The organism is Amycolatopsis australiensis (assembly GCF_900119165.1).
Lineage (GTDB): Bacteria > Actinomycetota > Actinomycetes > Mycobacteriales > Pseudonocardiaceae > Amycolatopsis > Amycolatopsis australiensis.
The window spans coordinates 3,487,489-3,544,541 of the sequence record NZ_FPJG01000006.1; the positions used below are offsets into that span (position 1 = coordinate 3,487,489).

General features: G+C 72.5%; 51 protein-coding genes (2 of these 51 only partly in view). 27 read left to right on the forward strand and 24 right to left on the reverse strand.

Annotated elements, in window-relative coordinates; translation table 11 throughout:
• The 8 genes from BT341_RS17925 to BT341_RS17965 form a co-directional block, all read right to left on the reverse strand.
• Positions 1-1,022, reverse strand: the 5' portion of a protein-coding gene (locus BT341_RS17925) for a hypothetical protein (protein WP_072482020.1). It extends 973 nt beyond the left edge of the window; 1,022 of the gene's 1,995 nt are visible here — the first part of the coding sequence; the start codon lies at positions 1,020-1,022; its stop codon lies beyond the left edge, outside the window.
• Positions 1,023-1,138: 116 nt separating this feature from the next.
• Positions 1,139-1,849, reverse strand: coding sequence for a PP2C family protein-serine/threonine phosphatase (locus BT341_RS17930; protein ID WP_072477394.1), 711 nt, complete (start codon positions 1,847-1,849; stop codon positions 1,139-1,141).
• 291 nt (positions 1,850-2,140) lie between these two features.
• Positions 2,141-3,988 (reverse strand): glycosyltransferase family 39 protein, encoded by a 1,848-nt coding sequence (locus BT341_RS17940; RefSeq protein ID WP_072477396.1) that lies wholly within the window; start codon positions 3,986-3,988, stop codon positions 2,141-2,143.
• The gene (locus BT341_RS17945) at positions 3,985-5,244 is read right to left on the reverse strand and encodes a bifunctional glycosyltransferase family 2/GtrA family protein (RefSeq protein ID WP_072477397.1); all 1,260 of its coding nucleotides are present in this window, start codon (positions 5,242-5,244) and stop codon (positions 3,985-3,987) included. Before BT341_RS17945 ends, BT341_RS17940 begins: the two co-directional genes overlap by 4 nt.
• Positions 5,245-5,341: 97 nt before the next feature.
• The gene (locus BT341_RS17950; protein ID WP_177328840.1) at positions 5,342-5,962 is read right to left on the reverse strand and encodes a hypothetical protein; all 621 of its coding nucleotides are present in this window, start codon (positions 5,960-5,962) and stop codon (positions 5,342-5,344) included.
• Positions 5,959-6,231, reverse strand: coding sequence for a hypothetical protein (locus tag BT341_RS17955; RefSeq protein ID WP_072477398.1), 273 nt, complete (start codon positions 6,229-6,231; stop codon positions 5,959-5,961). The genes BT341_RS17950 and BT341_RS17955 overlap by 4 nt, the downstream gene beginning before the upstream one ends.
• A 79-nt stretch (positions 6,232-6,310) precedes the next feature.
• The gene (locus BT341_RS17960) at positions 6,311-6,973 is read right to left on the reverse strand and encodes a Crp/Fnr family transcriptional regulator (protein ID WP_072477399.1); all 663 of its coding nucleotides are present in this window, start codon (positions 6,971-6,973) and stop codon (positions 6,311-6,313) included.
• Positions 6,974-6,995: 22 nt separating this feature from the next.
• Entirely contained in the window at positions 6,996-7,613 is a 618-nt protein-coding gene (locus BT341_RS17965; protein ID WP_072477400.1) for a hypothetical protein, read from the reverse strand.
• Positions 7,614-7,848: 235 nt separating this feature from the next.
• Here BT341_RS17965 and BT341_RS17970 point away from each other — a divergent pair, with 235 nt between their 5' ends.
• Entirely contained in the window at positions 7,849-8,907 is a 1,059-nt protein-coding gene (locus BT341_RS17970; RefSeq protein WP_072482022.1) for a helix-turn-helix domain-containing protein, read from the forward strand.
• Positions 8,904-10,058, forward strand: a complete 1,155-nt coding sequence (locus tag BT341_RS17975; RefSeq protein WP_072477401.1) for a hypothetical protein — start codon at positions 8,904-8,906, stop codon at positions 10,056-10,058. The genes BT341_RS17970 and BT341_RS17975 overlap by 4 nt, the downstream gene beginning before the upstream one ends.
• On the opposite strand, the gene BT341_RS17980 is transcribed toward BT341_RS17975, so the two are convergent.
• The 3 genes from BT341_RS17980 to BT341_RS17990 form a co-directional block, all read right to left on the reverse strand.
• Positions 10,009-10,560, reverse strand: coding sequence for a GNAT family N-acetyltransferase (locus BT341_RS17980; RefSeq protein WP_072477402.1), 552 nt, complete (start codon positions 10,558-10,560; stop codon positions 10,009-10,011). The two genes, BT341_RS17975 and BT341_RS17980, sit on opposite strands and share 50 nt — an antisense overlap.
• 94 nt (positions 10,561-10,654) lie before the next feature.
• Positions 10,655-12,493, reverse strand: a complete 1,839-nt coding sequence (locus tag BT341_RS17985; RefSeq protein WP_218177741.1) for a glycosyltransferase family 39 protein — start codon at positions 12,491-12,493, stop codon at positions 10,655-10,657.
• 149 nt (positions 12,494-12,642) lie between these two features.
• Positions 12,643-14,187, reverse strand: coding sequence for a sensor histidine kinase (locus BT341_RS17990; protein ID WP_072477404.1), 1,545 nt, complete (start codon positions 14,185-14,187; stop codon positions 12,643-12,645).
• 168 nt (positions 14,188-14,355) lie between these two features.
• Here BT341_RS17990 and BT341_RS17995 point away from each other — a divergent pair, with 168 nt between their 5' ends.
• A complete protein-coding gene (locus BT341_RS17995) occupies positions 14,356-14,886 on the forward strand; it encodes a hypothetical protein (protein WP_072477405.1) in 531 nt (176 codons plus the stop codon).
• A 159-nt stretch (positions 14,887-15,045) separates the two neighbouring features.
• Here the strand turns inward: BT341_RS17995 and BT341_RS18000 are convergent, their stop codons facing one another.
• Positions 15,046-17,130 (reverse strand): fatty acid desaturase, encoded by a 2,085-nt coding sequence (locus tag BT341_RS18000; RefSeq protein WP_072477406.1) that lies wholly within the window; start codon positions 17,128-17,130, stop codon positions 15,046-15,048.
• 138 nt (positions 17,131-17,268) lie between these two features.
• Here BT341_RS18000 and BT341_RS18005 point away from each other — a divergent pair, with 138 nt between their 5' ends.
• The 7 genes from BT341_RS18005 to BT341_RS18035 all read left to right on the forward strand — a co-directional run bounded on the left by BT341_RS18005 (position 17,269) and on the right by BT341_RS18035 (position 23,760).
• Positions 17,269-17,859, forward strand: coding sequence for a TetR family transcriptional regulator (locus tag BT341_RS18005; protein ID WP_072477407.1), 591 nt, complete (start codon positions 17,269-17,271; stop codon positions 17,857-17,859).
• Between the two features lie 129 nt (positions 17,860-17,988).
• Entirely contained in the window at positions 17,989-19,380 is a 1,392-nt protein-coding gene (gene tig, locus BT341_RS18010; protein WP_072477408.1) for a trigger factor, read from the forward strand.
• Between the two features lie 138 nt (positions 19,381-19,518).
• Positions 19,519-20,127: a ClpP family protease gene (locus BT341_RS18015; RefSeq protein WP_072477409.1), complete on the forward strand. Its 609-nt coding sequence runs from the start codon at positions 19,519-19,521 to the stop codon at positions 20,125-20,127.
• Between the two features lie 25 nt (positions 20,128-20,152).
• A complete protein-coding gene (locus BT341_RS18020; protein WP_072477410.1) occupies positions 20,153-20,806 on the forward strand; it encodes an ATP-dependent Clp protease proteolytic subunit in 654 nt (217 codons plus the stop codon).
• Between the two features lie 233 nt (positions 20,807-21,039).
• The gene (gene clpX / locus BT341_RS18025) at positions 21,040-22,335 is read left to right on the forward strand and encodes an ATP-dependent Clp protease ATP-binding subunit ClpX (protein ID WP_072477411.1); all 1,296 of its coding nucleotides are present in this window, start codon (positions 21,040-21,042) and stop codon (positions 22,333-22,335) included.
• A 47-nt stretch (positions 22,336-22,382) separates the two neighbouring features.
• Positions 22,383-22,787, forward strand: a complete 405-nt coding sequence (locus tag BT341_RS18030) for a hypothetical protein (protein WP_072477412.1) — start codon at positions 22,383-22,385, stop codon at positions 22,785-22,787.
• Positions 22,788-22,839: 52 nt separating this feature from the next.
• Positions 22,840-23,760, forward strand: coding sequence for a sensor histidine kinase (locus BT341_RS18035; protein WP_072482023.1), 921 nt, complete (start codon positions 22,840-22,842; stop codon positions 23,758-23,760).
• Between the two features lie 9 nt (positions 23,761-23,769).
• Here the strand turns inward: BT341_RS18035 and BT341_RS18040 are convergent, their stop codons facing one another.
• Both BT341_RS18040 and BT341_RS18045 read right to left on the reverse strand, forming a co-directional pair.
• The gene (locus BT341_RS18040; protein WP_072477413.1) at positions 23,770-24,750 is read right to left on the reverse strand and encodes an alpha/beta hydrolase; all 981 of its coding nucleotides are present in this window, start codon (positions 24,748-24,750) and stop codon (positions 23,770-23,772) included.
• Between the two features lie 80 nt (positions 24,751-24,830).
• Entirely contained in the window at positions 24,831-25,538 is a 708-nt protein-coding gene (locus BT341_RS18045; RefSeq protein WP_072477414.1) for a TetR/AcrR family transcriptional regulator, read from the reverse strand.
• A gap of 73 nt (positions 25,539-25,611) precedes the next feature.
• Between BT341_RS18045 and BT341_RS18050 the strand changes: the two genes are divergently transcribed.
• A complete protein-coding gene (locus BT341_RS18050) occupies positions 25,612-27,048 on the forward strand; it encodes a carotenoid oxygenase family protein (protein ID WP_072482024.1) in 1,437 nt (478 codons plus the stop codon).
• Here the strand turns inward: BT341_RS18050 and fdhD are convergent.
• Positions 27,045-27,869 carry a formate dehydrogenase accessory sulfurtransferase FdhD gene (gene fdhD / locus BT341_RS18055; RefSeq protein WP_072477415.1) on the reverse strand — a complete coding sequence of 275 codons (825 nt, stop codon included), beginning with the start codon at positions 27,867-27,869 and terminating at the stop codon, positions 27,045-27,047. The two genes, BT341_RS18050 and fdhD, sit on opposite strands and share 4 nt — an antisense overlap.
• A gap of 104 nt (positions 27,870-27,973) precedes the next feature.
• Between fdhD and BT341_RS18060 the strand changes: the two genes are divergently transcribed.
• The 4 genes from BT341_RS18060 to BT341_RS18070 all read left to right on the forward strand — a co-directional run bounded on the left by BT341_RS18060 (position 27,974) and on the right by BT341_RS18070 (position 31,786).
• Complete coding sequence (locus BT341_RS18060) at positions 27,974-29,329, forward strand: L-lactate MFS transporter (RefSeq protein WP_072477416.1); 1,356 nt, start codon at positions 27,974-27,976, stop codon at positions 29,327-29,329.
• Complete coding sequence (locus BT341_RS47320; RefSeq protein WP_425426482.1) at positions 29,329-29,454, forward strand: MFS transporter small subunit; 126 nt, start codon at positions 29,329-29,331, stop codon at positions 29,452-29,454. The genes BT341_RS18060 and BT341_RS47320 overlap by 1 nt, the downstream gene beginning before the upstream one ends.
• 58 nt (positions 29,455-29,512) lie before the next feature.
• Entirely contained in the window at positions 29,513-30,919 is a 1,407-nt protein-coding gene (locus BT341_RS18065; protein WP_072477417.1) for an LCP family protein, read from the forward strand.
• Positions 30,920-31,171: 252 nt separating this feature from the next.
• Entirely contained in the window at positions 31,172-31,786 is a 615-nt protein-coding gene (locus BT341_RS18070) for a hypothetical protein (RefSeq protein ID WP_245805009.1), read from the forward strand.
• Here the strand turns inward: BT341_RS18070 and BT341_RS18075 are convergent.
• The 5 genes from BT341_RS18075 to BT341_RS18095 all read right to left on the reverse strand — a co-directional run bounded on the left by BT341_RS18075 (position 31,777) and on the right by BT341_RS18095 (position 37,342).
• Positions 31,777-34,083 carry an FdhF/YdeP family oxidoreductase gene (locus BT341_RS18075; protein ID WP_072477418.1) on the reverse strand — a complete coding sequence of 769 codons (2,307 nt, stop codon included), beginning with the start codon at positions 34,081-34,083 and terminating at the stop codon, positions 31,777-31,779. The two genes, BT341_RS18070 and BT341_RS18075, sit on opposite strands and share 10 nt — an antisense overlap.
• A 43-nt stretch (positions 34,084-34,126) precedes the next feature.
• Positions 34,127-35,428, reverse strand: coding sequence for an MFS transporter (locus tag BT341_RS18080; RefSeq protein WP_072477419.1), 1,302 nt, complete (start codon positions 35,426-35,428; stop codon positions 34,127-34,129).
• An 87-nt stretch (positions 35,429-35,515) separates the two neighbouring features.
• Positions 35,516-35,953, reverse strand: a complete 438-nt coding sequence (locus tag BT341_RS18085; RefSeq protein WP_072477420.1) for a MarR family winged helix-turn-helix transcriptional regulator — start codon at positions 35,951-35,953, stop codon at positions 35,516-35,518.
• Positions 35,954-36,026: 73 nt separating this feature from the next.
• Complete coding sequence (locus BT341_RS18090; protein WP_084742903.1) at positions 36,027-36,998, reverse strand: hypothetical protein; 972 nt, start codon at positions 36,996-36,998, stop codon at positions 36,027-36,029.
• Positions 36,999-37,048: 50 nt separating this feature from the next.
• Positions 37,049-37,342, reverse strand: a complete 294-nt coding sequence (locus tag BT341_RS18095; RefSeq protein WP_072477421.1) for a hypothetical protein — start codon at positions 37,340-37,342, stop codon at positions 37,049-37,051.
• A 57-nt stretch (positions 37,343-37,399) separates the two neighbouring features.
• On the opposite strand from BT341_RS18095, the gene BT341_RS18100 reads away from it, so the two are divergent.
• The gene (locus BT341_RS18100; RefSeq protein ID WP_072477422.1) at positions 37,400-40,021 is read left to right on the forward strand and encodes a valine--tRNA ligase; all 2,622 of its coding nucleotides are present in this window, start codon (positions 37,400-37,402) and stop codon (positions 40,019-40,021) included.
• Positions 40,022-40,078: 57 nt separating this feature from the next.
• On the opposite strand, the gene BT341_RS18105 is transcribed toward BT341_RS18100, so the two are convergent.
• Entirely contained in the window at positions 40,079-40,966 is an 888-nt protein-coding gene (locus BT341_RS18105) for a LysR family transcriptional regulator (protein ID WP_072477423.1), read from the reverse strand.
• A gap of 87 nt (positions 40,967-41,053) precedes the next feature.
• Here BT341_RS18105 and BT341_RS18110 point away from each other — a divergent pair, with 87 nt between their 5' ends.
• Positions 41,054-41,818, forward strand: coding sequence for an alpha/beta fold hydrolase (locus tag BT341_RS18110; protein WP_072477424.1), 765 nt, complete (start codon positions 41,054-41,056; stop codon positions 41,816-41,818).
• A gap of 7 nt (positions 41,819-41,825) precedes the next feature.
• A complete protein-coding gene (locus tag BT341_RS18115) occupies positions 41,826-42,608 on the forward strand; it encodes an alpha/beta fold hydrolase (RefSeq protein ID WP_072477425.1) in 783 nt (260 codons plus the stop codon).
• 54 nt (positions 42,609-42,662) lie between these two features.
• On the opposite strand, the gene BT341_RS18120 is transcribed toward BT341_RS18115, so the two are convergent.
• The gene (locus tag BT341_RS18120; protein ID WP_072477426.1) at positions 42,663-43,298 is read right to left on the reverse strand and encodes a class I SAM-dependent methyltransferase; all 636 of its coding nucleotides are present in this window, start codon (positions 43,296-43,298) and stop codon (positions 42,663-42,665) included.
• 73 nt (positions 43,299-43,371) lie between these two features.
• Between BT341_RS18120 and folC the strand changes: the two genes are divergently transcribed.
• Together folC and BT341_RS18130 are read left to right on the forward strand one after the other, a co-directional pair.
• Entirely contained in the window at positions 43,372-45,027 is a 1,656-nt protein-coding gene (gene folC / locus BT341_RS18125; protein WP_072477427.1) for a bifunctional tetrahydrofolate synthase/dihydrofolate synthase, read from the forward strand.
• Positions 45,024-45,410, forward strand: a complete 387-nt coding sequence (locus BT341_RS18130; protein ID WP_072477428.1) for a DUF4233 domain-containing protein — start codon at positions 45,024-45,026, stop codon at positions 45,408-45,410. The genes folC and BT341_RS18130 overlap by 4 nt, the downstream gene beginning before the upstream one ends.
• Before the next feature lie 4 nt (positions 45,411-45,414).
• Here the strand turns inward: BT341_RS18130 and BT341_RS18135 are convergent, their stop codons facing one another.
• Positions 45,415-45,648 carry a Rossmann-fold NAD(P)-binding domain-containing protein gene (locus BT341_RS18135; RefSeq protein WP_072477429.1) on the reverse strand — a complete coding sequence of 78 codons (234 nt, stop codon included), beginning with the start codon at positions 45,646-45,648 and terminating at the stop codon, positions 45,415-45,417.
• An 88-nt stretch (positions 45,649-45,736) separates the two neighbouring features.
• On the opposite strand from BT341_RS18135, the gene BT341_RS18140 reads away from it, so the two are divergent.
• A complete protein-coding gene (locus tag BT341_RS18140; RefSeq protein WP_072477430.1) occupies positions 45,737-46,306 on the forward strand; it encodes a TetR family transcriptional regulator in 570 nt (189 codons plus the stop codon).
• A gap of 22 nt (positions 46,307-46,328) precedes the next feature.
• Here BT341_RS18140 and BT341_RS18145 read toward each other — a convergent pair whose 3' ends face one another.
• Entirely contained in the window at positions 46,329-48,686 is a 2,358-nt protein-coding gene (locus tag BT341_RS18145; RefSeq protein WP_072477431.1) for a penicillin acylase family protein, read from the reverse strand.
• Between the two features lie 124 nt (positions 48,687-48,810).
• Here BT341_RS18145 and BT341_RS18150 point away from each other — a divergent pair, with 124 nt between their 5' ends.
• From BT341_RS18150 to BT341_RS18175, 6 genes are all read left to right on the forward strand, one after another.
• Positions 48,811-50,358 carry an alkaline phosphatase D family protein gene (locus BT341_RS18150; protein WP_072477432.1) on the forward strand — a complete coding sequence of 516 codons (1,548 nt, stop codon included), beginning with the start codon at positions 48,811-48,813 and terminating at the stop codon, positions 50,356-50,358.
• Between the two features lie 266 nt (positions 50,359-50,624).
• Positions 50,625-51,035 carry a nucleoside-diphosphate kinase gene (gene ndk / locus BT341_RS18155; protein WP_072477433.1) on the forward strand — a complete coding sequence of 137 codons (411 nt, stop codon included), beginning with the start codon at positions 50,625-50,627 and terminating at the stop codon, positions 51,033-51,035.
• Positions 51,036-51,084: 49 nt separating this feature from the next.
• Positions 51,085-51,795 (forward strand): maleylpyruvate isomerase family mycothiol-dependent enzyme, encoded by a 711-nt coding sequence (locus BT341_RS18160; protein ID WP_072477434.1) that lies wholly within the window; start codon positions 51,085-51,087, stop codon positions 51,793-51,795.
• Between the two features lie 126 nt (positions 51,796-51,921).
• Positions 51,922-55,200, forward strand: a complete 3,279-nt coding sequence (locus tag BT341_RS18165; RefSeq protein WP_084743225.1) for a phosphodiester glycosidase family protein — start codon at positions 51,922-51,924, stop codon at positions 55,198-55,200.
• A gap of 41 nt (positions 55,201-55,241) precedes the next feature.
• Positions 55,242-56,186, forward strand: a complete 945-nt coding sequence (locus BT341_RS18170; protein ID WP_072477436.1) for an ABC transporter ATP-binding protein — start codon at positions 55,242-55,244, stop codon at positions 56,184-56,186.
• Between the two features lie 220 nt (positions 56,187-56,406).
• Positions 56,407-57,053, forward strand: the 5' portion of a protein-coding gene (locus tag BT341_RS18175) for an ABC transporter permease (RefSeq protein ID WP_072477437.1). 160 nt of this gene lie beyond the right edge of the window; 647 of the gene's 807 nt are visible here — the first part of the coding sequence; the start codon lies at positions 56,407-56,409; its stop codon lies off the right edge, out of view.

The window sequence follows — 57,053 nt, forward strand, 5'->3', positions numbered from 1 at the left end:
GCCCAGTCGTCGTAGGAGGCGTCGCGGCAGCTGGGCACGACCCGGGCCGCCGGGCCGGCCGGCTGCCACGGCGGGCGCCAGGCGCGGGCGAGCTCGCGCTCCCATTCGCCGTCCCACTTGCCGCTGGTGGCCACGACCAGCAGCGGGTCGCCGGTCCCGCGGTCGCCGTTGCGGCGCCGGAACGCCTCCCGCGCCGCCGTCAGCGCCTTGAGGAACGCCAGGCCGCCGGCGTGGTCGACGTCGTCCAGCAGCACCACCCAGTTGTGCACGTGCGGCAGCTTCTCTGGGTTGTCGCAGTCGCAGGGGCTGTGCCGTTCCGGGGCGGACATCCGGCGGTGGTTTTCCCGGACGTCGGCGAGGAAAGCCTCGGTCAGCCACGCCGTGACGCCGTCGGGGTCCGGCTCGCGGCCGCGGGCCAGCCAGTTGAGGTCGACCAGCGCGTCGAGGGCGTCGCCGCTCTTGAACCGGTCGAACTCCGTCAGCGAGCGCAGGACCTGGCCCAGGCGCGGCCGGATCGTCTGGATCAGGGCGGGGACCTCGGCGGCGAAGGCGTCGCCGAAGGGGGCGGGCACCGCGCGGGCCGCCGTCCCGGCCAGGACGCGCACCAGCGGGTCGAGCCGGCCGGGCCAGCGGCTGCGCTTGAATTCCACGAGCAGCCGGCGCAGCGTTTCCTTGTCCCGGCGGCGATCGGTGGTGGACAGCTCGGCGCCCACGGCGATCAGGGCGACGGTGAAGCGGAGGAACCGTGGCTGCGCCCGGTGCCGCCACTTGCGGGAGAGGTTGTAGGCCAGCCTGATCAGCACGTCGACCGGGCTCGGGTCGTCCCCGGCGAAGTCGAACCTGGCGTGCACGACACCCCAGCCGAGGTGGTCGGCGATCTCGGTGAGCGCGTGCGACTTGCCCGCGCCCACCGGGCCCAGCAGCAGCACCACCGGCTGGCGGCGGGGTGGCTTGCCGGCGACGCCGTTCCACAGCAGGCGGCGGGTCAGCAGGACCGGACCGGAATGATCCGCATCGACCATCGGTGTGTACTCCCCCAGGTGGACCTCGGACACATCGGGTCACCAGAGTAAACACACCGTGATGAATAGGCCACGGATTCTCGCGGATTGGCCGGAAAATGTCACCGGGCCCCGGTTCACGCGGCGACGGGAAATCGTTCCGTCGTGACGTCGGCCGCCACGGGTTCGACGTAGACGGCGGTCGCGTTGTCCGAGCCGCCGCGGGCGAGCGCGGCTTCGACGAGCTCGGCGGCGCCGGTGCCCGGCCGGGCCAGCACGGCCCGGATCCCGCTACCGCCGAGGGGCTTGTGGACGCCGTCGCTGGTCAGCAGCAGGCCGGTGGACGTCGTCTCGGCGGTGCCGATCTCGTCCGGCCCGGCAGTGCGGACGCTCGTGGTGACCACGTGCTCCATCCGCGGCGTCACCGGCTGGTGGCGGGCGCGGAAGTACTCGGCCAGCGTGTGGTCGGTGGTCAGGCGGGCGAGCGTGGTGCCGTCCCAGGAATACGCGCGGGCGTCCCCGGCCCAGGCGATGCGGTAACCGCCGCGCTCGGCCGGCATGGCCACGACCAGGACCGCGTCCCCGAGGGTCCGTTCCCGCACCGCGCGCCCGGCGGTGAGCACGGCCTCGACCGGTCCTTTGTGGACAGCAGTGCGGGCGGCGGCCGCGGCGGCGGTCCGGGCGGCCAGCGCCGCGGCGGCGTCGTCCCCGACACCGTCGGCGAGCGCGAAGACGATGCCGGGTCCACCGGCGGCGGCGTACGCCCCGACGGCGTCGGCGTTGAGCGAGCGCGGCCCCTGCGCGTTCGCGGTGTGCCAGCGCGGGTACCCCGGACGTGTGACGGTCATCGCGGCCTCCTCATCCCCTCACGGCTTCCATGGTCCGCGCGAAACCTGTGGGGCGTCTGAGATTTCGCCGTGCCGCGGACACGATCCCCGGAATGGACGATCACCGCGCGCTCGGAAACCCGATTCTGTCGTACGCATTCCTGGTGGACGCGGGCGATTTCACCGGTGTGGGTGAACTGTTCGCGGACGGGGAGTTCGTGGGCCGCGGTGGTGTGGCCCGCGGTGCTCGGTTCGCCGCTGCTGTCGCGGAAAGGCCCGGGCTCCCGGCGGAGCCCGGGCCTTCGCGCCGGGTCAGCTGCGCAGGTCGTAGACCGTCCGGCCGCCGACCGTGGTGGCGGTGAAGTTCGCCGTCACCCACGCCGTGATCTCGCTCGACCCGCCGCCCGGGCCGCCACCGCGGCCGCCGTCGACGTAGTACTCGATCTCGCCCGCGGCGACGTACGCCTTGAACTCGGCGAGCGTGGGCGCCGGGTCGGTGCCGCTCCAGCCGCCGATGCCGATCACCGCCTTGCCGCTCGCCAGCTCCAGTGCCGCCGCGCTCTGCGAGCCCGTCGTCGCTGCGGCCCACTTCGTCGTCGTCTTCGCCAGCAACGCCGCGACCTCGCTCGAGGACGACTCCTCACCCGGGCCGCCGCCGAAGCCGCTCATCGCGCTCGATGTCGGTCCCGACGTCGGGATCGAGCCGCTGTGCGCCACCGACGCCGTCTCGGCGCCGTACGCCGCGGTCGAGGCGCCGAGCGCCAGCGCCACCGCCGCCACGACCGCGGCCGCCTTCCGGGGCGCGGGCACGCCCATCACCAGCACCGTCCCGGTGAGCACGCCGAGCACCGCGACGATCCAGCGCAGCGCCGGCAACCAGTCCGGGGTCCGGTCGAGCAGGATGAACGACCACACGGCCGTCGTCACGACCATTCCGGCCAGCACCGCCCGCGGCGCGGGGTTCGCCCGGCCCTGCCACAGCGCCCGGCCCGAGATCGCGACCAGCGCCGCGATCGCCGGGGCCAGCGCCACCGAGTAGTACGGGTGGACGATGCCGCTCATGAAGCTGAATACCAGCGCCGTCACGACCAGCCAGCCGCCCCACAGCACCAGCGCCAGGCGCGTCCGATCCGTGCGCGGCGCGCGGCGGGTGAACCACAGGCCGGCCACCAGCCCGATCAGCGCGGCGGGCAGCAGCCACGAGATCTCCGTGCCGAAGCTCGAACCGAACATCCGGAACAGCCCGGCGGCTCCGCCGAAACCGGTGTTCCCGCCGCCGAAGCCACCACCGCCGCCCGGGCCGCCGCCGTCGCCGCCGCCGAAGATGCGGGACAACCCGTTGTAGCCCAACGCCAGTTCCAGCAGGCTGTTCCCTTCGGACCCGCCGATGTAGGGCCGCGACGCCGCCGGCCACAGGTCCACCAGCGCGACGTACCAGCCCGCCGAGGCGACCAGCGCGACGACCGCGCCGCCGAGGTGCAGCAGCCGCCTGCCGAGCGAGGCCGGCGCGGCGATCAGGTACGCGAGACCGAACGCCGGCAGCACCAGGAACGCCTGCATCATCTTCGTCAGGAAGCCGAAGCCGAGCGCGACACCGGCCAGCGCGAGCCAGCGCGGGCTCGCGGTTTCCGTGGCGCGCACGACGAAGTAGGCACCGGCGACCATCAGCAGCACGAGCAGCGCGTCGGGGTTGTCGAACCGGAACATCAGCGCGGCGACCGGCGTCACGGCCAGCAGCGCGCCCGCCATGAGCCCGGCGACCGGGCCCGCCGTCCGTCTCACCGTCAGGTACAGGATCCCGACCGAGGCGACGCCCATCAGGGCCTGCGGGGCCAGCACGGTGAAGCCGGAGAACCCGAAGATCCGGGCGAAGGCGGTCGCGACCCACAGGGCCGCGGGCGGTTTGTCGACCGTCAGCACGTTGCCCGAGTCGAGCGAGCCGAACAGCCACGCCTTCCAGCTCTGCGTCCCGGCCTGCACGGCGGCGGCGTAGAACGAGTTCCCGTAGCCGGACGCGGTGAGGTTCCGGAAGTACAGCACCGCGGTCGCGGCCAGCAGCCCGAACACGGCCGGGCGGACCCAGCGCGGCGGTGCGTGGGCCGCGGATTCCTTGCGGTGCCGGGGTTCCGGCGGCACCTCGGTGGTCAGGACGGCGGTCATGGGCGTTCCTTCCGGGAAGCGGCCTGGCGGCGCGGGTTGAAGACCCAGCCGCGCAGGAGCAGGAACCGCAGCACGGTCGCGGCGAGGTTCGCCGTCACGAGCACGGTGAGCTCCAGCACGAGGCCGGGCGTGGTGGATCCGTCGAGCAGGGCCAGTGCGCCGCTGGTCAGCGCGAGCCCGAGGCCGAACACGATCAGGCCCTCGAACTGGTGGCGCCCGGCGCCGGCGCGCCCGCGGATGCCGAAGGTGAGCCTGCGGTTGAGCGCGGTGTTGCCGACCGCGGTCACCAGCAGCGCGGCGAAGTTCGCCGGCTGCGCGCCGAGGACCGTGCGCAGCAGCAGGAACAACACCAGGTAGGCGAGCGTGCTGCCGGCGCCGATCGCGGCGAACCGGACCAGCTGCGTCACCAGCCGCGGCGGCACACCGGGCGCGTCGACGCCGATCGGCTGCCTGCCGAGCTGCTCGCGCAGCCTGCTGACCGGGATCTCGCCGGTGAGCGTGGCCTTCGTGACCCGCAGGATGCCTTTGAGGTCCTCGGCGGCCGTCTTGACGATGTCGACCGACGAGTCCGGATCGTCGACCCAGTCGACGGGCACCTCGTGGATCCGCAGCCCGGCCCGCTGCGCCAGCACGAGCAGCTCGGTGTCGAAGAACCAGCCGGTGTCCACCACGTGCGGCAGCAGCTCGCGGGCGACGTCGGCGCGGATCGCCTTGAAGCCGCACTGCGCGTCGCTGAACTTCGCGGCGAGCGTCGAGCGCAGGATCAGGTTGTAGCAGCGGGAAACGAACTCGCGTTTCGGGCCCCGCACGACGCGCGCCCCCCGGGCGAGCCTGCTGCCGATGGCGAGGTCGGAGTGCCCGGACAGCAGCGGCGCGACGAGCGGCCCGAGCGCGGCGAGATCGGTGGAGAGGTCGACGTCCATGTAGGCCAGCACGGCGGCGTCGGAGGCGCGCCAGACGGCGTTCAGCGCCCGGCCGCGGCCTTTTTCGCCGAGGTGGTGGACGGCCACCTCGGGGAACTCGGCGGCCAGTCCCGCGGCCACCCGCAGCGTCGCGTCGGTGCTCGCGTTGTCGGCGATGGTGATCCGGTACGGGTAGGCGAAGTGCCGCGCCAGGTGCGCGTGCAGCCGGCGGATGCACGGCTCGAGGTCGGACTCTTCGTTGTGGACCGGGATGACGACGTCGAGAACCGGCTGCGGGCCGGCCGGATCGACCGGGGCGCGCCCGGGCCGTGCTGCGGAGGCGGTGGCTGTCATGCCTCCACGGTCGCGGGCGCCGCTTTGGTGATCGTGTGACCGCCCTGTGCGGTCGCTGTGCGCCGGGCCCGGCGGCGGGACGCCGGGCCCGGTGGCTTCAGCTGTGCGCCCGCAGCGGCACGACGTTGCTCGGCAGGACGGCGCGGCCCGGTTCCCGCGGTGCCTCGGTCGGGCTGATGGTCAGCGTCACGAGGCTCGCGTACTTCGGGTGCCGGTCGACGTACACCTGCGGTACCGCGCACGCGGCCGCGAGGACCGCGCGCTGCCGGTGCAGGTGCTCGAACGCCTCCCGGCCGAACAGCGACACGACGACGTCACCGCCGCGGGGCCGGGACCACAGGATCGCCGGGTGACCGCCGGGCAGGCGCAGCAGCGGGAACGCCGCCCGCAGCCGGTGCTGCAGCCGGATCGCCCGGATCCGCGCCCACACCCGGCGGCGGCGCAGCACCGCCACGCCGGCCGCGGCGGCGAAGACCGCCGACGCCCGCAGCGGGCCGGCCCACAGCGCGAACGTCACCAGGCCGTACGGGAGCAGCGTCACCGCCAGGATCTCCCAGCGCCAGTGGTAGAGCCGGGCGGGGAACGACGCTTGCCTGCTGGTCATTTCCGTGGTCCTTCCGGTCGGCCGGCGGCGCAGCAGGCCGCCGAGGTGGCGTGCGAGACGGCCGGCGGCGACGCCGAGCACGAGGGCCGCGACGATCGCCGGTCCGGGCGTCATGTCGGGATCCGGGTCTTCGGGTCGCGCTCGGGCAGGCGGTCGCGGTCCCGGCCGAGCTGCCAGGTCCAGCGCCACCCCGCCCAGATCGCGACGGCCGACCCCAGCAGGACCAGGACGAACGCCTGGCCGACCAGCCCGTCGAGCGGCGCGAGCCGCAGCAGCACCAGCAGTGCCCACAGCTGGGACGCGGTGAAGGGGATGACGAGCCCGGCCGCGTAGACGCCCCGGCGCCAGCGGCTGCGGCGCGGTGCGGTGGTGTAGGGGTCCATGAGTGCCCTCCTCCTCGGTGGATCCAGGAAACCTCCGGCTCGCCGCGCGTTCTGTGTCAGCTGACACAGAACGCGCGATTCAGCTCGCCAGTCGTCGAAGTTCGGCCATGCGGTGGATCGTCACCTGTCTTCTGCCGGTGCTGATCACGCCCCGGCGCCGCAGCTCGCGCGTCGCGCGGGCCCAGGACTCGCGGGAGATCGCCGCGGTCATCGCCAGCTCGGCCTGCGTGGCCGGGACCGCGATGGCGATGTCGTCGCCCCGCCGCACGCCGTGCTGGACGGCCAGCTGCATCAGCTGCGCGGCCACCCGCCGCGCCGCGGCGCCGCCGCCGAGGTCCAGCCACTGCCTGCCGACGGATCGCAGGCGGGTGGACAGCACGAGCAGCAGCGCCCACGAGATCCCGGGCCGCGTCCGGCACAGCGCGGCGAAGCGGCCCCCCGGCACCTCCAGGACTTCGACGTCGTCGAGCGCCTCGACGGTCGCCGAGCGCGGCTGCGCGTCGATCGCCGCCAGCTCGCCGAGGACGTCGCCGGGCCCGCGCACGCCCACGACGACCTCGCGCCCGTCCGGCGTGCCGTGGACGATCCGCACGTGCCCGGCCAGCAGCACCAGCACGGCGCTGGAGCGGTCGCCTTCGCGGCAGAGGAGCTCGCCGCGCGGGCAGGAGCGCCGCGTCGCGGACCCGGCCAGCGCCCGGCGATCGGCCGGGGCCAGACCGGCCCAGAATCCCGTCGGTTCCACGTCCCCACCTCGTCTCCTCCGGCTACGCGGTCAGTCCCTCCTCCGGCTCCCCGGCTTCGGGCGTGTAGAGCCAGCCGCGGAGCCGTTCTTCGCCGAGCTTGATGTGGACGGCCTGGGTGAACGCGGCGCGGTCGATGCCCGGGTAGCCGTGCCGCACGACCGCGCGGTGGATCTCCTGCGACACGGCGAGCGCCAGTGGCGCGGTGGTTTCGCGCAGCCGCCGCTTGAGCTCGGGCGCGTCGACCAGCCGGCAGGCGATGTCGACGTCTTCGCCGTAGGAGGCGCGGCTGTCGCGGTGCACCTCGCCGGCGTGCACCGCGACGCGCAGCCGGAACGCCAGCTCGGGGCGGCTTTCGGCGTGCTTTTCGAGCAGGACGGCCAGCGCGGGGACGACGGTGGTGAGCAGGAGCGTCTTGGGCAGCTGGTCGAAGGGGCGGATCAGGCAGAGGGCGCCGTCGCCGCGGTCGACGAAGGGGTCGCGGTGCTTGCGGCCGATCCCGCCGGCCGCGAGGGCTTCGTCGAGCAGCTCGAACAGGACGGTGCGGAGCCGGGTGCGCACCGAGTTCGTCCGCTTGGTCGAGTCCTCGATGTCGACCGCCACGATGGCCCGGTGCCGGGGTACGTCAGCCGAAGTGTCCATGGCCCGCTCCTGCCTTCAGGTGTGAACTGAAGTTCAGTCAAGTTCACTGTAGGGGTTGGAGTACCCTGGAACAACGGGGATGAATCCGCGTTATCCGTTTGGTGCGCGGAGGTTCTGCCCGTCGTAACGTTTCAGCCCCCGGTCGGGCGGGTCGCCCATCGCGCCGCGAGCGCCGAGGAGTACTATTCGGGCTCACATTCAGTGAACTGAAATTTCCTGAAGGGTGGCGGAGCTCGTGTCCCCAGTCGCGCAGCGGCCTGCGCTCGCACGCCGCCTCAAGGCGCTGCGAGAGACGCACTGGCCCGACGCGGGGATCACGCAGGGCCAGCTCGCCGAGGCGTTCGGCGGGCTGAGCGTCTCGCTCATCTCGTCGTGGGAAAACGCCGACAAGCCCGTCCGCCCGCCGGTGAAGCGCCTGGAGGCGTACGCGACGCTGTTCGCGACGCGCCGCTCCCTGACGGGCGAGAGCCTGCGCCTCCTCCCGCTCGAGGACCTGACGGACGAGGAGCGGATCCGCCGCAAGGAGCTGCTGGAAGAGCTGCTCCGGCTGCGCGAAGGGCGGGTGGCCGCCGGGTCGGCCGCGGCCGACGTCTGGACCTTCCCGCCGGGGCAGGACGTCACCATCGTCTGCGCCGAGCTGCCCCGCGAGCTGCGGGACCACCTGAGTTACGCGGACCCGGAGAGTGCCGACTTCGTCACTCTCTACACTTATGCCGACCCGGACGCGCTGATCGAGCTCTACGGACACATCCGGGCCCGCAACCCCGACAACCACGTCAGCTTCCACACGACTGAGGAGCTGACACCCGACGACTACACGACCCACCTGGTACTCCTGGGTGGCGTCGACTGGAACACCGTCACCGCCGCCGTGATCGAGCGCGTGGACCTGCCGGTGGAACAGGTTGTCCGCGCCGACGACGCACCGACCAGCGAACCTGGCGGCTTCCGGGTGCAGCGTGACGGCGGGAGCGTGCTCTTCCCGCCCCTCCTGGACAGCGAAGGTCACCTGTTGGAAGACGTGGCACATTTCTACCGGGGCGTGAGCCCGTTCAACCGGAAGCGCACCGTGACCGTATGCAACGGTATGTACGGCAGGGGCACCCTCGGCGCGGTCCGCGCGCTGACCGACGCCAAGTTCCGGGACCGCAACGGCGAGTACCTGCGGCAACGGTTCGCCGGCGCGGAGTCGTTCAGCATCATCAGCCGGGTCCCGGTGGTGGCGGGCAAGGGCCTGACCCCCGACTGGACCGTGCCGGAGAACCGGCTGCACGAGTGGCCCGACGCCCCGTGAACGCGCGGCAACACTCCTCGCACCGGGGCCTGCTGACGCCCTTCGCAGGTCCGGAGCGCCACGCGCCGCTGGACGCGATCATCGTGCCGAGCGGGCGGCCCGCCCGGGCGCTCGACCAGGCGATCGCCGCGGCCAAGCAGCACGACGCCCTGCTGGTCGTGTTGTGCAGCATGCTGGCCAAGGCCGACAGTGCCGCCGACCGGGCGTCACGGGCCGGCGCTCGGGTGCTCGCGCTCGACACCGCCCAGCTGCCGGCCGGCACCGTGCCGGAGCTGGCCACCGACCGGCTGCTGCGGTCGAGCCGGTACAACCGCAACACCGACACCGGCCTCAAGCGGAACCTCGGCCTGCTGCTCGCGCGGCTCGCGGGCTGGGAGCGGATCTTCTTCCTCGACGACGACATCCTGCTGCCGGCGTTGCCGGACCTCACGGCGGCGGCCGGCCTGCTCGACGAGTTCCCGGTGGTCGGGCTGGCGAACCGGGGCATGCCCGACAACTCGGTCGTGTGCCACGCGCTGCGGGACGTGGGTGTCGAACAGGACACGTTCATCGGTGGCGGCGCGCTCGCGGTCGGCCGGGCCGCCTTCGAGTCCTTCTTCCCGGACGTCTACAACGAAGACTGGTTCTTCGTGATGGAGTGGGTCCGGCGGCGGCGCGCGGCGGTCACCGGCAAGGCGTTCCAGCGCCGGTACGACCCCTATCAGAGCGTGGTCCGGGCCCGCGGCGAGGAGCTGGGCGACACCCTGGCGGAAGGGATCTTCGGGCTGCTGGACAGCGGCCGCCCGCTGGCCGACGCCGACGAGCGGTACTGGGCCGCCTTCCTCCACGACCGGCGGCGGATCATCCGGGACGTGCTCGGCCGGGTGCGCGAGTCGGCGATCGAGCCGGGCCGGAAGGCCCGGATGATCGACGCGCTGCTCGCCGGGTTCCGGCGCAGCCAGACGATCCAGCCGGAGTTCTGCGTGCGCTACCTGCGCGCCTGGCAGGGGGACTGCGCGCGCTGGCGCGAGCACGTCGACGAGCTGGACCGCGACCACCGCGGCGGGTCCGAGGAGAAGGCACTCGCGGCGCTCGGGATCGGGCACCTCGCCGAATGGGGCGTCACCGGTGCGCGGCCCCGATCGGCCACTCCGCCCTTGGCGCCGGTGTGAGCCCGGCCAGGTCCTTGACCAGCACGTGGCAGTGCTCGGGTTCGTCGATGACCCGCCCGTCCGGCAAGGTCGTCCGCGCGTAGCAGACGACGTCGCCGTGCCCCCAGTCCCGGTAGCCGAGCCGGTCGTAGAGGCGGGCCGCGGCCGGGTTGTCGGTGCGGACGGCGAGCGCGACGCGGTCGTGGCCGTGCTCGGCCAGGTGCCGCTCGACGGCGCCGACGAGGGCCCGGCCGACGCCGCGGTTGCGCAGCCCGTCGCGGACCTGCAGGTGGGTGAGCAGGGCGACGCCGGGCAGGTGACGGCGGATCGGCGGTTCTTCGGCCTCCTCGAGCCACAGGTAGACCGCGCCGGCCGGCCGGGTGCCCAGCCAGGCGAAGAACAGCACACCCTGGTCTTTCCGCTGACGCATCAGCCGATCGATGAGGAATCCGCCGTCGCCGAGCGCTGCCGCGAACGGAATCAGGTCTGCGGAGCGGGCCGGCCAGACGTGGGGCTCGGTCATCTGCAGGAGCTCCTGTTCGCCGGGGTGGTTCCAGTGTGCCGGAGGCGGCAGGCCCTTGACCAGGTCTTCCGGCCCGGACCCTGCTTTCGTCGGCTCAGCCGGCGGTGAGGTCGTACACGGTCACACCGTCCACAGTGGACGGCTGGAAGCGCGCGGCCACCCAGTCGGCGATCTGCTGGGCGGCGTCCGACCCGCTGTTGCCCGTCATCGTCCTGCCTTCGCCGAGGAAGTAGTGGATCTTCCCGGTGGCCACGTACTGCCGGAACCGGTCGAGCGTCGGGTACGGGTCCGTCCCGTTGAAGCCGCCGACGGCCAGCACCGGGCGGCCGCTCGCCAGCTGGTAGCCCGCCGCCGCGTTCGACAGGACCGTGGCCGCCGTCCACGTGTAGCGGGCCGCGTCCTGCCGCAGCAACGCCGTGAGCGACGCACCCGGCGTCGTCGTGCCGAGCAGGGCACCCGGGCCGCCGCCGAAACCGCCGCCCGGACGGCCGCCGGACCGTCCGCCGAACGCCGAGGCGGGCCCGGCCGACGGGATCGCGCCGCTGTGCGGGGTGGCAGCGGTCGCCAGGGTGTAGGCGCCCGTCCCGGCCATGAGCACGACCAGCGCGAACGCCGCCACCGCGTGGGCGGCCCAGCGCGTCAGGTGCGCCGCGAAGAACAATGCGGCCGCCGCGAGCAGGCCGCCGATCAGCACCGCCGGGGCCAGCCACGACTGCCACGACGAGCCGGACAGCAGCGCGTACGTCGTCATCGCGGTCAGGGCGACGCCGCCGCTCGCGATGCCCGCCGCGGCGGGACGCGAGCGCAGCCGCCACAGCTGGACCGCGGCCGTGCCGACCAGTGCCGCGATCGCCGGGGCCAGCGCGATCGTGTAGTACGGGTGGATGATGCCGCTCATGTAGCTGAAGACGAGCGCCGTCACCAGCAGCCAGCCGCCCCACAGCAGCAGGGCCGCCCGCGAGCGGTCCGTGCGCGGCGCCCGGCGCGTGAACCACAGGCCGGCACCCAGCGCGAGCAGCGCCGCGGGCAGCAGCCAGGCGATGCCGCCCGCCATCTCGCCGCCGAAGAGCCGGGTCGGGCCGGTCGAGCCCCAGCCGCGTCCGCCGCCGACGCTGCCGACTTCGTCGCCGGTGAGCCGGCCGAAGCCGTTGTAGCCGAAGGCCAGCTCCCACAGGGAGTTGGTCTGCGACCCGCCGATGTAGGGCCGGTCGGCGGCCGGCCACAGCGCGACGACGACGAGGTACCAGCCCGCCGCGGCGACCGTCGCCGCGAACGCGCCGAGCAGGTGCAGCAGCCGCTTGCCGAGCGGCACCGGCGCGGCGACGAGGTAGGCCACGGCGAACGCGGGCAGCACGAGGAACGCCTGGAGCATCTTCGCCAGGAAACCGAAGCCGACCGCGGCACCGGCCAGTGCCAGCCACCGCGCGCTCGCCCTCTCCAGCGCGCACCCCACGCAGTACGCGGCCGCGGTCAGCAGCAGCACGAGCAACGCGTCCGGGTTGTCGAACCGGAACATCAGCGCGGCAGCGGGGGTCAGGGCCAGCAGGAGCCCGGCGACGAGCCCGGCGGCCGGACCGGACGTGCGGCGCACGGTCGCGTACAGCAGCCACACCGAGCCGACGCCCATGAGCGCTTGCGGGACGAGGATGCTCCACGGGTTGACGCCGAACAGCCGTGCCGAAAGGCTCATCACCCACAGCGCGGCCGGCGTCTTGTCGACCGTGATCGCGTTGGCCGCGTCGCTGGATCCGAAGAACAACGCCTTCCAGCTCTGCGAACCGGCCTGCGCGGCGGCCGAGTAGAAGGCGTTGGCCCAGCCGGAGGCGCCGAGGTCCCACAGGTAGAGCACGGCGGTGGCGAGCAGCAGCGCGGCCAGTGCGGGCCGGTGCCAGGCGGGGCGGGCCGGCGCGGGCACTACGGTTTTGCGCGGCACCACAGCTCCGGTTGTCACGGCGTCTTTCCGGGGGTTACGGGTGGCGGAGCCCCCGTCCCGGGGCGAAGCCCCGGTTGTCAGAGCGTCTTTCCGGGGGTTACGGGTGGCGGAGCCCCCGTCCCGGGGCGAAGCCCCGGATGTCACAGCGGTCACGAGCTCGAGCTTCCGGTACCCAGCTGGGGCCGCGTTGTGCCGAGGCTGTGCGCGCGCTGTGCGGGCACGGCGACCGGCAGGCGCACCGCGAACTCCGTCCGGCCGGGACGGCTGCGCACCTCGATCGTGCCGTGGTGGGCGACCACGACCGCGCAGGCGATCGCCAGCCCGAGCCCGGTGCCGCCGGCCGTGCGGGAGCGGGAGGAGTCGCCGCGGGCGAACCGCTCGAAGACCTCCGGCAGCAGCTCGGGCGCGATGCCGGGGCCGTCGTCGGTCACCGTGAGCACGGCGTCGCCGTCGGCCGAGCGGGTCAGCGCGGTCACCACCGTGGTGCCGGGCGGGGTGTGCGTGCGGGCGTTGGCCAGCAGGTTCGCCAGTACCTGGTGCAGCCGCTGGACGTCGCCGAGCACCAGGACCGGGTCCGGGGGCAGCTCCAGCAGCCAGCGGTGCCCGCGCCCGGCGACCTGGGCGTCGCCGACGGCGTCGGCGACGAGCCGGGTGAGGTCGGCTTCGCGCACGTCCAGCGGGCGGCCGTCGTCCAGCCGGGCCAGCAGCAGCAGGTCCTCGACGAGCGCGCTCATCCGGACGGCCTCGGACTGGATCCGCCCCATCGAGTGGGCGACGTCCGGTGGCACCAGCGCGCTGCCGCGGGCGGCCAGCTCGGCGTACCCGCGGATGGCGGCCAGCGGCGTCCGCAGCTCGTGGCTGGCGTCCGCGACGAACTGCCGGACCCGCAGTTCGCTGTCGTGCCGCGCCGCGAGCGCCTGCGCGACGTGGCCGAGCATGAGGTTCAGCGCCGAGCCGACCTGGCCGACCTCGGTCCGCGGGTCGGTGTCGGATTCCGGGACGCGGATGGACAGCGCCACCGCGCCGCGGTCGAGCGGCAGTTCGGTGACGCGCCCGGCGGTCGCGGCGACGCGCTCGAGCGGCCGGAGCGTGCGGCGGACCGCGAACGCGCCGAGGAAGGCCGCGCCGAGCACGCCCGCGGCGGCGACGCCGAAGAGGATCAGCCCGACGGTGAGCAGCGTGTCGGTGACCGGCTTCATCGGCAGGCCGGTGACCACGACGTCGGAGGTCCCGGTGACCGGCAGCGCCATCAGCCGGTACTCGCCGAGGTCGGCGAAGGACACGGTGTGCGGCTTGCCGTCGGCGGGGACCGAGCGCATGACGGCCTGCTGGGCCGCGGTGAGGTGCAGGCGTTCGCCGTGCTCGGAGATGCTGTCGTCGCGGACGAGCCGCGGCCCGTCGAAGGTGCCGCTGACGGTGCCGACGTTCTGTCCGAGCGGGTGCTGTCCCGCCTCGTCCGGCCGTGGGCCGTCGTCCGGCGGCCGGAAGTTGCCGGCGAAGACGAGCGAGCGGGTCGCGGCGGCCGAGAGCTGCTGGTCGACCTGGCGGGTGAGGAAGACGTCGAGCGCGAACTCGCTGACCACCCCGACGATCAGGCACACCACGGTGAGCAGGAAGACCATCGAGCCGGTGAGCTTCGCGCGCAGCGAAAGCCGCCCCCGGCGGGGACGGGACGGAGTGGTGCGCGCGGCCATGGGTTCAGCGTCCGCCCGCGCGGTGTGCGCGGGTTGTGCGCTGCCTGTGAGGTGGCTGTGGGGTGCGCGGTTTCCCGGTCACAGGTGCGGCTGACGGCGGGCACAGTCGGCGCACAGCGGGCACCGCCACTGTGGACGGCACCGCAGGATCTCGCCCGAGGAGCAACCATGACGACAGCGCAGGCACCGTCCACTCCGGACCGGACGTGGGGCGGGGAACCGCGCCCGAGCCGGTCACGGCGAGGCAAGATCACGGCGGCGGCCGTGGCGGCGGCGATGGCGGCCGGTGGGGGAGCGGCGATCTGGGTGGCTGCGTCGTCATCGTCGGCGTCCGCGACGACGGACGCGGCCGCCCGGCCGGGTGGCATGGGCGCGCTGGGATCGGCGCTGCACGGCGAGTACGTGACATCGGACGGAAACGGCGGCTACGTCACGAAGATCATGCAGACGGGCGAAGTGACGGAGCTGAGCGCGACGTCGTTGACGGCGAAGAGCGACGACGGGTTCTCGAAGACCTACACGGTCACGCCGGAGCAGGCAACGGGCCTGGCAACGGGCGACACGGTGACGGTGGTGGCCACGGAGTCGGGCACCACGGCAACGGCAACGACGGTGACGGACGGCGCGGCCGGCCCGGCCCAGGCACCGGGCGCCGGTCAGGGAGCCCCGCCATCGGGCGCCCCGGCCCGGACCGGCTGACCCGCGGGCCGGCAAGCCCCCCAAGGCGGCCTTGGTTGCGTCTGACGCACCGAAGGCCGCCTTGGGTGCTCCACCATGTCCCCACCGCCGCCCTCAGCGGAGGCGCTTCGCGCCGCAGTGCTGATCCAACGCACCGAAGGCCACATTGGGGCGCTCGGGTCAGCGGGGGTCGTAGTCGACCGCGACCTCCGGGGTCGTCGCGCGCGAGCGGCACGTCAGGATTCGGGACGTCGCCACGTCGTCCTCCGTCAGCGCGTACCGGACGTCCATGTCCACCTGGCCGTGCAGCAGCGTCGCGCGGCAGGTTCCGCACGCGCCGCCCGTGCACGAGTACGGCACTTCCAGACCCGCCCGGAGGGCCGCGTCCAGCACCGTCTCGCCCGCCTCCGCCCGGATGGCCGTCGTCGTGCCGCCCAGTGTCACCGCCACTGCCGCTCGCGTGCCCGCCGGGTCGCGCGGGGGTGCCGCGCCGCGGAACAGTTCGAAGTGGACGTTCTCCTCCGGGACGTCCGCGTCGGCCAGCGTGCGGCGGGCCATGTCCATCAGGCCGCGCGGGCCGCACAGGAACCACTCGTCGACCTTCGCCGGGTGCAGGCGGTTCTGCAGCAACGCGCGCAGCCGCGTCCCGTCGAGACGGCCGCGCTGGTAACGCTCGTGCGAGATCGCCAGCGCCTCGCCGACCGTGTCGAACTGGCGGGGCCGGTGCGCGTGCAGGTCCGGGTCGCGCTCGTCGGTCCGGTAGTGCACGACGTGCAGCCGTCCGCCGAAGCTTTCCGCGAGCCCGCTCAGTTCGCGCGCGAACAGCGTCGTCGCCCCGGACGTGTTCACGTACAGCAGCGTCGCCCGGCTGTGCGGTTCCGCCGACAGCGCACTGATCAGGATGGACAGCACCGGCGTGATGCCGCTCCCGGCCGCCAGCGCGACGTAGTGCGCCGTCCGCGCGGGATCCGGCACCAGCGTGAACCCGCCGGACGGCGGGAGGACGTCCAGGAAGTCACCCGCGGCCAGCGTCGTGGTCGCGTAGCGGGAGAACGCGCCGCCCGGCCGCCGCTTCACCGCGATCCGCAGCTCGCCCGAGCTGGACGGCGCGCAGATCGAGTACGTCCGGCGCACCGGCCGCCCGTCGAGGACCGCGCGGACCGCCACGTGCTGGCCCGGCGTGAACCGGAACTCCGCGGCCAGCTCCCGCGGGACGGCGAAGGTGATCGCGACGGCCTCGGCGGTCAGCGGCCGGACCTCGCGCACCCGCAGCCGGTGGAACCGGCTCGGCCCCAGTGGCGGTGGTTCCGGCTCGGGCTCGCCGTCGCCGAGGTCGTCGGCCAGCCGCCGCCACGCGCGGTACTCCGCCGGCGTCAGCTCGCGGCCCCACGCCGTGATGATCGGGACGTCGCGGGCGAGGTAGGCCTCCCGGTTGTCCTGCCACGCCCGCAGGTAGCGGTAGAACGGCACGGCGGGGTGGAGGTGGTGCACCAGGTGGTAGTTCTGGTACAGCATCATCGGCGTCATCAGCCACTCCAGCCCCACCCGCACCCGCGTCGCGGCGAACTTGTCGCGCGGCCGCGCCGCGGGCAGCCCGTGGTGCGGCAGCCAGTCGAACCACCAGGCCAGCACGGCCAGCCCGATCCGCTGCGGCAGCAGGTAGCCCAGCAGGAGCTCGGGGCCGTACCCGCCGGCGACCAGTGCTGCGGCGGCCGCGAACGCCGCCGACAGCGCGACGATCGTCTCGGCCCGCTCCGCCGCCGGGCGGCTCCGGACGCGCGCCGCGTAGAACCGCGCGTACCAGCAGTCGATGGTCAGCCAGCGGAACGGCAGCGACCACCACACGCCCTGCGACGTCCAGGCGTCCGGGTCGGTGTGCGAGTCGGCGTTGGTGTTGCGGTGGTGTTCGCTGTGGATGAACCGCAGCAGCGGGAACGACGCGTACGCGGCGACGAACGGCATCGCGAGCCGCCCGAGCGTCTCGTTGACCCAGGTGAGCTTGCCGGCGGCGTGGTGCGCCGACTCGTGCACCACGGTGAACATCGTGAACGTGACCATCGCGTGCAGCGGCACGGTCACCACCGGCGCCGCGATCCCGGCCAGCAGCAGCCACGTCGCGGTGCCCCACAGCGCGGCGCCGCCGGCGAACAGCAGCAGCGTCGGCACCGAGACGCGGGGGAGCGGGATGCGCGGCGAAGGCACCGCGCGGGCGGCGGCCGCCGAGGACGTCCCGGAGCCACGCGGCGGGGTATCGACGACGGGCATCGAGCGGTCTCCTCGGTCGAGAAGCTCCTGGCGAGGCGGGAGTCACCGTAGACAACTCACCGTGGTTTGTAAACGTCGTGCCACGCTCCGAAAAAAGGTCCCGGCCAGCGGAACGTTAGCGGCGGGTAAGCTCGCCTTGTGAAGGCCGTCACCCCTCCCGTCCCGCTGCCGACGCGGGAGCGCCTGCTCGACGCGGCGGCCGACGTCCTGCAGGCCGACGGCTGGGCCGCGCTGACGATGGGCAAGCTGGCCGCGCGGGCCGGCGTGAGCAGGCAGACGGTCTACAACGAGCTGGGCTCCAAGGCCGAGCTCGCCGAGGCGCTGATGCTGCGCGAGACCGACCGCTTCGTCGAGCGGGTCGGCGGCGACGTCGCCGCGCACCCCGGCGACCCGGTCGGCGGCGTCACCGCCGCGTTCCGGCACACGCTCGAAGCCGCCCGCGAGAACCCGATGGTGGAGATCGCCCTCGGCGGCAGCCAGGGCGGCCGCGACGACTTCCTCCCGCTGCTCACCTCCCGGCCCGAGGCCGTGCTCGACCGGGCCGTGGAGGCGGTCGCGGCGCTGTTCGCGGGCGGCTACCCGGAGGTCGCGCTGACGGCGTCGGAGTGGGCGGTGGCGGTGGAGACGTTCGTCCGGCTGCTGCTTTCCTACCTGGTGCAGCCCAGTGGCTCGGTGGAGCAGGCGAGCGGCCGGATGCGCTGGGTGATCGGCCGGATGCTGGGGCGCTGACGCCGCAGGCGGCCCCCGGCCCGGCGGCCACGGCCACTGGCCTAGACTCGGACGTCCCGGTCTGCAGGTGACCAGGGGCCATTCCGGCAGGATTGTCCAACCACATCGTTACCGCTCGAGGAGAAGACCTTGAAGAGCACCGTCGAGCAGCTCAGCCCGACGCGAGTCAAGATCAATGTCGAGGTGCCGTTCGACGAGCTCAAGCCGAACTTCGACCGCGCCTACCGCAAGATCGCCCAGCAGGTGCGCATCCCGGGCTTCCGGCCCGGCAAGGCGCCCGCTCGCGTCCTGGAAAGCCGGATCGGGCGTGGCCCGGTGCTCGACGAGGTCGTCAACGAGGCCATCCCGGCGAAGTACATCGAGGCGGTCCGCGCGAACGAGGTCCGCACGCTCGGCAACCCGGAGTTCGACGTCACGAAGCTCGAGGACCGCGACGTCCTCGAGTTCACCGCCGAGGTCGACGTGCGCCCGGAGATCACGCTGCCCGACCTGGACGGCTTCGCGGTCACCGTCGACGACGTCGAGCTGACCGACGCGGAGGTCGACGAGCAGCTCGACGAGCTGCGCGCCCGCTTCGGCACGCTGACCGGCGTCGACCGCCCGGCCGAGAACGGCGACTTCGTCTCGATCGACCTGTCCGCGACCGTCGACGGCCAGCCCGTCGAGGAGGCGAGCACCACCGGCCTGTCCTACGAGATCGGCTCCGGCCAGCTCGTCGACGGCATCGACGAGGCGATCATCGGCTCGAACGCCGGCGACACGAAGACGTTCACCACCCAGCTCGTCGCCGGTGAGCACGCCGGCAAGGACGCCGAGGTCACGGTGACCGTCCAGTCGGTCAAGAAGCGCGAGCTGCCCGAGGCCGACGACGAGTTCGCCCAGATGGCCAGCGAGTTCGACACGATCGAAGAGCTCCGCAACGACCTGCGCGAGCGCCTCGCCCGCGTCAAGAAGATGCAGCAGGGCGTCCAGGCCCGCGACAAGGTGCTCGACGAGCTGCTCGAGCGCACCGAGGTCCCGATCCCGGAGAAGGTCCTCGACGCCGAGATCGAGAACCGCAAGCACGACGCGATCCACCCGTTCGACCACGACGAGGCCCAGTTCGCGAAGGCCCTCGAGGCCGAGGGCCGCACGCTCGAGGAGTTCGACGCCGAGACCCGCGCCGAGTCGGAGAAGGCCGTCCGCACGCAGCTGCTGCTGGACACCATCGCCGACAAGGAAGAGGTGTCGGTCAACGACGGCGAGCTGACCGAGCGGATCATCTACCAGGCCCAGCGCTTCGGGATCAGCCCGGACGAGTACGTCCAGCGCGCCCAGCAGTCCGGCCAGCTGACCGCGATCTACGCCGACGTCCGCCGCGGCAAGGCGCTCGCGTCCGTGGTCCGGAAGGCGACCGTCACCGACGGCTCGGGCGCCGAGGTCGACCTCTCGGAGCTGTTCGGCAGCGACGAGCCGGCCGCCGACGAGGCAACCCAGGAGACGCAGGTCACCGACGAGGCGGCGAAGACTCCCGCGGAGTGAAGCTGTGAGCGAACTTGGGCGGTGTCGGGCATTCCGCGCCGCCCGAGTTCGTTAGGGTCGGTTACAAGATCTCAAGCATCTGAAACGACAGCGGCGGCCGTCAGCACCGGGCCGCCGCCGGCGAAAAGGCAGGCAGACGTGACGCAGCACACGCCCGAGGCGCGGACCGGCACCGCAGGGCTCAACCTCACCGACTCGGTGTTCGAGCGGTTGCTCCAGGAGCGCATCGTCGTCCTCGGTTCGGAGGTCAACGACGAGGTCGCCAACCGGATCACCGCGCAGCTGTTGCTGCTCGACGCGGACGACGCCGAGTCCGACATCCGCTTCTACATCAACTCGCCGGGTGGCTCGGTCACCGCCGGTTTCGCGATCTACGACACCATGCAGCTGATCCGCCCGGACGTCGCGACCTACGCGATGGGCATGGCGGCTTCGATGGGGCAGTTCCTGCTCTCGTCGGGCACCCGGGGCAAGCGCTACGCGCTGCCGCACGCCCGCATCCTGATGCACCAGCCCTCCGCCGGTGTCGGCGGCACGGCGTCGGACATCGCGATCCAGGCCGACCTGTTCAACAAGTGGAAGCGGGAGCTGGCCCAGATCACCGCGGACCAGACCGGCCAGACGGTCGAGCAGATCATCAAGGACGGCGACCGCGACCGCTGGTTCACCGCGCAGGAGGCGAAGGACTACGGGTTCGTGGACCACGTCCTCACCGCCGACATCGTCCGCCGCCAGGGCTCGAACTGAGCCGAAGCACACAGGAGACTCGATCATGAGCAACTTCAGGCTCCCGGGTGACTTCCAGGGCCCGAGCGTCCCCCAGTCGCGGTACATCCTGCCGTCGTACGTGGAGCGGACCAGCTACGGCGTCAAGGAGTCGAACCCGTACAACAAGCTGTACGAGGAGCGGGTCATCTTCCTCGGCGTGCAGGTGGACGACGCGTCGGCGAACGACGTGATGGCCCAGCTGCTGCACCTCGAGCACGAGGACCCGGACCGCGACATCCTGATCTACATCAACTCGCCGGGTGGCTCGTTCACCTCGCTGATGGCGATCTACGACACGATGCAGTTCGTCCGCCCGGACATCCAGACCTACTGCCTGGGCCAGGCCGCCTCGGCGGCCGCGGTCCTGCTGTCGGCCGGCACGCCCGGCAAGCGCTACGCGCTGCCGAACTCGCGCGTGCTGATCCACCAGCCGGCCACCGAGGGCACCTACGGGCAGGTCTCCGACCTGGAGATCCAGGCGAACGAGATCCAGCGGGTGCGGCGCCAGATGGAGGTCATCCTGGCCAAGCACACGAACAAGGATCCCGACCAGATCAAGGCCGACATCGAGCGGGACAAGATCCTGACCGCCGAGGAAGCCAAGGCGTACGGTCTCATCGACGAGGTGCTGCCGTACCGCAAGGCGTCGGCTCTGTAACAGATCCGCCAGGCCGGTGTGTGTCGAGAAGACGACATACACCGGCATCCTGGTTTAGGGTCGTCCTCTGACGTGCTCCCGGCGCCTGTGGGTGTTCCCGCTCACGGCATCGGACGGGTACCGTCAGTGGCAATGCGTGAGGCTCCGCCCGGTCGTGCGTGACCGGGGGGTCGCAGCGTCGCAACACAGTCAGGCGCGCCAAACCCGCGCCGGAGGGGACGAGGTCAACGGCCATGGCACGGATCGGTGACGGCGGAGACCTGCTGAAGTGTTCTTTCTGCGGGAAGAGCCAGAAGCAGGTGAAGAAGCTCATTGCCGGCCCCGGGGTCTACATCTGCGATGAGTGCATCGACCTCTGCAACGAGATCATCGAGGAGGAGCTGGCCGAGGCCGGCGACGTCAAGCTCGACGAGCTGCCCAAGCCCGCCGACATCCACGAGTTCCTCGAGCAGTACATCATCGGGCAGGAGGACGCCAAGCGGACTCTCGCGGTAGCGGTCTACAACCACTACAAGCGGATCCAGGCGGACGACAAGGCCGGGCCGAAGGACTCCAAGGAGGAGTCGGTCGAGCTGGCCAAGTCGAACATCCTGATGCTCGGCCCCACCGGGTGCGGCAAGACCTACCTCGCGCAGACGCTGGCGAAGCTGCTGAACGTGCCGTTCGCGATCGCGGACGCCACGGCGCTGACCGAGGCCGGGTACGTCGGCGAGGACGTCGAGAACATCCTGCTCAAGCTCATCCAGGCGGCGGACTACGACGTCAAGCGGGCCGAGACCGGGATCATCTACATCGATGAGGTCGACAAGATCGCCCGCAAGAGCGAGAACCCGTCGATCACCCGCGACGTGTCCGGCGAGGGTGTCCAGCAGGCGCTGCTGAAGATCCTCGAGGGCACCACCGCCTCGGTGCCGCCGCAGGGCGGCCGGAAGCACCCGCACCAGGAGTTCATCCAGATCGACACGACGAACGTGCTGTTCATCGTGGCCGGCGCGTTCGCCGGGCTGGAGAAGATCATCAACGAGCGGGTCGGCAAGCGCGGCCTCGGCTTCGGCGCGGAGATCCGCACGAAGTCCGAGATCGAGGAGAGCGACGTGTTCTCCGACACCATGCCGGAGGACCTGATCAAGTTCGGGCTGATCCCGGAGTTCATCGGCCGGCTGCCGGTCGTGGCGACGGTCAGCCACCTGGACAAGGAATCGCTGGTCAGCATCCTCACCAAGCCGCGCAACGCCCTGGTGAAGCAGTACAAGAAGCTCTTCGAGATGGACAACGTCGAGCTCGAGTTCACCAAGACCGCGCTCGAGGCCATCGCCGACCAGGCGGTCCTGCGCGGCACGGGTGCCCGCGGGCTGCGCGCCATCATGGAAGAGGTGCTGCAGCCGGTCATGTACGACATCCCGAGCCGCGACGACGTGGCGAAGGTCGTGATCACCGAGCAGACCGTCCGGGAGAACGTGAACCCGACGATCGTCGCCCGGCAGCCGACGCGGCGCGCGCGCAGCGAGCGCGGCGAGAAGTCGGCCTGAGGCCGGGCGTCTCCGGGCCCCCGGCCCGGACCCGACAGGAAAGCTGAATGACTGCTGACTCCATCCCGGGTTCCGGGGGCGCCGCCCCCGCCGGTGGCGTGCAGGCACCGCCGCCACCGGACCCGGCGCCGGCGCCCGCCGGGCCCGTCCTCGGGTTCCGCGAGCTGAGCGAACGCGTCATCGCGTCCGCGTCCGACCGGTACCCGTGGCTGAACCGGGTGCTGATGGGCATGCTGGCCGTGTTCACGGGCACCTGTGTCGTGGCCGTGGTGGCGCGGCTGTCGCCGTTGCCGCTGATCCCGATCCCGTTGTTCCTCGTCGGCGGCTACGCGTTGTGGCGCGCCCGCGCGGTGACCGAGCGGCGTGCGTTGTTCAACTGGGTGCTGCTGTTCGGCGTCGCGACCATGGTCGGGTTCTGGCTGATCTCGGTCGTCGGCCGATGGGTCGGATAACCGGGGACGTCCGGAGCGTTTCGGTTGGGTGGCGGCTGGGTAGCCCATGTCCGTGGTAGATGCCCTCAGACCCTTTCGGCATCCGGCACTCTTCTACCGTGGTGACTCTGAGTACCTCGACGGTGTCATTCCGTTTCTGCTGGACGGTCTCGACCGGGGCGAACCCGCCGCCGTCGCCGTCCCGGGGCCGAACCTGCTGCTGATCGAGAAGGCCCTGGAAGACCGTGCCCCCGAGGTCCGGCTGATCGACATGCACCGCGCGGGCCGCAACCCCGGAGCGATCCTGCCGTCGGTGCTGCTGGCGTTCGCCGGCGAGCACCCGGGCCCGGTGCGGATCGTCGGGGAGCCCATCTGGGCCGGCCGCAGCGACGTCGAGTACCCGGCGTGCGTGCAGCACGAAGCGCTGATCAACGACGCGTTCGCCGGGCGCGACCTGGCGGTGCTCTGCCCCTACGACATCGCGGCGCTGCCGCCGGGCGTGCTCGCCGACGCCGAGCGCACCCACCCGGAGGTGTGGGGGCCCGCCGGGTCGTTCGACAGCGCCCGGTTCGACCCGGACGGCGTCCGCGCGGACTTCACGCGGCCGCTCGACCCGCCGGCCACCGCGGTCGAGCGCGGGTTCGATCTCGGGCAGCTGGCGTCGCTGCGCGGGTTCGCGGAGATCTGGGCCGCCCGCCACGGCCTGCGCCGCCCCCGGCGGGACGACTTCGCGCTGGCGGTCGCCGAGCTGACGACGAACAGCATCCTCTACGGCGGCGGCGAGGGCGTCCTGCGGCTGTGGGCCGAGGACGGGCAGGTGGTCGGCGAGGTGACCGACACGGGCACGATCACGCACCCGCTGGCCGGCCGCGTGCCCCCGGACGCCACGACCCTGGGCGGCCGCGGCCTGCTGCTGGTGAACCGCCTGGCCGACCTGGTGCGGACGTACTGGGTCCCGGGCCGCACGACGACCCGGGCCTACTTCCACTGCTGACCGCGCGGGTCAGTCCGCGCGGGGGACGTGCTTGCCGAGGAAGCTGATCACGCTCGGCACCACCGTGCGGTTGAACGGGTCGCCGTGCTTGCCGTGCGCCGTGTGGGCCACCGCCGGGTGCGCGGCCTCGATGTAGCGGCGGACCCCCGTGATGAACGAGTCCTCCGTGCCGCACCAGATGCCGTTGGCGACGGTTTTCGTCTCGTCGATGTGCCGCAGCGGGTCCAGGGCCGTCCAGTCCTGGACGCCGGTGAAGATGTGCCGCTTGGCCATCTCCGGCCACGACGTGATCAGCGCGGGGGCCAGCGTCGCGACCGCGGACGGCGGCTGGCGCCGCTCCACCCGGCGGCGCGTGTACACCAGCGCGCCGAACCCGCCCATCGAGACGCCGGTGCAGGCGAACGGCAGCCCGCTCGGGCCGGCGAAGCCGCGGGCCCGCAGCCACTGCGGGACCTCCTCCAGCAGCATCGCCATCGGGTCGTCGCCCGGGTGCACCTGGTGCCAGTAGTTGTCGCCGCCGTCGACGGCCACGAACCCGAACGCCGGGACCGCCTTGCGGGCGACGTCGCTGGCCAGCTGCTTGAGCGTGCCCGTCGGGGCCGCGCTGCGGGCGTTGCCGTGCAGGCCGTGCAGCATCAGCGACATCGGCAGGCCGCGCGGCGGGGTCTTGGACGGCAGGATGAACACCAGGTCGACCATCCGCCCGCGGGCGGCGGAGTAGACGCGTTCGACGCGGGTGCTGCCCAGCTGGGTCGTCGGGTTCGACGAGGTCACGCCCACCGTGCGCTGCAGGGCCTGGCTGAACGGCAGCTTGCCGGTCGCGGTGCCGACGGCCAGCCCGGTCACGGCCAGCCCGGACGCGCCCGCGATCAGCACGGACCGGCGGCTGAGCCACCGCCGGGCGTCGCGGACCGCCGCCGCCCCGGCGGTGACCCGGGGCTCGTCCCCGGGCGGCGCGGCGTCGCCGCGGTCCCCGTTTTCGTCGTTCACCTGTCTCCGTCCCCCGCCTGCCACCTCTTCAAGACGCCGCGGACCCGTTCCGCGTTCCCCTCGCGTCCCTGTTCGCCGGGTTAGTCGTTCTCGGGCTGCCCGGCGTTTCGGGTTCTCGCTCGCCAGGTCGTTTTGGCGGCCTCGGCGGAGCGTCGCGCCCTCTCCACAGTGTCCCCGAGACCGACCGCGAGCGTGATCCCCAGGGGTACCAAAATGTGGTCGATGCCCTGTTCGCCGGCGCCGAAGTGGCCGGACGCCTCCAGCGTGACGAAGCCGTGCAGGGCGCTCCAGAGCTGGGCGGCGGCCTGGTACTTGTCCGCGGGCCGGAACCGGCCCGCGTCGATGGCCCGCTCGGTGGCCCGGACGATGTGGCCGAACGCCTCCAGCCCCTCCCGGGCGGCTTCGCGGCCCTCCTCGGTGGTGAGGTCCGACAGCGTCGCGCGCTTGCCGCCGGGCGCGGACTGGCCGAACGTCACCGCGAACAGCTGCGGGTGCTCGGCGACGGTCTGCCGGTAGGTCCGGGCCAGGCCGAAGATGTCCGCGACCGGGTCATCGGTCGCGCCGGCCCCGGCCAGTGCCGCGCTGAGCCGCAGGAAGCCGGTGCGGGCGACCTCGTCGACCAGCGCCGCCATGCCCCCGAAGTGGGTGTACACCGCCATCGTCGAGACCCCGACCTCCGCGGCCAGCTTGCGGGCCTGCAGGGCTTCGGGGCCGCCTTCGCCGAGCAGCCGGATGGCCGCTTCGACCAGGCGGTCTTTGACGTCGTTCGCGCGCGGCTTCGGGCTCATGCTTGCCAGTATCCCATAACCCTGTTATACCTGGAGTCATAACCGCGTTATGAGCAGCTTCGGAGGGGTCGGCATGGGCAACAAGTTCCTCGAAGGCAACTTCGCCCCGGTCAGCCGGGAGCACACGATCACCGACCTGGCCGTCACCGGGCGCATCCCGGACTTCCTCGACGGCCGGTACCTGCGCAACGGGCCCAACCCGCTGTCCGAAGTGGATCCGGCGGCCTACCACTGGTTCATGGGCGACGGCATGGTCCACGGCGTGCGCCTGCGCGACGGCAAGGCCGAGTGGTACCGCAACCGGTGGGTGCGCAACCCGGCCGTCGCGGCGGCGCTGGCCGGCGAGGACCCGAGCCGCTTCTGCGGGCTCGACGCGCTCGGCGCCAACACCAACGTGATCGGCCACGCCGGCAAGACCCTCGCCCTGGTGGAGGCGGGCGCGCCGATCTACGAGCTGACCGAGGAGCTCGGCACCGTCGGGCGCTGCGACTTCGACGGCACGCTCCCCGGCGGCTACACCGCCCACCCGAAACGCGACCCGCGCACCGGCGAGCTGCACGCCGTCTCCTACTTCTTCGGCATGGGCAACAAGGTCCAGTACTCGGTGATCGACGTCCACGGCCGCGCCCGCCGCACGGTCGACGTCGAGGTGACCGGGTCGCCGATGATGCACGACTTCTCGCTGACCGAGGACCACGTCGTGTTCTATGACCTGCCGGTGACCTTCCATGCCGGGAGCGCGGTGGCGGCGAGCGTGCCCGGCGCGCTGCGGACACCCGCGAAGCTCGTGGTCTCGGCCATGGTCGGCAAGGTCCGCGTGCCCGATCCGATGACGGCGATGATGACCCGCAAGATCGGCGCGAACGGCGGCCTGCCCTACCGCTGGAACCCGAAGTACCCGGCGCGGATCGGCGTGATGCCACGCGAGGGCGGCTCCGGCGACGTCCGCTGGTTCGAGGTCGAGCCGTGCTACGTCTTCCACCCGCTCAACGCCTACGACGACGGCGACAGCGTCGTCCTCGACGTCGTCCGCCACCCGAAGATGTTCGACACCGAGCTGCACGGCCCGGACGAGGGCGGCCCGACGCTGGACCGCTGGACCGTCGACCTCACCGCGGGCAAGGTGCTGGAGGAGCGGCTCGACGACCGGGGCCAGGAGTTCCCGCGCGTCGACGAGCGGCTCGTCGGCCGCCGCCACCGCTACGGCTACGCGATGTCGGCCGACGGCGGCGCCAACCCGGGCGGGTCGCTGTTCAAGCACGACTTCCGGACCGGCCGGCGGCAGGAACGCGCGTTCGGCGCGGGACGGCAGCCGGGCGAGTTCGTGTTCGTGCCGTCCCGCGAAGACGCGGCCGAGGACGACGGCGTGCTGCTGGGCTTCGTCTTCGACCCGGCGACGCAGCGCAGCGACCTGACGATCCTGGACGCGGGCACGCTCGACACCGTGGCGGCGATCCACCTGCCGGACCGCGTGCCCCACGGCTTCCACGGCAACTGGGTGGCGTCCTAGAGCAGGATGCGGTGGTCCCCGGTGTAGAGGTTCATCGAGTCGCCGCGCAGGAAGCCGACCAGTGTCATGCCGTTCTCCTCGGCCAGCTCCACGGCCAGCGACGACGGTGCCGACACCGCGGCCAGCAGCCCGATCCCGGCCATCGCGGCCTTCTGCACCAGCTCGAACGACGCCCGCCCGGACACGAGGAGGCCGTGTCCGGGCGCGGGGACGCGGTTCTCGAGCACGGCCCAGCCGAGCACCTTGTCGACCGCGTTGTGCCGCCCGACGTCTTCGCGGACGACGTCGATCTCGCCGTCCGGCGTGAACAGCGCCGCCGCGTGCAGGCCGCCGGTGCTCGCGAAGACCTTCTGCCGGGCGCGGAGCGCGTCCGGCAGGGCCGACAGCGTCTCGCTCTTCACGGCGAAGGCCGCTTCGGCCGGCGAAAAGCGCGTGCGCAGCTTGACCGCGTCGAGCGCGGCCTTGCCGCAGACGCCACACGATGAGGTGGTGTAGAAGTTGCGCTCGACGCCGGTGTCGGGCGGCGCGACGCCGTCGGCCAGCGCGACGTCCAGCACGTTGTAGGTGTTGCGGCCCTGGTCGTCCACGCCGTCGCAGTAGCGGGCGGCAGCCACGTCTTCGCGGCCGCCGATCACCCCTTCGGACAGCAGGAAGCCGTGGGCCAGCTCGACGTCGTGGCCGGGCGTGCGCATGGTGACCGCCAGCGCCTTGCCGCCGACGCGGATCTCCAGGGGTTCTTCGGCGGCCAGCGCGTCGGGGCGGCGCCGGTCCCCGGTCGCGGAAATCCGCCGCACCGGCCTGCGCACGGTCACCCTGCCCATCCGTTCACCCTTCTCCGCCCCGATGTTTGACGCTCCAGTGGTGCAACACCGGGTTTTTGGTAATACATTCCCTCCATCATCCCCCAGAGTACGGAGGGAACCCGATGGCTCTCGGCTTCCTGGCCCGTTCCCGGATCGTCGCACCGCCAGGCTGGACGCGCTGGCTGGTGCCGCCGGCGGCCCTGTCGGTACACCTGTCGATCGGGCAGGCCTACGCGTGGAGCGTGTTCAAGACCCCGCTCGAGAAGACGCTGCACCTGAACGGCACGCAAAGCTCGCTGCCGTTCCAGCTCGGCATCGTCATGCTCGGGCTGTCGGCGGCGTTCGGCGGCACGCTCGTCGAGCGCAACGGCCCGCGCTGGGCGATGTTCGTGTCGATGTGCTGCTTCGCCAGCGGGTTTCTCATCTCCGCGCTCGGCGTGGCGACCGGCCAGTTCTGGCTGGTCGTCGTCGGCTACGGCGGGATCGGCGGGATCGGCCTCGGCATCGGCTACATCTCGCCGGTGTCGACGCTGATCAAGTGGTTCCCGGACCGGCCGGGCATGGCCACCGGCATCGCGATCATGGGCTTCGGCGGCGGCGCGCTGATCGCCTCGCCGTGGTCGTCGTCGATGCTGGGCACGAACCCGGCCGCCGGCACCATCGCGACGGCGTTCCTCGTGCACGGCATCGTCTACGCGGTGTTCATGTCGATGGGCTGGCTGCTCGTGCGGGTCCCGGCCGACGACTGGAAGCCGGCCGGGTGGGAGCCCAAGACCGACCACGGCGTCGCGATGATCACCACGGCCAACGTCTCGGCGGCGAACGCCATCAAGACGCCGCAGTTCTGGTGCCTGTGGATCGTCCTGTGCTTCAACGTCACCGCGGGCATCGGCATCCTGGAGAAGGCTTCGCCGATGATCGTGGACTTCTTCAAGAGCACGTCCACGCCGGTCGGCACGGCCGCGGCGGCCGGGTTCGTGGCCCTGCTGTCGCTGTGCAACATGCTCGGCCGGTTCGTCTGGTCGTCCACTTCGGACGTCGTGGGGCGCAAGAACATCTACCGCACCTACCTCGGGGTCGGCGCGGTGCTGTACCTGGTGATCGCGCTGACGCAGAACTCCTCGAAGCTCGTGTTCATCCTCTGCGCGATGGTGATCCTGTCCTTCTACGGCGGCGGATTCTCGACCGTCCCCGCGTACCTCAAGGACCTCTTCGGCACCTACCAGGTGGGCGCGATCCACGGCAGGCTGCTCACGGCGTGGTCGGTGGCCGGCGTGCTCGGCCCGCTGATCGTCAACCGGATCGCCGACAGCGAGAAGGCGGCGGGCAAGTCCGGGCCGGCGCTGTACCAGCTGTCCTTCTACATCATGATCGGCCTGCTGGTCGTGGGCTTCGTGGCCAACGAGCTGGTGCGGCCGGTGCGGGAGAAGTACCACGAGCCCGTGGGCGCGGGCGCGGCCGCGAGGAGTGAGGCGTGATGACCGAGCCCGCGTCGAAACCGAACCGGGTGCCGCTGATCGTGCTGGCCTGGGCGTGGGTCGTGTTGCCCTTCGCCTACGGCGTCTACCAGCTGTTCCTGAAGCTGGTGCAGCTCTTCGGCTAGTGGGTTGTGACCTGACTCACCCGTGCAGCAGAAGGCGGCCCGGCGACGTCGACAGGGCGTGCATCCTCTGGGGAAGATCGCCGTCGCCGGGCTCGCCCTCGTCGTCTTCTGCGGCACGGCGTACGGCTACGCCAACCTCCGCGCGCTCGACGACGTCACGCGCGACAGCGTGATCGACGGCGACGGCGGTGCGACGCCGGGGGAGCAGCCCGCCGACGGGTCGCTCGACATCCTGCTCGTCGGCCGGGACAGCCGGACCGACCAGCAGGGGAAGCCGCTGCCGCCCGACGTCCTGCGCGAGCTGCGGGCCGGCCCGAACGGCGACGACCTCACCGACACGCTCATCGTGCTGCGGATCCCGAACGGGACGAAGGACGTGAAAGCGTTCTCCGTCCCGCGGGACAGTTACGTGTCCATGCCCGGCGGCAAGGGCAAGATCAACGCGGCGTTCGGGCGGGCGAAGGCCGCGGAGGCGAAGCGGCAGCGTGAAGCGGGGGAGACCGACAAGCCGAAGATCGACCAGGCCGCCCTCACCGCCGGGCGTCGCGCGACGCGGCAGGCGGTCGAGGACCTCACCGGCGTCAAGATCGACCACTACGCCGAGGTCAACCTGCTCAGCTTCGCCGAGATCAGCAAGGCGGTCGGCGGCGTCGACGTCTGCCTGAACAAGGCCACGCGGGACGAGAACTCCGGCGCGGACTTCCCGGCCGGGCGGCAGCGGGTCCAGGGCGCCGACGCGCTGGCCTTCGTCCGGCAGCGGGACAACCTGCCGGGCGGCGACTTCGACCGCGTCCGGCGCCAGCAGGTGTTCCTCGCCGGGCTGGCCCGGCAGGTGCTCTCCGCGGGCACACTGGCCGATCCGGGCAAGCTGACCGGCCTCGTCGACGCCGTCAAGCAGACGGTGGTGCTCGACGCGACGTGGAACCTGCTCGACTTCGTCGCGCAGATGCGCGGGGTCAGCGGCGGCGGGATCCAGTTCGAGACGATCCCGGTCGTCAACCGCGACTACCGCTACGACCCGGCCAACCCGCGCGCCACCGCGGTGCAGGTCGACCCGGCCGCGGTGCGGCAGTTCGCCGCGAGCCTGATCGGGTCCGCCGCGCCGAAGGCCCCGCCCGCCGCGCCGGTGACCGTCGACGTCGCCAACGCGAGCCCGAAAGAAGGCCTGGCGGCCCGGGTGGCCGGGGTCCTGACCGCGCACGGGTTCGTCCAGGGCACGACGGGGAACACTGCCGCCCGCCGGACGTCCCTGGTCCGCTACCCCGCGGACCTCGCCCCACGCGGCGCGGAGGTGGCGAAGCTGCTGGGCGGGCTGGCGACGCAGGAGTCGGCGGAGGTGCCGGCGGGCCACATCGAGGTGGTGCTCGGCACGGTCTACGCGGGCCCGGGCACGAGCGGCGGCGGCAGCGCCCCGGCCGGCGGCGACGCGCCGATCACCTCCGACGGGGTCGTCTGCGTGAATTGACTTCGCGGGCGCGGGCTTTTTCGCGTCGCCACCTGAATTCGCGCGAATAATTTCCGCAAAACGGCGCAAGGTCGTTTTCCGGCGACCGGACCACGGCAGACCACCCGGGTGACTGGTCTTGACGCTGCCTTCCTGGTGAGGCAGGGTGCGGAGACCGTCGGCGGCAGCACCGCCCGGCGGACCGGAGGAAAGCCACCCGACCGGCGGCGACCCGGAAAGTCGATTTCAGGAAATACGGAAAGTCCGGAACATATGCGCACCAGCGTTGCCCGCGGCGGGTGGCTCCTTCCGGTGCTCGCTTCCGCCGTTCTCTGCACCGCGTGTCAGTCGGCGTCCGCTTCGGCGCACTACCCCGCCTCGATCGACGCGTGCAAGCTTGCCGGGCCCAGCCTCCACGACCGGCTCGCGCCCGGCACCGTCGAGGTCCCGGCCGGCTCGGTGAAGACGGCCGACGCGAAGGTCGTGCCGCAGGACCGCTCGACCGAGGGCAACGACCTCACCTCCTGCAAGCGCCTGTTCGCCCGCGACCTCGGCGGCGGCAAGCCCGACCTGCAGGACTACCGAGTCGTCACGATCGCCGTCGTCCGGTTCACCGACTCCGGCGCCGACAACGCCGCCACCCAGGCCCGTCAGCTGATGACCGACGCGCTCGGCGACCACTCGGGTGTCCGGCTCGCCACCGGGGTCGGCGACGAAGCCGGGTTCTCCGAGCAGTGGGCCGCCGTGCGCACCGGGAACGTGGTGCTGGGCCTGGCCATCGCCGACGGCGGCACGGAGGCCGCGCTGATCCCGCCGTCGACGGTCGACAACGTCCAGGCCGTGGTCACCGACATGACCAACACGCTGCAGCGCGACTATCAGGGCTGAGGCTCGAGCCGCACCACGACGGCCTTCGACACCGGCGTGTTCGACTTCTCCGCGACCGAGTCGAGCGGCACCAGCGCGTTGGCCTCCGGGAAGTAGGCCGCCGCGCAGCCGCGGGCCGTCGGGTAGGCCACGACGCGGAACGACGGCGCCCGGCGCTCGCCGTCACGCCACTCCGAGACCAGGTCCACCCGCGCGCCGTCGGCCAGGCCGAGCGCCGCGATGTCGTCCGGGTGCACCAGCACCACCCGGCGGGCGTTTTCGATGCCGCGGTAACGGTCCGACAGGCCGTAGATCGTGGTGTTGTACTGGTCGTGGCTGCGCAGGGTCTGCAGCAGCAGCCGGCCCTCGGGCGCCGTCGGATACTCCAGTTCCGACACCGTGAAGTTGCCCTTGCCGTTGGCGGTGCCGGTGAACTCGCGGGAGTCGCGCGGCGCGTGCGGCAGCACGAACCCGTCCGGCTCGCGGACCCGGCGGTTGTAGTCCGCGCAGCCCGGCACGACCCGGGCGATCCGGTCGCGGATCAGGTCGTAGTCGGTCTCGAACGTCCGCCACGGCACGGCGTGCCCGGCGCCGAACAGCTTTTCGCCCAGCCGGCAGAGGATGGCGACCTCCGAAAGCAGGTGCTCGCTCGCCGGCGCCAGGCGCCCGCGTGAGGCGTGCACCTGCGACATCGAGTCCTCGACCGTGACGAACTGCTCGCCGCTCGCCTGGACGTCGCGTTCGGTGCGGCCCAACGTCGGCAGGATCAGCGCGGTGCGGCCGTGCACGACGTGCGAGCGGTTCAGCTTCGTCGAGACGTGCACGGTCAGCGAGCACGAGCTGAGCGCCTTCTCCGTCAGTTCGGAGTCCGGTGTCGCCGCCGCGAAGTTGCCGCCGACGGCGAAGAACACCTTGCCGCGGCCGTCGCGCATGGCCCGGATCGCGTCGACGGTGTCGAAGCCGTGCTCGCGCGGGACGTCGATGCCGAACTCGGCGGAAAGGGCGTCGAGGAACGACTGCGGCATCTTCTCCCAGATGCCCATCGTCCGGTCGCCCTGGACGTTCGAGTGCCCGCGGACCGGGCACAGGCCCGCGCCCGGTTTGCCGATCATGCCGCGCATCAGGGCCAGGTTCGCGATCTCGGAGATCGTCGGCACCGCGTGCTTGTGCTGGGTGAGACCCATCGCCCAGCAGTAGATCGTGCGCTCCGAGGTGGCGATCATCCGCGCGACGCGCTCGATCTGCTCGCGCGGCAGGCCGGTCGCGCGCTCGACCTCGGGCCAGTCGATCTCGCGCAGGTGCTTCGCGTAGTCGTCGAAGCCTTCGGTGGCCGACTCGACGAACGCGCGGTCGACGACCGTGCCGGGTGCCTGCTCTTCCCAGGCCAGCAGCAGGTGCCCGACGGCCTGGAACAGCGCGAGGTCACCGCCGAGGCGGATCTGCGCGAACTCGTCGGCCAGCGGCGTGCCCTTGCCGGCGATGCCCCGGACGTTCTGCGGGTTCTTGAACCGCATCAGCCCGGCCTCGGGCAGCGGGTTCACGGCGATGATCTTCGCGCCGTGCCTCTTGGCCGTTTCGAGCGCCGAGAGCATCCGCGGGTGGTTGGTGCCCGGGTTCTGCCCGACGACGACGATCAGGTCGGCCTTGTGGATGTCGGCGAGGCTCACCGAGCCCTTGCCGACCCCGGTGGTGGCCGACAGCGCGGCGCCCGAGGACTCGTGGCACATGTTGCTGCAGTCCGGCAGGTTGTTCGTGCCGAAGGAGCGCACCAGCAGCTGGTAGAGGAACGCGGCCTCGTTGCTGGTGCGGCCGGAGGTGTAGAAGATCGCCTCGTTCGGGTCGGTCAGCGCTTTCAGCTCGCCGGCGACGACCGCGAAGGCGTCGTCCCAGGAGATCGGCTCGTAGTGCGTCGCGCCCTCGCGCAACACGAACGGCTCGGTGAGCCGGCCCTGCTGGCCCAGCCAGTAGTCGGTCTTCGTGCGGAGGTCGTCGATCGGGTGCTTCGCGAAGAACTCGCGGTCCACCCGGCGCCTGGTGGCTTCCTCGGCGACGGCCTTGGCGCCGTTCTCGCAGAACTCGGCCGGCTTGCGCTTCTCGCCGTCGATCTCCCGCGGTTCCGGCCACGCGCAACCGGGGCAGTCGAAGCCTTGGCGCTGGTTGAGCAGCCGCAGCGCCTTGACCGTCCGGCCGGTGCCCAGCTGCTCCACGGTACGCGCGAGCGACACGGCCACCCCGGGTATCCCGGCCGCCCAGCCCTTCGGCTTGCCCACTTCGAGGCGGCTCTCGTCAACGTCCTGCGCCGGCGCTTCACGGGTCATGTGCTCATGGTGCGCTTCGATGATCGCGGGACGCCAGCAGGGGTCACGCCGCTTCCGCGCGCAGGCCCCGGTCGGCGACGGTGATCACGAGCAGCAGCCCGCTGATGACGACCAGCGCGAGCGCGAGCCGGTGCAGGCCGGCCGAGTCGGCGTGCGGCCCGTAGCAGAGCGCGATGAGCGTCGAGGCCACGATCGCGCCGAGGTACTGGGCGGTGCGGAACAGGCCGCTCGCGGTGCCCATCTGGCCGGCGGGCGCCTCGCGGTAGAGCGTCGTCTGGTTCGCCACGCTCGTCAGGCCCTGCGCCAGGCCGAACAACGCGGCCAGCGCGAGCAGGGCACCCACCCGGGTGCCGTCGTGGACCAGCAGGAGCAGCGCCGAGCCGCCCACGAGCGCCACCGCGACCGTGACCAGCCGCGCCTTGATCCCGGACGCCCGCCCGGAAAAGGCCGCGGCGCACACCGCCGTGCCCGACATCGGCAGCAGCATCAGCCCGGCCGCCTCCTCGGACAGCTGCCGCGCCGTCTCCAGCCACTGCACGTAGCCGAACATGATCGCGTAGATCGCCATGAAGCTGAGCGCCTGACGCAGGTACGTGCGCAGGATCGCGCGGTTGGCGGCGAGCATCCGCAGGTCGAGGAACGGGTCGCCGCGGCGCAGCTCGACCGCGGTGAACGCGGCGCCGAACGCGGCCACGACGGCGAGCAGCCAGACCTCGGCGCCCGGGTCCATCAGGAAGAACAGCAGCGCGAGCAGGGTCGCGGAGAACAGGGCGATGCCCAGGACGTCGATCCGCTTGGCGGTGCGCGCGCCGCGGTCGTCCTTCGGCACCCACAGCAGCGCGAGCACCAGCGAGACGCCGGCGAGCGGGATGTTCACGGCGAAGATCGCGGGCCAGCCGAACAGGCCGATCAGCACGCCGCCGAGCGTCGGCCCGACGACCATCACGGTCTGGGCGGACATCGACAGCACCGACAGCACGCGGGCGGGCACGCCCTGGCCGGTTGCTTCGGCGTGGTGGCGCAGCACGGCCATCGCGGCCGGGAACCCGGCACAGGTACCCAGGCCGAGGACGACGCGGACGCCGGTCAGCCAGCCGACGGAGACGGGGATCATGCCGGCGATCCCGGCGGCGATCACCAGCGTCGCGCCGCCGAGCAGGACGCGGCGGGCGCCGTAGCGGTCCACCAGCAGGCCGACCACCGGCTGCCCGACCGCGGTGGCCAGGTAGAGCGCGGAGATCAGCCAGGCCGTCTGCCCGGGGCCGGCGCCGAAGCTCCGTCCGATCGGCACGAGCGCGACGGCGATGAGGGTCGAGTTGATCGGGTTGAGCACCGCGCCGGCCACCAGCGGGGTGACCAGGCGGGCGCCGAACTTGGCGGGAGCGGTGACGGTGCTCGTGAGGACTCTCCGTTCATTGCGGGCCGGCCGGATTCAGTGTTCGGCCACGCGCTGCAGCAGCGGCAGCGCGCGGGTGACGGCGTCGAGCTCGGCGGGGGACAGCTCGTCCAGCAGCGCCTGGGCCAGCCACTCTTCGCGGTGCTGCTGGATGCCGCGCACGGTGTCGCGGCCGGCGTCGGACAGGCTGATCACCACGCGGCGCCGGTCGGCCGGGTCGGGGGTGCGGGCGAGGTAGCCGAGCTCGTCGAGGACCCCGAGGGTGGCGGCCATCGACTGCTGCCGGACGTGCTCGGCGGCGGCCAGCTCACCCTGGGTGGCGGGGCCTTCGCGGTGCAGCCGGTTGAGCACGGCGGACTGTGACGGCGTCAGGATCCCGGCGTTGTCGACCTGCCGCAGCCGCCGGTGCAGCTGCCCGACGACGGCGCGGATCCAGCCGGCGCGCTCGGCGACGTGTGCGGGTACTTCGCCCATACACACAGTTTAACTGTACAGTCCAGGCTGTGCATCTGGGCGTGCCGCACCCCCGGCGGGGAGTGCGGCTGGGTCAGTGGCAGCCGTCGATGGTCGGCACCGGGTACTTCGGGTCGTAGTAGCCGGGCGCGTCCTGGTCGCCGGTCGACGGACCGGTCGGCGGGTTCGCGTAGTTCGGGGCGAGGAAGCCCTCCCTGGCGGCGGCGCAGCCGACCGCCGAGAGCGCGCTCTGGCCGCCGTCGAGCCAGAGCCCGCGGCTGCCTTTCGCGAGGCCGGGGCTGGTGGCCACGACGTAGGTCTCGTCCACGCGCAGGAAGCTGACGATGTCGTTCGGGCTGGTCAGCGCCTCGGGGTGGACGTTGTCGAAGGCGTAGGCGACCACGTACTTCGCCTCCACCGCCAGCTCGCCGGGCTCGTCACCGGCGCGCGCGGTGAGGGTGCCGAATGTGCGGGGCCCCGCGTCGAGCAGGTGGTAGCCGTCGGCGATCTCGGTGACGTAGGAGTCGAAGCCGGCTTTGTCCTTCGCCGGCTTCGCGGCCAGCCGCGCTGTCAGCTGGTCACGCTCGTCGGGCGCGAAAAGCGCTAGGAAGGCCTTCGGGTCGTGGCCGGTGAGTACGGCGGTGTCGAGGTGGGCGGCGGCGACGGCCTGCCGGGCCTTCGCGTAGGCGTCGGCGACCGCTTCGGCCGAGAAGGGGCCGACCGCGACGGCGGCTGGGGACTTGATGCCGTCCATACCCTTCGGCCAGGTGCCGGCGGGGGTGTTCGCGTACGGCCGGGCCAGGTCGACGGGGGCGTACTGCGCCACGTGCGTCGGATTCGGCGCGGCGGGCGCGGCCGGGGGGCGCCGGCCGGCCAGCACGATCGCCGTCGTGGTCACGGCCAGGATCAGCACGAGCACGGCGAAGATCCACCAGCGGCGGCGCGGGCCGCGGGCCCGCTGCTTGCGCTCCTTCTTCGCGCCGAGCCACGCGTCGGTCCGCGCGTGCTTGCGCCACTCCGGGTCCATCAGGTCCGGGTGCGACTCGAGCAGGTTGTCCTCGTCCACGTGCGTTCCCCCTAGGCCGACGACTGATCATCGACGGCGGGGGACGAGCGTTACCCGAAGTACGCGAACTCGTTGACGCCGACGCCCTGGATCTGGTGCACGACGATGGCCGCGACGACCAGGCCGATCACGAGCGCCAGCGCGAGCACGCCGGGCCACCGGCTCTGCCCCGGCCGCTGGAACCCGCCCGCGCGGCGCTCGCGCTTGCGGCGCTTCTTCAGGTCTTTCTTCGCGCCCAGCCAGGCGTCCCGTTCCGCGTACTTCTGCCAGTCCGGGTTCATCAGGTCGGGGTGCGTCTCCAGGCGCCGGTCGTCCGGATCCTGCGGCTGCTGAGGCTGTGCCATCCGAGAGTGCCTTCCCCCTGGGTGACCCGCCGTGACGGGTTCGTAGACTTGTCCATTGTGACCGAGAACGCTCCGCAGCAGACCACCGACCTTCCGGGTGCCTGGGACCCGGCCGCCGAGGAAGCACCGCTGTACGACCGCTGGGTAGCGGCCGGGTACTTCACGGCCGACGCTTCGTCGGGGAAGCCGCCGTTCTCGATCGTACTGCCGCCACCGAACGTCACCGGCAGCCTGCACATGGGCCACGCCCTCAACCACACGCTGATGGACGCGATGAGCCGCCGCCGTCGCATGCAGGGCTACGAGGTGCTGTGGCTGCCGGGCATGGACCACGCGGGCATCGCGACGCAGAACGTCGTCGAGCGCCAGCTGGCGGGCGAGGGCCTTTCGCGCCACGACCTGGGCCGGGAGAAGTTCGTCGAGCGCGTCTGGGAGTGGAAGGCCGAGTACGGCGGCAAGATCCTCGGCCAGATGAAGCGCCTCGGCGACGGCGTCGACTGGTCGCGTGAGCGGTTCACCATGGACGAGAACCTGTCCAAGGCCGTCCAGACGGTGTTCAAGAACTTCTACGACCAGGGCCTGATCTACCGGGCCGAGCGGATCATCAACTGGTGCCCGCGCTGCCAGACGGCGCTGTCGGACATCGAGGTCGACCACAACGACGACGACGGCGAGCTCGTGTCGATCCGCTACGGCGACGGCGACGGCGCCATCGTCGTGGCCACCACCCGCGCGGAGACGATGCTGGGCGACACCGCGGTCGCCGTCCACCCGGACGACGAGCGGTACGCGCACCTGGTCGGCACCGAGGTCGAGCTGCCGCTGACCGGCCGCCGCATCCCGATCGTGGCGGACAAGCACGTCGACCCCGAGTTCGGCACCGGCGCGGTCAAGGTCACCCCGGCGCACGACCCGAACGACTTCGAGATCGGGCGGCGGCACGACCTGCCGATGCTGACGATCATGAACGAGCGCGCCGAGATCACCGCGCCGGGGCCGTTCGAGGGGCTCGACCGGTTCGAGGCGCGCCCGGCTGTGGTCGCCGCGCTGCGGGAGGCGGGCCGGATCGTCGCGGAGAAGCGGCCGTACGTGCACGCGGTCGGGCACTGCTCGCGTTGTGACACGGTGGTCGAGCCGCGGCTGTCGCTGCAGTGGTGGGTCAAGGTCGAGGAGCTGGCCAAGCTGGCCGGCGACGCGGTCCGCGACGGCCGGACGAAGATCCACCCGCCGGAGCTGGCCAAGCGCTACTTCGACTGGGTCGACAACATGCACGACTGGACGATCTCGCGCCAGCTGTGGTGGGGGCACCGGATCCCGGTCTGGTACGGCCCCGGCGGCGAGGTCGTGTGCGTCGGCCCCGACGAGCAGCCGCCGTCCGGCGAGGGCTGGACGCAGGACCCGGACGTGCTGGACACCTGGTTCTCGTCCGGTCTGTGGCCGATGTCGACGCTGGGCTGGCCGTCCGCCACCGAGGACCTGGCTCGCTTCTACCCGACGAGCGTGCTCTCGACCGGCTACGACATCCTGTTCTTCTGGGTCGTCCGGATGATGATGTTCGGCGTGCACCAGATGGACGGCAAGCAGCCGTTCGACCACGTGTACCTGCACGGCCTGATCCGGGACGCGAACGGCAAGAAGATGTCGAAGTCGCGCGGCAACGTGATCGACCCGCTGGAGTGGATGGACGCCTACGGCGCGGACGCGACGAGGTTCACCCTGGCCCGCGGCGCCAACCCGGGCGCGGACATGGCACTGGCCGACGAGTGGGCGGCGGGGTCCCGCAACTTCTGCACGAAGCTGTGGAACGCGACGAAGTTCGCGATGATGAACGGCGCCTCGGTCGCTGATCCCTTGCCGCCGGCTGCTTCACTGACCGAAGCCGATCGCTGGATCCTCGGCCGCCTCGGCGCACTGGTGTCCGAAGTGGACGGCCTGTTCGAGGACTTCCAGTTCGCGAAGGTGGCGGGCGCGCTCTACCAGTTCACGTGGAACGAGCTGTGCGACTGGTACCTGGAACTGGCGAAGGTCCAGCTGTACCAGGGCGACGACGCCCGCGTCTCGGCGACCCGCGCGGTCCTGGGCCATGTGCTGGACACGGTCTTGCGGTTGCTGCACCCGTTCATCCCGTTCATCACGGAGAAGCTCTGGACGGCCCTGACGGGCGGCGAGTCGCTGGTGATCGCGGCGTGGCCGGCCCCGGACCTGTCGTTCGCCGACGCGGAGGCGGACGCGCGGATCGCGGACGTCCAGAAGCTGGTGACGGAGATCCGCCGTTTCCGGGCGGACCAGGGGCTCAAGCCGGGCCAGAAGGTGGCGGCCAGGCTGGCGGGCTACACGGGCGGCCACGAAGAGGCGGTCCGGTCGCTGGTCCGGCTGACGGGGCCCGCGCCGGACTTCGCGGCGAGCGCGTCGCTGGAGGTGGCCCTGTCGGCGGGCGTGGTGACGGTGGAGCTGGACCTGTCGGGAGCGGTCGACGTGGCGGCCGAGCGCAAGCGCCTGGAGAAGGACCTCGCGGCGGCGCGCAAGGAGCTGACCCAGACGGAGGCGAAGCTGGGCAACGAGGCGTTCATGGCGAAGGCCCCGGAGCACGTCGTCGAGAAGATCAAGGTCCGCAAGGAAACGGCAGTGGCGGACATCGACCGCATCACCACGCGGCTGGCCGCCCTTCCGGCTTCCTGAGGTTGTTTCGCAAGGCCCGGTGCTCCCCTTGCGGAGTGCCGGGCCTTGCCGTTTTCCTCAGCCGGTCTCCGTAGCCCGCGCGGCTTCGATCAACGCCACCACCTCCGGTGTCACGCGCCGGTCCGCGGGTGTCGCCAGGTACGTCTGCATCCGGGGTGCCGGGTCCGTCAACGGCCGGAACGTCACTCCCGGGATCGGCAGCAGGTTCGCGTGCGCCCGGTAGAACACCGTCCAGTGTGGACGGCCGAAGCCCAGTGTGCCGAGCGTGTCCTGGGCCGTCGTGAATTCCTTGCCCAGCACCGGTTCGAAGCCCGCCTCGCGGCAGCAGGACACCACCAGGTCGTACAACGGCCGGTTCCGGGACGGCGGGCTCAAGCGCGCCGGAAGCGAGGCCAGCGCGGCGAACGGCACCACCGGGCCGGCCGCCAGCGGGTGCGACGAAGGCAGCGCCACGACCACCTCGTCCGTCCACAGGGGAGTGAAGTCGAGACCCGCGGACGGCCAGGAGCCGCGCACGATGGTCGCGTCCAGGGATCCGTCGCGGACCCGCTGCAGCCGCTCGGCCGTCGGCGCGTGGACCAGCTCCAGCTGAGCCGGAGGCGCCAGCCGGGCGAACGCGCCCAGCAGCACGTCCAGCCGGTCGCCCAGCCCCTCACTCGTCCCCAGCCGCAGCGGAGAACGCGACTCGCGGAACTCCGACACCGCGTCCGAAGCCCGGCCGGCCGCCGCCAGGACCGCTCGCGCGTGCGGCAGGAACCGCTGGCCCGCCTCCGTCAGCGAGACGCTGCGTGTCGTCCGGCCGAACAGCGTCACCCCCAGCTCGCGTTCCAGCCGCCGGATCTGCTGGCTCACCGCCGGCTGCACGATGTGCAGCCGCTCCGCCGCGCGGCCGAAGTGCAGCTCCTCGGCCACCGTCACGAAATACCGCAGCTGACGCAGCTCCACCGCCGGCCCCCATTCATCATCGATCGTGATCAGTGTAGGAGCGGCTCGCCCATCGGAAAACGTGCCCCGGATCGGCAGGCTCACGGCATGCCTCACCTGAACGTCAACGGAACCCGGCTGCACTACGAAGACGCCGGCACCGGACCGGCCCTGCTGTTCGTGCACGGCTGGGGGACCAGCGGCCGCGTCTGGCAGTCGTGCCTGCCGGACCTCGTCCGCGACCACCGGGTCGTCACGCTCGACTGGCGCGGCTGCGGCCGCTCCGATCACCCCGCCGACGGCACCACGATCGCCGGGATCACCGCCGACCTCGCCGCGGTCGCCGAGACCCTCGCCATCAAGCCCACCGTCGTCGGCTCCAGCATCGGCGGCGTCTTCGCCACCGAGCTGGCCCTCGCCCGGCCCGAGCTGGTCGAGCGCGTCGTCGCCGTCGACAGTCCCGGGTACTGGCCGAGTGCCGGCATGCTCGACAAGGTGCTCGACCTGCGGAAACGGCTGGTCGACGACCGTGCCGGCACGCTCGAGGGCTGGGTGCCGAACTGGTTCGCGCCGGGCACCGCGCCCGGGCTCGTCGCGTGGACCGTCCGCCAGCTGCTCGACTCCGGCGTCTACATCGACGAGCTGTTCACCGAGTGCACCACCTACGACCCGCGGCCCCGGCTGAAGGACCTGACCGTCCCGATCACGTATGTGCACGGCGAGCTCGACGCCGAGATCCCGCTCGAAGTCCCGCGCGCCTGCGCCGCCGAGACGCCCGGCGCGCGCGTGCACGTCCTCGCCGGCTGCGGGCACGTGCCGCACCAGGAGAACCCGCGCGCCTTCACCGCCACCCTCCGGACCCTCACCGCCTGAAGGAACCATGCCCGAAGTGACGTACAAGTCCGCTGCCGTCCACTACGACCGCACCGGCGACGGTCCCGCGCTGCTCCTGCTGCACGGCACCGCCGCGTCCTGCGAGCAGTGGGGCCCGCTGACCGCGAAGGCCGGCGGGTTCACCGTCCTGGCCCCCGACTTCCCCGGCTCCGGCCGGACCATCGACGACGGCGGCCCGATCACCGTCGAAGACCTCGCGGGCCAGGCCGAAGCGGTCCTGGACCACGCGGGGATCGAGCGGGCGCACGTCGTCGGGCACTCGCTCGGCGGCGTGGTGGCGGCGCACCTGGCGGGCACCCGGCCGGCCCGCGTGCGCTCGGCGGTGCTGCACGCCGCGTGGCCCGTGACCGACGTCCGCCAGGACGCCGAGTTCCGCTACTGGCTCGACCTGCTGGCCCACGGCGACGCGACGTTCGCCCGCATGCTGCCGCTGATGGCGTTCGGCCCGCGGTACTGGGAGCAGGCCACGGCCGAGAGCAACGAACAGCTGGTCAAGACCCTCGAAACGATGATCCAGCCGGGCGCGGCACGGCAGATCGAGGCCGACCGGGCCGTCGACGTGCGCCCGGTGCTCGGGCGGATCACGGCGCCGGTGCTGGTGCTGGCCAGCACACACGACCGGCTGATCACGGCGCAGCAGCAGCGCGAGCTGGTCGCGGCGATCCCGCACGCGCGAGCCGCCGAGATCGACGCGGGCCACGGCGCGCCGGCCGAGCTGCCGGACGAATTCGCCCGGCTGGTGCTGGACTTCGTGGCGGAGCAGACCTGAGGTTCGAAGACATGGCGGCGGAGGCTGCAGCGCCGGAGGGCTGGGGGACGGGCTTCAGCCGCCAGCCGGGTCACCGTCGCCCCGCTCACGGTAAGTGATCAGCGTGCGCCAGAACAGCAACGGCTTGACCGTGCTGCCGGGCAGCAGCCGGGCCGACTCGCGGCGGACCTCGGCGACCGTGGGGAACCGGGCCAGCGTCGGTGCCTGCGGGCCGCCGTCGACGCCGCCGTTGAGCTGCTCGCCCGCGTACACGACCAGCCGCGCCACCGCGTTCAACGGCACGGCCGCCAGCTCGCGCGCCCAGTCCACCGGGCTGCTCGGCCGGGCCGGGGTGAGCACCACGAGCACGCCGCCCGGTACCAGCGCGCGGCGCAGCTTGGCGACCGTTTCGAACGGCATGTGGTGCAGCGACGCCAGGCACGAGATGTAGTCGTAGTGCCCCTCCGGCAGGGGGTCGGCGGTGATGTCGGCCTGCCGGTAGACGATCTCGCCCGGGCCCGGCGATCCCAGGCCCGCCGCCGCCTCGACCATCGCCGCCGAGACGTCGACCGCCTCCACCGCCATGCCGGTCGCCGCCAGCCGCCGCGCGAACCGGCCGGTGCCGCACCCGACGTCCAGCGCGATGCCGGGCCCGGGCGGCAGCAGGTCCAGCAGCAGCGGGTGGTAGTGGTCGTTGTGGTTGAACGGCATGCGTCGAGAGTGCCACTCCGCACGCACGTAGACTCGGAAGGCAAGCCGAAAACCCCAGGCCGGAGGAGAGTCAGTGCCGCAGGATGAGACAGGTCGCAAGCCGGACCTGTCGGATCTCGACAGCTTCGCGGGCGTCGACGAACTGGGGACGTCGGGCTACGAGGAGTCCGACGACCACGACCCCGAGCTGGACGTCCGCGACACCGCGTTCGAGGCCGGCGGCGGGGCGCGCGGCGGCATCGGCGGCGTCGGGCAGCTGGGCGACAACCTCGCCACCGGCCCGGTCCCCGACCTGACCGTGCCCGCGGACGCCGAGCTGCACGAGCTCGACGACCAGGGCGAACCCGAGGTCCACGGCGACCCGGACGGGCCCGAGGCGCGGCGCGAGCTGCTCGCCGTCGAGGCCGAGCTGAACCAGCGCTGGCCGGAGACGAAGATCGAGCCGTCGCTGGCCCGCATCTCCGCGCTGACGCAGCTGCTGGGTGAGCCGAACCGCGGCTACCCCGTGCTGCACGTCGCCGGCACGAACGGCAAGGGCTCCACCGCCCGGATGATCGACGCGCTGCTGACCCGGATGGGCCTGCGCGTCGGCCGCTACACCAGCCCGCACCTGCAGCTGGTCACCGAGCGGATCGCGCTCGACGGCCGGCCGATCTCCGCCGCGCGCTACGCCGAGCTGTGGCACGACATCGCGCCGTACGTGTCCATGGTGGACGGTGCGGCCGCGGACGGTGTCGCGATGAGCAAGTTCGAGATCCTCACCGGGATGGCGTTCGCCGCGTTCGCCGACGCGCCCGTCGAGGCGGCCGTGCTCGAGGCGGGCCTCGGCGGCGCCTGGGACGCCACGAACGTCGCGGACGCCGACGTCGCCGTCATCACTCCGATCGGCCTCGACCACGTCGAGTACCTGGGTCCCGACGCGGTGAGCGCGGCGCGCGAGAAGGCCGGGATCATCAAGCCCGGCTCGGTCGCGGTCATCGCCGAGCAGGACTCCGAGGTGCTCAAGGTGCTGCTGGAACGCGCCGTCGAGGTCGACGCGGCGGTCGCCCGCGCCGGCAGCGAGTTCGGCGTGCTGGAGCGCGAGGTGGCCGTCGGCGGGCAGCTGCTGAAACTGCAGGGCCTGGGCGGGGTGTACGACGAGATCTTCCTGCCGCTGCACGGCGCCCACCAGGCCGCGAACGCCGCGCTCGCGCTGGCCGCCGTCGAGGCGTTCTTCGGCGCGGGCAAGGACAAGCAGCTGGTCGTCGAGGCCGTCCGCGAGGCGTTCGCCGAGGTCGAGACGCCGGGACGGCTGGAGCGGGTCCGCTCGGCGCCCACGGTGCTGCTCGACGCGGCCCACAACCCGCACGGCGCCCACGCGCTCGCCACGACCGTCGCCGAGGAGTTCGCCTTCCGCCGCCTGGTGGCGGTGGTCGGCGTGATGGCCGAGAAGGACGCCCACGGCATCCTCGACGCGCTGGAGCCGGTGGTCTCGGACATCGTCGTGACGCGCAACTCGTCGCCGCGCTCGATGCCGCTCGAAGAGCTGAACCAGCTCGCGATCTCGGTGTTCGGCGAAGACCGCGTGGTCGCCGAGACCGACCTGGAGACGGCGATCGAGACGGCGATCGCGCTGGTGGAGACCCCCGAAGACCCCGAAGAGCCGCTGGCAGGCGGCGGTGTCCTCGTCACCGGCTCGGTGGTCACCGCGGGCGAGGCGCGCACGCTGTTCGGGAAGGAACCGGCATGACCACGCAGAAGCCGAAGGATCCGATGAAGGGCTTCCGCGGCGTGATGTCGGGGACGCTGATCCTGGAGGCGATCACGGTCGCCCTCGCACTGCCGGTGGTCGACAAGTTCGGGGGCGGGATCAGCACGGGCACCGGCTGGACGGTCGTCGCGGTCGCCGTGGTCCTGGTGCTGACCTGCGGGTTCGTCAAGCGGCCGTGGGCGGTGCCGTTGATCCTCGCCCTGCAGGTGGTGCTGATCGCGCTCGTGTTCTGGCTGCCCGCGATCGCCGTGATGGGCGTGCTGTTCCTGGCGGTGTGGCTGTGGCTGCTGTGGCTGCGCCGCGACGTCGCCCGCCGGATGGCGGCCGGCACCCTGGCGAGCCAGCAGCAGCCCCAGCCCTGACCCGTCAGAGGTAGTCGCCGCCCGCCACGTCGTCGAGCAGCGCCGGGTGACGCGGCGCCCAGCCGAGCAGCTCCCGCGTCCGGACGCTGGAGACGGGCGCGTCGAAACCGTGGACCGTGGCCGTGAACGGGCTCGCGAAGTGCCCGGCGGCTTCTTCCGGGGGCAGGGAGACCGCGGGCAGGCCCAGGCCGTCGGCGATCCTGCGGAACGGGACGTTCTCGGCCGCGCCGTGCAGCACGCTCCCGGCCGGAACCGCCGGTGCCGGAGACGTGCATGGAGAACTCCTGTGTAGCGACAGTGACTGACGCTATCGGTAGGCTGACGGGGTGCCACGCAGCGGAGAAGAAGCGCGCCGCCGCCTCCAGCAGGCGGCCCTGGAGCTGTACCGGGAACGCGGGTTCGACCAGACGACCACGGCGGAGATCGCCGCCCGGGCCGGCGTCACCGAGCGCACGTTCTTCCGGCACTTCCCGGACAAGCGCGAAGTGCTCTTCGGCAACGAAGCAGCGCTACGCGACGAGCTGATCGAGTCGGTGGCCGACGTGCCCGCGGGCGCCGAGCCGCTGGAAATCCTGCTGCACGCGTTCCGGAAAGCCGGCCGCGTCCTCGTGGACAACCGGCCGTTCTCCGAACCCCGGATGGCGGTCATCGCCGCGACGCCCGCGCTGCGCGAGCGCGAGCTGGCCAAAGCCGCGTCGATGACCGAAGCCCTGGCGGAGGCGCTGCGCCGGCGCGGGGTCGCCGCCCGGCTGGCCGGGCTGGCCGCCCACACCGGCTGGGCGGCCTTCCACCACGCCATCCTGGCCTGGCTCGAAGACTCCTCGCGGACCCTGGACGAGCACCTGACCGGAGCCTTCGCCGACTTGCGCGCCCTGGCGGCGAAGGCGGGCGGCTGAGCGCCCGCCTTCGCCGGCGGCCTCAGCGCAGAACGACGATCCGCAGTGCGGGGTCGCGCAGGATGTCGGCTTCGCAGAAGCGTTCCCGCACCCATTCACCCCCGCTGTAGAGCTTCGTCTGGTCGCTGAAGTACGGCGACTCCGGGTTCGCCGACTGGGAGTACGTCAGCAACGTCGAGGAGTCCGGGCACGCGCGCCCGCGGAACCCGACCACCTGGATGTAGCTCGACCCGTGCGCCACCTCGACGTTGCCGTGCGCCGGGTCCCACACCGGCGTCATCACGTTGAGCACGCCGAGGAAGCCCTGCGCGCCGTGGATCGGGATGCGCTCGCCGTTGCGCGTCACCGCCTGGCCGTCACGCAGCCGGGCATCCGGCGGCAGCCCGGCCGTCCGCAGCTCCACCAGCGCGTCCCCGAACGCCTTCTGCACGCCGGCGTCGGTGACGTTGAGCGTGTTCGGCGTCGTCAGCGGCGCCTTCGGGTCGAAGGGCACCGAGAAGCGCTTCACCTCGCCCAGCCGCATCGCGAACCGCTGGAACAGCAGCGAACCGCGGGTGTCGAGCGTGTACGTGCGATCCCAGCCCGCGAGTGCGTCGCACGCCGGCCCGACCGGCACCGGCCCGGACGACGACGGCGCCTGCCCGCCCGGGAACGACGCGCACAGCTTCGCCAGGTCCGCGGCCGTCAGCTCCGCGAACAGGCTGTGGTCGGCGAAGAGCATCTTCTTCATCGAATCCGTCGTGAACCCGCCCCGCTCGGCGGTCAGCAGCGCTTCCCGCGTGCGCGGCGAGCGTTCGGTGCCGATGTCGCCGACGATGTGCGGGTAGCCGGTGATCGGCGCCTTCGCGTTCGCCAGCCACGCGCTGTCGTTCGTGTTCAGCTCGTAGTCCCGGCGTTGCTGCTGCGGCAGCCGCGACGGCGCGAAGATGCCCGGCTCGATCGCCCCGGGGTCGGAACCCCACTGGCACGAGGACTTCGATCCGTCCAAAATGGCCAGTCCGACCTGCGCGAAGGTCTCCTGCCCGGTGGGCGTGCTGCACACCTTCGCGAGCTCGTCCGTCACGTGCGGGACGACCTGGATGTCGGCGTAGAGCGCGTTGCCCGCCCGGTCGGTCGCGATCGTGTTGACCCACGGGACGCCCTGGGTGCGGCTCAGCGCGCGCACGATGTCGCCCGTGCTGCGGGCCTGGTCGAGCTCGAACCACGTGTTCAGGCCGCGCATGTTCGTCGCGTTGGCGTCCCTGAGCGCGTACGCCGACTTCGTCGTCCACGGCAGCGGAATGCCTTGGAAGTCGCCCATCACCGGCCCGTACCGCGTGGCCCAGAACGTCTGGCTGACCGGCTTCACCGAGCCGTCGGCCTGGCGCACCTGGACGGTGACGGCGCGGGAGGTCATCTTCTCCGGCTTGCCGTCGACGAGGTACGTGGTCGGGTCGCCGGGCTGCAGCGGCACCTCGAAGAGGCCGAACGTGACCGGCGTGGCCACCGTGTGCGTCCACGCCGCGTCGGCGGTGTGCCCGATCTGGACGAACGGCATGCCGAGCAGGCTCGCGCCGGCGACGTCGAACCGGCCGGGGATGGTCAGCTGGCTCTGCCAGAACCGCCGTCCCGCCTGCCACGGGTAGTGCGGGTTGCCGAGCAGGACACTGCCCTGACCGGCCGCGGTCCCGTCGGCGCCGATCGCGATGCCGTTGCTGCCCAGCCCGCCGCCGTCGAGTGCCTTCCGCACCTGGCCGGCCAGCTGCTCCGCCGTGCCCGGCGCGGGTGCCGGGCCCGAAGGCGGCGCGGTGAACAGGCTTTCGGTCGCCACGCCCTGGCCGCCGGTGATCGCGATGGCGTAGAAGTGCCGGTAGAAGTCCTGCTCGGTGATCGGCCGGACCCAGCCGGCGCCGCGGCAGGCCGGGTCGGAGATGCCGGCCCGGCCGGTGCGGGCCAGGTAGGCGTTGAAGCCCTGGACGTAGCCCGACACGAGCTGCCGGACCTCGGGCCGCGGCCCTTGCGGCGCGGGCTGCGCGACCAGCCGGTCGACGACGCCGGAGTCGTTGATCCGCTGGAAGAACAGGTCGCTGTGCAGGTTGCTCTCCGCGTCCGACAGCGACGGGTAGCCGCCGCCGTCCGGGCCGAAGTACTTCGACCGCTGCGCGCTCACCGTGAGGTAGATGTTCGCGAGCTCGCAGACGTTGTCGGTCGCCGCCGCGAAGCCGTACCCGTAGCCGAGCCCGGCGAAGTCCTTCGCGACGATGTGCGGGATGCCGTGTTCGGTGTAGCGGAGAACGGCCTTCCCGCCGCTGTCTTCACCGGCCGACGCGACCCCGGCGCCGAGCGTGGTGATCGTGAGTGCCGCCGCGAGGACGGCGACGGATTTCGTGAATCGTCTCATCGGACCCCCTTGTCGTGCCCGCCACGCTACCGACGGCGACGGCGCGCGGGCATGGGGGAAAACCCGGGAATTCCGTTCATCCGCGCGCAAACCGGCGTTGGCCGGGGCGGGATAGAAACCGCGCATGACCGAACCGACCCGCCACTCCCGCCGCACGCTGCTCAAGGCCGGGCTCACCGGCGCCGCCGCAAGCCTGGTGCTGCCGTCGACGGCCTTCGCCGCGACGCCGCTGGTCCGCCGGGACCGGCCCGTGCTGACCCACGGCGTCCAGTCCGGCGACGTCACGCCCGGCTCGGCGATCGTCTGGTCCCGCGCGGACCGGCCGTCGCGGCTGGTCGTCGAGATCGCCCGCGACCCGTCGTTCCGGCACGCCCGCCGCGTGCCCGGCCCGCTCGCCGGGCCGTCGACCGGCGGGACCGGCCAGGTGCGCGTCGCCGGCCTGCAGCCCGGCACCGAGTACCACTACCGCGTCACGGCCGAGTCGCTGGACGGGCGCGCCACGAGCGAGCCGCTGACCGGCCGGTTCGCCACCGCGCCGGTGGGCCGCCGCGACACGCGGATCGTGTGGTCGGGTGACGTCGCCGGCCAGAACTGGGGGATCAACCCGGACCTGGGCGGCATGACGATCTTCTCGGCGATGGCCGCCCGCCGCCCGGACCTGTTCCTGCACAGCGGCGACACGGTGTACTCGGACGGCCCGCTGACCGAGACCGTGACGCTGCCCGGCGGCCGGACGTGGCGCAACGTCGTCACGGCGGAGAAGGCGAAGGTCGCCGAGACGCTCGACGAGTTCCGCGGCCAGCACGCGTACAACCGCCTGGACGACAACTTCAGGCGCTTCGCCGCGCAGGTGCCGGTCTACGCCCAGTGGGACGACCACGAGGTGCTCAACAACTGGTACCCCGGCAAGATCCTCGACAACCCGGCCTACACGGAGAAGCGCGTCGACGTCCTCGCGCCGCGGGCCTACCAGGCGTTCCACGAATGGCACCCGATCGACGCGCGCCAGGCCGTCGACGGCCGCGTCTACCGCAGCTTCCGGTACGGCTCGCACGCCGAGATCTTCGTGCTGGACATGCGTACCTACCGCAACGCCAACACCGCCGACCAGACGAAGCCGGGTTACATCCTCGGCGACGCGCAGGCCCGCTGGCTCGCCGACGCGCTCGGGCGCAGCACGGCGACGTGGAAGATCGTCCAGGCGGACATGCCGCTCGGGCTGGTCGTCCCGGACGGCACCGCGATCGAAGCCGTCGCGAACAACCTGCCCGGCGCGCCCGGCGGCCGCGAGACGGAGCTGGCCTGGGTGCTCCGGCAGCTCCAGCGGCGTCGCGTGCGCAACGTGGTGTGGGTGACCGCGGACGTCCACTACACGGCCGCCCACCACTACTCGCCCGACCGCGCGGCCTTCCAGGACTTCGACCCCTTCTGGGAGTTCGTGTCCGGCCCGCTGAACGCGGGCGCGTTCGGGCCGAACAAGCTCGACCCGACGTTCGGCCCGGAGGCGGTCTTCGTCCACGCGCCCCCGGCGGCGAACACAGCCCCGATCGACGGCTTCCAGCACTTCGGCGAGCTGAACATCGACGGCGCGAGCGGCGACCTGACGGTGGACCTGCGCGACGCCACCGGCGCGTCGCTGTGGTCGAAGAAGCTGCACCCGCAGGGCCGCTGAGCCCCAAGCGCCCGAAGGCGGCCTTGGGTGCGTCAGACGCACCGAAGGCCGCCTTGGTTGCGTGAGACGCACCGAAGGCCGCCTTGGGTGCCCGCCCGTGCCCCCCACCGCCGCCCTCAGCGGAGGCGCTTCGCGCCGCAGCGCTGATCCAACGCACCGCAGGCCACATCGGGGCGCTGGACACCGACCGGCGAATCCGGGCCGTGCGCACGGTCGGCTACGCTCACGCGCACCGACACGCACCCGTACCAAGGAGAAACACCGTCGTGACTGAACGCACGCTGGTCCTCGTCAAGCCCGATGGCGTCGCGCGCGGCCTCGTCGGCGAGGTCATCTCGCGGATCGAGCGCAAGGGCCTCAAGCTCGCCGCCCTCGAGCTGCGGACCGTTCCGCAGGCGCTGGCCGAGGAGCACTACGCCGAGCACAAGGAGCGTCCGTTCTTCGGGGACCTGCTGGAGTTCATCACGTCGGGCCCGCTGGTCGCGCTCGCCGTCGAGGGGCCGCGCGCCATCGCCGCGTTCCGCCAGCTCGCCGGCGGCACCGACCCGGTCGAGAAGGCCACCCCGGGCACCATCCGCGGCGACTTCGCGCTGGAGACCCAGTTCAACCTGGTCCACGGCTCGGACTCGCCGGAATCGGCCGAGCGCGAGCTGAAGCTCTGGTTCCCCGACCTGTGATCGGCACCGGGGCCACGTCCGCGTGGCCCCGGTTCCCTGTGGAGCGACGATGACGACGATGCCGTTCCCGGCCCGCGACTACCTGCCCGTGCTGCAGGAGCTGACGGGCGCGTTCGCCGCCCGCCTGCGCACCGGCGACCCGGCCGCCGCGGTCCCCGACTGCGCCGGCTGGACCCTGGCCGACCTCGGCACGCACCTGGGCAACGTCCACCGCTGGGCGGCCACCGTCGTCACGACCGGCGAGGTGCAGCCGCAGAACTTCGCCGCGGACGCGGGCGCCGACCTCGCGTCCTGGTACTCCGAAGGCGCCGAGCTGCTCCTCGACGCCCTCGGCAACGCCGTCCCCGGAGACCCGTGCTGGCACTTCGGCGGCACCGCCAAGACGAAGGCGTTCTGGTTCCGCCGCCAGGTGCACGAGACCGCCGTCCACCTCGCCGATTCGGGCAGCGGCCACGTCCTCGACCCGGCCGTGGCCGCGGACGGCGTCGACGAGGTCCTGAGCGCCCTGCTGCCGCGCGTGACGCGCTGGCACGCCGTGCCGCGGCTGCCCGGGCCGGTTTCCCTGCGCGCCACCGACACCGGGGACGTCTGGACCGTCCACCCCGGCGAGCCGCCCGCGCTGGGCCCGGCCGCCGGCGGCGCGACCGTCGAAGCCCCGGCCCGCGCCCTGCTGCTGCGGCTGTGGAAGCGCACCGGTCCGGACGTGCGCACCGAAGGCGCCGCCGCGGCCGCCCTGCTCGACGCGCCCCTCACGCCCTGATGGTGTTCTAGACCATTCAGGCGGCGTTCACCGGGAAGTCTTCCCCCGGCCGTGCCACTGCGCTGTGCTGGTCCGGCTCGCTCTCACTCGATACTGGGGTACCTGGTGAAGAAGTCACGCACGGCGTTGCCGCTCGCCGCCCTGTTCGCGACGACGTTCGTCGTCCCCGCCCACGCCGACCCGCTCGCGGCGCCGCTCGGCACGCCGCCGGTCGAGGCCGCGCCCGCCGCGTCTTCGGCGCACGAAGGACCGGCCGCCTTCGCCGCCGCGAACCCCGACGACGGGCTCGTCACCGGCAGCGCGACCACCGAAGTCGCGCCCGGCCTGAACCTCACCCAGTTCGACCGGTTCGACCCGGCGGGCTGGATCCGCGGCGACACGCTGACGGTCGACCTCGGCAGCAAGGTGCTCCGCCCGGCCTACCTGACCCCGGGCACGGTCTCCGCGCGCACGCCGCTTTCGCAGCAGGTCGCGCGGGCGGGCGCGGTCGCCGGGGTGAACGGCGACTTCTTCGACATCAACGCCACCGGGGCGCCGATCGGCGTCGGCATCGACCGCGGGCAGCTGCAGACCGCGCCCGCCGCCGGCCACAACCTCACCGCGTCGATCACCGAGGACGGCAAGGCCCGGCTGGCGTCGATCTTCCTCGACGCCACGCTGACCCTGCCCGGCGGCACGGTGCGGGCCACGAACCTCAACAGCCCGGTCCTCGGCACCGACGCGATCGGCGTCTACACGCCGTTGTGGGGCGCCTCGGCGCGCCGGACGTCGGTGGCCGGCGCCCAGCGCGTCGTCGAGGTGGAGCTGCGCGGCGGAGTCGTCACGCAGGTCCGTGACACGCCCGCGGACGGCCCGATCGCGGCCGGCACGACGCTGCTGCTGGCGCGTGAAGCCGGGGCCGACGCGCTGGCGTCGCTCAAGCCCGGCGACCCGGTGGGCGTGACGTACGCGCCGCGCACGGACGCCGGGAAGATCGCGGTCGCCGTGGGCGGCAACGAAGTCCTGCTCCGGGACGGTGTCGTGCAGCCGGTCGACGACGTCGCGATGCACCCGCGGACCGCGGTCGGCTTCTCCGCCGACGGCCGCCGGATGTGGCTGGCCACTGTGGACGGCCGTCAGGCCGACAGCCGCGGCATGACCGAGCTGGAACTGGCGCGGCACATGAAGAGCCTGGGCGCCGACGACGCCATCAACCTCGACGGCGGCGGCTCGTCGACGCTGCTGGCGCGCACCGAAGGCGAGGCCGCGCCGAGCGTCCGGAACTCGCCGTCGGACGGCGGGGAACGCCTGGTGCCCAACGGGATCGGCTTCGCGACCGTGCCGGGCAGCGGCAAGCTCACCGGGTTCGCGCCGGCACCCGCCGTGGCGACCGGTGACGCGACCCGCGTGCTGTCCGGCCTGACCCGGCACCTGGTCGCCGACGGCCACGACGAAACCGGCGCCGCGGTCGCCGCCGATCCGCGCTGGAGCACCTCCGACCCGAGGCGGGCCACCGTGATCCGCGGAGTCGTCACCGGGCACAGCGCGGGCGGTGTCGACGTCGTGGCGCGCTCCGGCCGCGCGTCGGGCCGGACGGCGCTGTCCGTGCTGGGCCGGCCGGTCCGGCTCGGCACCAGCACCGAGCAGGTCGCGTTGTCGGCCGCGGGGGCGAAGAGCACGTTCCAGGTCTACGGCTACGACGCCGACGGCTACGGCACCTGGCTGGAACCCGGCGACGTCAAGCTCGACTACGACCACTCGGTCGTGCGGATCGAGCCGGCGGCCGGCGGCTTCTCGGTGACGGCGCTGACCGCGTCCGGCGCGAGCGCGATCACCGCGACAGCGGCGGGCCTGACCACCCACCTGGGTGTTTCGGTGGGCACGGTGGCGCAGGTCGCGGCGCCGCTGGACGGCCCGGCGGGGTGGACGGCGACGGTGTACCCGGCGGTCGTCGGCGCGGCCTTGTCGGCGGCGCCCGGCCGGGACGGCGGCACCGGGCTCGCGCTGGACTACCGGCTCACCGGCACGACCGCGACGCGCGCCGCGTACGTGACGCCGTCGGTCCCGCTCGCGGTGCCGGCGGGCACGCAGAAGATCGGGCTGTGGGTGAACGGCGACGGCAAGGGCGCGTGGCTGCGGGCCGAGCTGCGCGACGCGGCGAACGTGGCGTCCATTGTGGACCTTTCGCTGAGCGTGGACTGGACGGGCTGGCGGTACGTCACCGCCGCGATCCCGGCCGGGCTGCCGGCCGGGCAGCGGCTGGCGCGCTTCTACGCGGTCGAGAACGTGCCCGACCAGCAGTACGAGGGGCACCTGGTGTTCGACGACCTGACCTTCGAGGTGGCGCCGTCGACGTCCGTGCCCGCCGATCCGGCCCCGCACGATCCGGCCCTGGTCACCGACGGCGTCCTGGCCGGCGGGCTGCGGGTCGCGGTGGTCAGCGACGCCCAGTTCACCGCGGACGACCCGGCCGGGCCGCTGGTCGCGCAGGCCCGGCGGGCGCTGCGTGAGGCCGTCGCGGCGAAGCCGGATCTGGTGCTGATCAACGGCGACTTCGTCGACCGCGGTACGCCGCCCGACTTCGTGCTCGCCCGCCAGGTGATCACCGAGGAGCTCGACGGCAAGGTGCCCTGGTACTACGTGCCCGGCAACCACGAGGCCGAAGGCAGCAACGGCCTCGCGAACTTCCAGGCCGCGTTCGGCGTGACGCACCGGGTCGTCGACGTGCACGGCATCCGCCTGGTGCTGCTGGACTCCTCGCGTGGATCGCTGCGCGCGGGCGGCTTCGACCAGGTACGGATGCTGCGCTCGGCGCTGGACTCGGCGGCCGCGGACCGGTCGGTGCGCGGCGTCGTCGTCGCGATGCACCACCCGGTGCGTGACCCGAGCCCGACCGGGAACTCGCAGCTCGGCGACCGGAAGGAAGCCACGTTGCTGACCCAGTGGCTGACCGGCTTCGAGCAGGCGTCCGGCAAGCCGGCCGCTTCGGTGGCTTCGCACGCCGGCGTGTTCTCGCTGTCCCGGGTGGACGGCGTGCCGTACCTGGTCAACGGCAACTCGGGCAAGGCACCCGCGGCCGCGCCCGCCGACGGCGGGTTCGCCGGCTGGACGCTGCTGCGCGTCGACCCGGCCGACCGCGCCCAGCCGGTGCGGTTCGAGACGCGGCCGAACGTGGACGCACTGACGCTGTCCGGGCCGTCCTCGCTGGCCCGCGGCGAACGCGCGGTCGTCCGCGCGACCCTGCGGCAGGGGACCCGGGACGTGCCGGTGGCGTACCCGGTGAGCGCGGACTGGACGGCCTCCTGGGGTGTCGTCGCGTTCGACCCGGATTCGGGGGTGCTGACGGCCTTGCGGCCGGGGGTCGCGCGCCTGTCGGTGACGGTCAACGGGGTCACGCAGTCGCTGGTCGTGACGGTCCGCGGCTAATCCGTTCGGTTTTTGTCGGTGGCCGCTCGTATGGTCGGGGGGTGGACGAATCGGAGGACCGGGAACCGGCACTGGTGCAGGCCAAGGCACTGGTGAAGCGCTTCGGCGAGTTCGAGGCCGTGCGCGGGATCGACGTCGAGGTGCGACGTGGGGAGGCGTTCGGGTTCCTGGGCCCGAACGGGGCGGGCAAGTCGTCGACCATGCGGATGATCGCGTGCGTGTCACCGCGCACGGACGGCGAGCTGCGGGTGCTGGGCCTGGACCCGGACGTGGCGGGCCCGCGGATCCGCGCGCGCCTCGGCGTCGTGCCGCAGCAGGACAACCTGGACGTCGAGCTGACGGTGCGGGAGAACCTGCTGATCTACGGCCGGTACTTCGGCCTGTCCCGCGCGGCGGCCCGGCGGAAGGCAGCCGAGCTGCTGGAGTTCGCCCAGCTGGGCGACCGCGCGGACGACAAGGTCGACCCGCTGTCCGGCGGGATGAAGCGGCGGCTGACGATCGCGCGGTCCCTGGTCAACGACCCGGAGCTGCTGCTGCTCGACGAGCCGACGACCGGCCTCGACCCGCAGGCCCGCCACCTGCTGTGGGACCGGCTGTTCCGGCTGAAGGCGCAGGGCACGACGCTGATCGTCACGACGCACTACATGGACGAAGCGGAGCAGCTGTGCGATCGCCTGGTGGTGATGGACCACGGCCGCATCGCGGCGGAGGGCTCACCGGCGGAGCTGATCAAGCGCTACTCGACGAGAGAGGTGGTCGAGCTGCGGTTCGTGTCGGGGGAGCAGGTGGGAGCGGCCCAGCAGGTGGAGGGCCTGGCAGAGCGCGTGGAGATCCTGCCGGACCGGGTACTGCTGTACGCCGAAGACGGCGAAGCGGCGTTGGAGCGCGCGCATTCCCGGGGCGTGCGGCCGCTGTCGAGCCTGGTGCGCCGGAGCTCGCTGGAGGACGTTTTTCTCCGCCTGACCGGCCGGACGTTGGTGGACTGATGAGGAAGGCACCGAGCACGCCGGGCTCCGAACACGGCTTGGCGCGCAATCCGGAAGCCACGCCGGCGCCCTGCGGCCCCGGCCCCCGGCTGACCGGCTCGCCCGTCGGCTCCGTCCTGGCCGGCTGCCGCGGCGGTTCGCATCCGGCCGGCGCCCGTTCACCCCTGCCTCGCCGCCTTCCGGCCGCATCGCTCGCGCGGAACCTCCTCCGGGAGCGGCCATGACGACCGTCGCGGCCACGGGCCGCGTGGTCGGCAAGTGGCACGGCGCCTGGCTGCGCGTCGAGGGGTACTGGACCTGGTACCGCCGCCATTGGCTGTCCACTTTGTACTCCACGGGCCTCCAGCCGGTGCTCTTCCTCGCCGCCATGGGGCTCGGGTTCGGCTCCCAGGTGCGGCCCGGAGCCGTCACCGGCGGGCTGTCCTACCTCCAGTACATCGCGCCCGCCCTGCTCGCCGCCGGTTCCGCGCAGCAGGCCGTCGGCGAGTCGAGCTATCCCGTGCTCTCCGGGTTCAAGTGGCAGAAGGACTACCTCGCCGTCACGGCCACCCCCGTGTCGCCCGGCCAGGTCTTCGGCGGCCACCTGATCTGGTCGGCCCTGCGCCTGACGCTCGCGGGCGCGATCTACGCCTTCGTCGCGCTGTTCTTCGGCGCCTGGACCGGCCCCGGCGTCCTGCTCGTCATCCTCGCCGGCACCGTCACCGGACTCGCCTGCACCACGCCGATGGCCGCGCTCGCCGCGCGGACCTTCGACGAGGGCCAGCGCTTCGGCCTCATCTTCCGCTTCGTCGTCATGCCGATGACGTTGTTCTCCGGCACGTTCTTCCCGATCTCCCAGCTGCCCGGCGCGATCCGCTGGCTCGCCTG

Bases quoted from the DNA above. Each gene is read 5' to 3' on its own strand.
- BT341_RS17930 (WP_072477394.1), bottom strand. From the start codon at position 1,849: ATGACCGTCACACGTCCGGGGTACCCGCGCTGGCACACCGCGAACGCG.
- BT341_RS17940 (WP_072477396.1), bottom strand. From the start codon at position 3,988: ATGACCGCCGTCCTGACCACCGAGGTGCCGCCGGAACCCCGGCACCGC.
- BT341_RS17945 (WP_072477397.1), bottom strand. From the start codon at position 5,244: ATGACAGCCACCGCCTCCGCAGCACGGCCCGGGCGCGCCCCGGTCGAT.
- BT341_RS17950 (WP_177328840.1), bottom strand. From the start codon at position 5,962: ATGACGCCCGGACCGGCGATCGTCGCGGCCCTCGTGCTCGGCGTCGCC.
- BT341_RS17955 (WP_072477398.1), bottom strand. From the start codon at position 6,231: ATGGACCCCTACACCACCGCACCGCGCCGCAGCCGCTGGCGCCGGGGC.
- BT341_RS17965 (WP_072477400.1), bottom strand. From the start codon at position 7,613: ATGGACACTTCGGCTGACGTACCCCGGCACCGGGCCATCGTGGCGGTC.
- BT341_RS17980 (WP_072477402.1), bottom strand. From the start codon at position 10,560: ATGACCGAGCCCCACGTCTGGCCGGCCCGCTCCGCAGACCTGATTCCG.
- BT341_RS17990 (WP_072477404.1), bottom strand. From the start codon at position 14,187: ATGGCCGCGCGCACCACTCCGTCCCGTCCCCGCCGGGGGCGGCTTTCG.
- BT341_RS17995 (WP_072477405.1), top strand. From the start codon at position 14,356: ATGACGACAGCGCAGGCACCGTCCACTCCGGACCGGACGTGGGGCGGG.
- BT341_RS18000 (WP_072477406.1), bottom strand. From the start codon at position 17,130: ATGCCCGTCGTCGATACCCCGCCGCGTGGCTCCGGGACGTCCTCGGCG.
- BT341_RS18020 (WP_072477410.1), top strand. From the start codon at position 20,153: ATGAGCAACTTCAGGCTCCCGGGTGACTTCCAGGGCCCGAGCGTCCCC.
- clpX (WP_072477411.1), top strand. From the start codon at position 21,040: ATGGCACGGATCGGTGACGGCGGAGACCTGCTGAAGTGTTCTTTCTGC.
- BT341_RS18030 (WP_072477412.1), top strand. From the start codon at position 22,383: ATGACTGCTGACTCCATCCCGGGTTCCGGGGGCGCCGCCCCCGCCGGT.
- BT341_RS18045 (WP_072477414.1), bottom strand. From the start codon at position 25,538: ATGAGCCCGAAGCCGCGCGCGAACGACGTCAAAGACCGCCTGGTCGAA.
- BT341_RS18050 (WP_072482024.1), top strand. From the start codon at position 25,612: ATGGGCAACAAGTTCCTCGAAGGCAACTTCGCCCCGGTCAGCCGGGAG.
- fdhD (WP_072477415.1), bottom strand. From the start codon at position 27,869: ATGGGCAGGGTGACCGTGCGCAGGCCGGTGCGGCGGATTTCCGCGACC.
- BT341_RS18060 (WP_072477416.1), top strand. From the start codon at position 27,974: ATGGCTCTCGGCTTCCTGGCCCGTTCCCGGATCGTCGCACCGCCAGGC.
- BT341_RS47320 (WP_425426482.1), top strand. From the start codon at position 29,329: ATGACCGAGCCCGCGTCGAAACCGAACCGGGTGCCGCTGATCGTGCTG.
- BT341_RS18070 (WP_245805009.1), top strand. From the start codon at position 31,172: ATGCGCACCAGCGTTGCCCGCGGCGGGTGGCTCCTTCCGGTGCTCGCT.
- BT341_RS18075 (WP_072477418.1), bottom strand. From the start codon at position 34,083: ATGACCCGTGAAGCGCCGGCGCAGGACGTTGACGAGAGCCGCCTCGAA.
- BT341_RS18085 (WP_072477420.1), bottom strand. From the start codon at position 35,953: ATGGGCGAAGTACCCGCACACGTCGCCGAGCGCGCCGGCTGGATCCGC.
- BT341_RS18095 (WP_072477421.1), bottom strand. From the start codon at position 37,342: ATGGCACAGCCTCAGCAGCCGCAGGATCCGGACGACCGGCGCCTGGAG.
- BT341_RS18110 (WP_072477424.1), top strand. From the start codon at position 41,054: ATGCCTCACCTGAACGTCAACGGAACCCGGCTGCACTACGAAGACGCC.
- BT341_RS18115 (WP_072477425.1), top strand. From the start codon at position 41,826: ATGCCCGAAGTGACGTACAAGTCCGCTGCCGTCCACTACGACCGCACC.
- BT341_RS18120 (WP_072477426.1), bottom strand. From the start codon at position 43,298: ATGCCGTTCAACCACAACGACCACTACCACCCGCTGCTGCTGGACCTG.
- BT341_RS18130 (WP_072477428.1), top strand. From the start codon at position 45,024: ATGACCACGCAGAAGCCGAAGGATCCGATGAAGGGCTTCCGCGGCGTG.
- BT341_RS18145 (WP_072477431.1), bottom strand. From the start codon at position 48,686: ATGAGACGATTCACGAAATCCGTCGCCGTCCTCGCGGCGGCACTCACG.
- BT341_RS18150 (WP_072477432.1), top strand. From the start codon at position 48,811: ATGACCGAACCGACCCGCCACTCCCGCCGCACGCTGCTCAAGGCCGGG.
- BT341_RS18160 (WP_072477434.1), top strand. From the start codon at position 51,085: ATGACGACGATGCCGTTCCCGGCCCGCGACTACCTGCCCGTGCTGCAG.